Raw genomic sequence first — 57,671 nt, 5'->3', positions numbered from 1 at the left:
CCACTCTAGAACAGCTTTTCTCCTCTCAACCTCCTGCATAAGACTATCCATAGGCTTTCCAGACAGCTCAGCTATTTTTCTCAGCACAATACTGCTCTTCAAATCGATTGAGAACGCGTCTTCAGCTGGGTTCCACCTCGCAATCTCCTGATAGTTCTCATAGTCTATAACCTCCCAGACATTGGTTATTCTCCTAGCGGGTCTGAGCCTACCCTTCTCATCGGCTATCTGAACCCTTCTGATGACCATGGCGATGTTTACTAGCGGTATGTATGACGGTGGTATGTTCATTGGTGGTGAGGTCAATCTCTTGACAGCAGCATCAATGCTTTCAGCGTGGAGCGTTGTCATGCCGCTGTGCCCAGTTGCAATTGCCTGGAAGAGAACGTATGCCTCCTCGCCCCTGACCTCGCCAACCACTATAACATCTGGTCTATATCTAAGAGATAGCTTGACCAGGTGGAACAGGGATATCTCTCCAACACCGCTACCAACATAGGATGGTCTGGAGACCAGCTGAACCCAGTTCTCGTGGGGGATCCTAATCTCTGGTGTGTCCTCAATAGTAACAATCTTGTATGTTGGTCTAAGCAGAGTTGCCAAAGCATTTAAGGTGCTTGTCTTGCCAGCTCCGGTAACCCCCAGAATCAGTGTAGTCATTTTGTAGTCCATTGCAAGCCAGAAATAGGCTGCTATATCAGGCGATATCGTTTTGAAGCTAATCATATCGGCTATTGTTATTGGAGACTCGCTAAACTTTCTAATAGTGAATGTTGAGCCCCTTGTAGAAACCTCCTCCCTGAATGTAGCGGCAAGCCTGTGCCCGCCTGGCAGAATCGCGTCTAGAACTGGGTATGCAACAGATATGTGCTTCCCAGCCATGTGTGCAAGCTTAAGAACATACTCATCTAGCTCGTTCTCGCTATTGAATATAATGTTTGTTGGGAGAGACTCGTACTTCCTATGCCAAACATAGACAGGTTTGCCAACACCATTACAAGAAATATCCTCAACAAACCTGTCCCTGAAGATAGGGTCTAGAACGCCAAACCCAATCAAATCCCTCTCAACATAGTACTCTATCTTGCTCCAAGAGAATGTGGGGGTCTTTGTGAATCTTATCTGGAACTCCCTCAAAACCTTTCTAGCAGTTTTGAGAAGCACTTTAGAGGCGTCAACATCCATCATAGAAACTGGTTTAATCTCCCACATAACATGCTCTTTAAGATCGTTGAAAATCCTTGCCTCCTCCTCAGTAAGGGAAACCTCGTAGACCTCGTAGAATAGCCTGCCAGTATCCTCCTCCTCAACAATACGGATATAGGCAAAAGGCTCTCTAATAGGATACTCCTCAACAACTCTAAAACCCCTGCTAGCACTATAGAGCTTGTGCACAACCCCCGAAACCCTCTCAACACCCCCACCACCCTCAACAGCCTCAGCAGGCTTAGCCTCCCTCCTCCTACCAAACTTGAAAAGCCTACCAAAACCAGAGAAAACCATAACAGACAGCCACACAACAACTAAACTATGCACCAGTTTATATATTCAAATGAAATAAGACAAACAAAATAAGATAAACCAGAAACTTTATATACTCGAACAAAAATATTATAGACGGTGGTTAAATGAGTAAACTATCAAAAGGCATAGAGCCAATAATAGCAGTAGTAATCCTAGTAGCAGTAACCATAGTAATAGCAATAGGCGTAATAGGCTGGATAATGGGGTGGTGGGGAGTAGCAGCAGGATCAACAGAAATGCTACAGGTAACACCACTCACTCTAAATACCAGCGATACCGGCTGCACACTTATAGTGCAAGTATATAACAAAGGCTCTGCAACAGCCACCATAACCCAGGCAACATTATTAGCAGGCACCACCCAACATACACTTACACCTGCACCAGGGGACTGTGTTAATGGTGGTAAAGCAACAGTGAATCCGGGACAAAGTTGCACCATAAAATTCGCGAGTTCTTCCTGTAGTGGTTTAGTGGCTGGTTTGACCTACCAAGCTAGGATCTATACAGCAGCTGGGAATGTTTATCCAATAGCTGTTCAAGCAACTAGTAGTTAGCGGCCGTTGAACAGTTTTGTGAGATGGCGACAAAAATAATTAAGTTTTTATTTTGTTGTGCTATATTTTTTCTGGTGTTTTGTATGGTTGGTGTTGTCTGGTCTGTTTCAAGTAATCCGAGTGGCTATAGGGATGGTGCTTATTCGTGTTGTGTTTTTGGGGATATTCTCTTTGTTGTTGGTTTTGATGAGGTTGGTGGTTTTGGGAGGCAGAGGTATAGGGTTGAGTCTAGGCGTGTTTCTGATGGGTCTTCTACTGGTGTGTGGGTTGATGACCGTGTTTATGGCTTTGCATCTCTTTTTTCGTGTGCTGTTGTTAGGGGTGGTGTTGTGGTTGTTGGTGCTACTGATAGGTTTTGGAGTTTGGTTGTGTTTGATAAGAATCTTAGTGTTGTTGCTAGAAGAGATTTTGAAAGTTCTAGGTTCATACCATATTCTGTTGATAGTGATGGGGATGTTGTTTTTGTTGGCGGTGTTGAGTTTGTTGGTGAAAGGGGGTATGCTATTCATGTAGAGGCTTTGTCTGCTGATGATCTCTCCCATATTGGGTTCTACACATCGAGCCCCATGGAGAGGAATGCCGCTGCCTATTCTGTTGTCTACAACCCTATGACGAAGGGCGTTGTTGTTGGCGGTTTTGATGAGGCTGATGGTTTTAGGAGGTGGAGAATAGAGATGCTATCTAGAGACCTCTCATTATCAAGGGTTGTCAGACCAGATGTTCACGGCTCTGTAACTGGGTTGGCTGTTGGGTCGCAAGGCTTTGTCTATGCGGTTGGCAGAGGTGGTGTAGCTAAGATAGATAGGAATGGTGAAGCGGCATCGCTAACAAAAGCTGTTTCGGGGGCGCAAATAGTTGCATCTCCAAGCGATTCGAAGCCTATTGGAAGATACGTTGGTGTTGTATCAGATAAAAACTTTCATGTACTGGATAAGAGCCTCAAATTAGTTGATAGTGCTGGGCTTGTTAGAGGTGCGGAGATAACATTTGTTGGGCAGGGGAAGCCTGCAATGGATTCTGAAAGGGTTTATATAGTAGCCAACACCATTGCAACAGATGTTGACTGGGGGTGGAGAATATTGGCTTTGAACCCGTCGCCATCCATATTCAGAAGGATTATCAGATCATAGAAGAGCCTTGTTTGGGGAGAAGACTAGCTATACAGTATCGAGGCCAAGACCCTTTTAAACCTCTCCGGGTCGCTAAGAAAGCTTGTGGCGAGCTCCTCCTCAAGATCAAGCCTATTCCTCTCAACAAGCAGGGGTCTAAGAAAAAGGTACTTAACAACAAAGTAAACAGACGTTGCATCGCTGCTGTACCTACCTAGTAGAACATCTCTGAGCTTCCCAGGCTCATCGAGAAAAAGATCTATGCAGCTCCTGCCATAGAGCCTCCTGCAGTTTATCTCCATAATCTCGTAGAATCCCGGCATCTTACTCTGCATATTCCTCCTAATGATCAAGGCTATTTCAGCTCTATCCATAGCTAGACACACTCAATATTCTTAGAAGGCCATAATATATAAGTTGAAAGATGCGGAGGAGGTTCATAGAATATGAGAAAAGTTTTTAAGCCTCCAGACGTTGCTCCCACCCCAACAGTTTTTAAACTTGAAACAACTACACACCTATAACTCATAGCTAGGAATATATAAGCTTTATTTTAACTATGACCATCTTTTGCTGTTCTTGCTGAGGCTTTTCTAAGTCTATTCATAACTGCTAGTCCAAGCCCCTTCTCCTCAACACCTTCAACAATTGCTATATCGACACCCTCTCTGTCAAGCTCCCTCAGAATCCTAAACAGGTTTCTAGCAATCTCGAAAACGTTTTTTCTCGAGCCATAAGTTAGTATCTCGTCTGCAAATCCCTTGTATCTATGGATTGTCTCAGACGATGCTATTATCGCAACCTTTTTACCTGTTCTCCTAGCCTCTTCAGCAAGCCTGATAACCTCCTCAACCATCTCCTCGGCATCCCCTCTATACTCAACCAGGATTAGTGGTGTCTCTGGGGAGTAGTGCCTATATTTCATACCGGGTGCAAGAGCCTTTTCGCTCTCCATGTAGCCCCTGGCCTCTGGGGATATGATGATCTCCTCTCCAAGAACCTCAACTATCTTCTCTACAGGCATTGCACCGGGTCTTAGAAGCTTCATAGGCTTTGATGTGGCGTCAACTATTGTTGACTCCACTCCGTAGAGTGTTTCCCCAGAATCTATTATAGCGTCTACCCTTCCAAACATGTCAACCATTGCATGGAAACCTGTTGTGGGGCTTGGCCTGCCAGATATATTTGCACTTGGAGCTGCTATAGGCCCTGCACAGCTTATGAGTCTCAGAGCAACTGGGTGAGCAGGCATTCTAACAGCAACTGTTGGAAGGTTTGCTGTCACCTCCTGGGCTACCCTAGGGCCTTTCCTTAGGAGGACTGTGAATGGCCCTGGCCACAGAACATCTATTGCCCTAGCAATCTTCTCTGGAACCTCCTCAGCAACCTCGTAAAGCTGCTTCTTATTGGATATGTGCACAATTAGTGGGTTGTCCATTGGCCTGTTCTTGGCTATGAATACCCTTTTAACAGCCTCTCCATTGGATGCCGAGGCCCCAAGCCCATAAACAGTCTCTGTTGGGAATACCACTATACCCCCCCTCAAAATAATCTCGCAGCACTCTCTAACGGCATTCTCATCTATATTGTCAACGGCTATTCGATAAACCCTTGTTAACACTGGCTATGCTCACCCAGCCCAATGTAGAGGCAATCTCTATGGCATCTAAAAGGCTTTTTGCAATCGGTATTCCAAGAACCTCGAGATCCTCGTCGAGATAATCAGTATCGCTTATCCTGAAGTCTCTAGCGTTTCTAAGGATTACAATTGCCTTCAATCCATTGAGGTAAGCCGCCAAAGCATCTAGCACCTTATCCCCTATGAAAAGCGCTCTCGATGGCGAAACACTAAGAGCTTTGACAGCAACTGCTATCTGCTCAATTCTATTCCTAGCATCCTCCCTAGATACAAACGTTTTAGCACAATCGCTAATTCCAAGCCTTCTAAGCACCTGCATCCCAGCCACCCTACCCTGCATAGTTACAAAGCCTAGCACATAGGACTTGCAAAGCTCAGACACTATACTAGGGGAGTTGTCAAGCACAATAAGGTTTTCAACAGCCCTCAACTCAAGTTCACTAACAAAATTGTGTATTCTCCAAAAAGATTCTGTACCATGGCACTTGTTCACAAAGCCTAGAAAACTATTTGCATGGCATGACTCCCTCCTAATAGCATTCATCACAACCCCCCAGTCTACTGGTAGCAGCGCCAGCGTTCCATCAACATCAAATACGATTGCCTCAACACCCAATGATGCACACCATACACAACAAAACATCAAAATATTGGAGTATCTAATAAGCTGATTTGGAGATTGTTGAGAAGACTTATGTACAATACCCCATGAAAAAATATTTGTTGCAACCTCACTAGTATTTGCAAAGGTGATGCAATGGAGAAAACCCTCTCCATCATACTCTTATCTATGGTACTGATAGTCATTGTCAATGATTTTGCCATTGAAATTGCTAAGGCAAGCTCACTGAGCCACGCAGGTGAATACATAATATATTTTATGGATGCATCTGAACTATCGCAGATATCCATGCAATGTCTTGTGGAAAACGTTTTCTGGAATATTGGTGCGGCCCTAGCTCTTTGTAGCCAGGGCTCTGTCGAGACTCTTCGAGACGCTGGCTTTACGCTTTACCCCAATTCAAATATATCTATACACATATCCCTTTCAAGTCTGAGGGTTGTTGGCGATGTAAAAAGGGTTTACCAGGGACAAACGGGCTTCGGGAACATATCCTCTGCATGGTCATGGGCTGTATCGAGGGTGGGGGCAGACACTGCATGGAGATTCTTCAACACTATGGGGTACAATGTCACAATAGCTATTCTAGATACAGGCATAGACCCCACACATCCACTGCTGGCTGATAAGCTTGTTGGTTGGATAGAGTTCGACAGAAAGGGTAGACCTGTTTGCTCAAGTCCACATGATACATATGGGCATGGGACATGGGTTGCCAGCATAGCTGCTGGTGGCGATGGTGGGAGATATGTTTTTGGTGTAGTGCCAAAGGCAAGGATAATATCAGCTCTTGTCTTGCCAGCTGGGAGTGGGACAGATGCACAGGTTTTGGCAGGTCTTGACTGGGTTGTCAAGCCATATGACTGTAGGGGGAGACAGCTGAATGTTGGTAGGGTAAATGTTGTTTCCATGAGCTTTGGATCCCCTGGAAACTACTCAAATGTTTTCCTGCCAGCTATAGAAAAACTGATTGAGAATGGAATTGTGGCCGTGGCGGCCATAGGAAATGAGGGGCCATATACCTCCTCTAACCCTGGAAACATATGGGGGGTTATAGGTGTTGGCGCAACAGACTTCAATGATGAAACAACATGGTTTAGTAGCTATGAATATGTTGAGTGGCCAGAGCCTCCAAGCCAGTGGCCATTTGGAGGAGGATATCCAAAGACCTATGAGAAGCCAGATGTTGTTGCACCTGGCACTGATGTTCCAGGGGCTTTCCCAGGGGGGCTAATAGCCATAGGCAGTGGGACAAGCGCCTCAACACCTATAGTAGCTGGGGTAGCGGGTATTGTAAGCAGCATTCTCTACTCAAAGGGGTTTAGAGGTTCGCAACTTGTGATGCAAGTGTATAACATAGTAACATCGTCTACAGACCCGATAAACACCTCTGGCTCTGGAAAGGGGCTTGTAAACATGTTTAAAGCTGTTGCAAAGGCTCTTGGATACCAGATCTCCAGCCTAAAGATTGATGTATACCCATATGAAGCTGCACCACTATCAAGGGTTATGGCCAGGGTCTCTGGACTTTATGGAGCGACTCAACTGTCTGTTTATGTGGCAGGTGCAGAGGTTTATAGGGGACTTTATACACCGGGGAAGACAATAGAATTTATTGTTCCACCAACACATGTTGAGGGAAATGAGGTTATTGTTGCCGGTGTTGAGGGAAACAATGTCTACTACGGCAAAATACTTATCTATGTAAACCCCGCTCTCTATCTACCAACCAAGAACATCGGTGCAAATATCTCTAGCGGAGCTGTTCTAGATATTGTTGTTGCTGGTGTTGGTATAGGGGATCTGGTAGCGATACGCATCGGCGATAACATAGCTTGTCTAGACATAGCTAGTCTGAGGGGCTGGATATACGCAAGTCTGGTGGTACCCTATGTTGAGAGAGGCAATTGGTATAACATCACATTGTATGACTACACAAATCCGAGCATAGTCCTTAGCCAGCCACTATACATATCAAAACCTGTTGCAGCTAAAGAGGTAGAGGTTGTGAATAGAACATACATAGTCAATAACACTACTGTCGAGGTGCGTAGACTGTATACACTCCTACCCCTTCTAATAAAAACGAAAAGCTATTACATTGCTGGGGAGGAGAGCTACATAGAGATATCAGCACCGATAGACATATCTATAGATAGAGTTGAGATAGTTGCAAAGCCAAGCAACTCAATAGATATAAGGATAGTTAACATTTCAAAACCATACAACAATGTGTATAGGGTGTGGATAGAGCCAATACCAAAGACAATATTCATTTCTGCAGAGGCAATTGCAACAATATATATCAGGGTAAATGACACGGTGGTGCCATACACAACAACACTTTCTATACTGCCGCAAAAACCAGAAGAGGAGATAACAAAAATGGTTAACAGCATAGCCAGAAACATAACAGCTATTGAAACAGGCATAGAGAACAGATTGAATAGCATAGCAACAGAGATAAGAAATACTGAGAGCGGTTTAGAAGAGGCTATGAACAATATAAGTGCATTGAACCAAACAGTACATAGCTACTACAAGGACATGAGCAGCAAAGTGGACACAATATCAAAAGGGCTCATAGTGAGCATGGCACTAGCTTTCACAGCTATCGCATTAGCTATAACAGTAGCTATAAAGAGGCGCAAGTAGAGAATACCGGCAAACATCAGGGAAAACATAGATTGTATTGAAATAAGAAAGACTAGGTTATGCGAGAAGGATAGCCAAGTGTTATGAGGCAACATTGTTGTGGTTCGCAAATAATATGCTGTTAGGTGTATATATCCCTGTTTATGAATGGTATTAGCGCTGTTATGACTGAGTAGTAGACCAGATCCTCTCTAAGAACAACACCTCTTGTTAGTAGCTTTATAAATCCTCCCTTCTCCCCTATATCCCTAGTTCCATAATGGTAATCAACAACCTCTTCAAGCTCTCTGAAAACACCTTTCATTATCAATTCAACGAATCTCCTTGGTATTGGAAAAGCTGGGGATAGCCCATAAGAACCTCGACCATCTCTATCAACTACATATGCTATCTGCACATCGTAAAAGCTTTCACCAAGTCTTATAAAACCCGCTTCAACGCCAACACCATAGTCACAGCTACTGAAGCATTTCAATGCTTTTTCACCTCTTATCCTAGCACCCTCCATAATAACATCTATACCTATTGGCTGTGGCGAAAGCCCAGTCTCAACAGCACAACTCACAATATCAACTTCTTTGAAGAAAGCTTGAAAAGCCCTCTTAATACCCTCAACCTTAGATGGGTTTCTACTACCAATACAAACAACGACCATCCAAACCACCGCAAATACTGTGCGTTAATAAGATTGTGCTGATCAACACAATAAGTCTTTCTACTCACAAAACATGGTATAGAAATTAGGTTTGCATGTTACTAAAAGGCAAATCCCTGGGAATTCTTAGCTCGTTACACATATTGGTTGTTCATCCATCCAAGGCATGAAATGCCATATCATATGTTATATAGCTTAATGATGTGTGGTTTGCTTTATTATACATTTCCCCCAACTTTTAAAACAGTTGCAGTCCCTGCTGTTGCAAGCGCTAGGGATATCACGTATATGGGCTCTAAAGGCTCTTTTAGAATTATTGTTGCTAGTGTTGTTGCGATTGCTGGCTCTGCCAAGGCTATTGATGTTACCGTCGAGCTTTTGTAGAACTTTAGAAGGTAGTTCATTGTTGTGTGCCCACCTATCATCGGGATTATGGCTAGGGCTAGTAGCCATACCCAAGATCTTTGTAGATATGATAAAACGTCGTCCTTGGCGATGAAGCTATATGTAAGTGCTATTATAGATGCTGTAGCATATGTTGCTACAGAGTATTCTCTAATCCCCATGTATTTTCTTGAGACCCTCCCTATGTAGAAGTACACGGCGGCTGCTATAGATGCTGCAAACGATTCTACAACCCCTACGAGACTGTTTTTTGCAGGGCTATGCTGTGTATATGCAGCGAGTAGAACAACACTCAGAAAGCTTGTGGCAATACCTATAACCTCTAAATGGGTTGGCTTCTCACCTTTCAAAAACTCTATAATTGCTAGGTGTACTGGATATAGGACAACAATTGTTGTGCTAACCGCTACAGAGACTCTGAATAGAGAGTCCATCCATAAAGCAAAGTGTGATGCGAGAGCAAAGCCCGCTATGAAGGTGTTGAGAAAATGCTTATGTGGTATAGGCCGAGGCATTTTTTCGCTGGTTGGTATAAGGGCAAGTACTATAGCCGCTATTACAAGCCTCCAAAAGGCGCAGGCAATTGGCGATGCATTTGAAAGTCTAACAAGTATGGATGCAGAGCCTATGCTGATTGATGCAACAACAAATAGTGCAACATGGATTGCCCTGTTCATGCATGAAACCCAAACATTTTTAGGTTTGTTATCCCAAGTTCTCAATATAAAAGGCTTTTAGCCATGGCTGTGGTGGAGCCATCAACAATAGCTATGCTGTCTATCCAGCTATTTGCTATAATGGATCCCCTAGCCGCTATCCCAACACTTCTAGACGTGATATCGACATTGCCTCAGGATGAGAGCAAGAAACTCATTGACAAGGCTGCTCTAGCGATATTCATTCTACTAAACATTTTTGCTGTTGTAGGCGGTTACATACTATCGCTATTTGGCATAAGTATACCGGCATTCAAAATGGCTGCAGGGATAATACTGATGGCAACAGCTATAGACACTCTCCTAACTGGGCACAAACCTGAGAAGATAGATGTTGGAACATACATCATAGTGCCGATAGCAACGCCGCTCATCGTTGGGCCAGGGACCATGACACTTCTAATAACGTCTGCGAAGCTCTACGGAATTTTAAACACTTTGATAGCATCATACATAGCATTTGTAATAACATATATAGTGCTTAGAGTGGCAAGGGAGATCGCTAGGCTGGCTGGAACAACCTTCATACACGGGCTGGGGAGGTTTATGTCGATAATTATAGCCTCATTCGCTGTTGAAATGGTTATATCAGGAATAAGCGAATACATAAAATCGCTGGGTTAAAAACATTGCCAGGGGCTTCATGGTGTTCACTCTATTGTGGTTTTTTCAAACATTCTCATAGCTATGACCATCAAGACTAGAGATGTTACCACAAGCAACAGCATCTCAACTTCTTGGGTTAGCCAAGGATATACCATGTTCAGGAATGACACTCCAGACAAGAAGTATCTGCAGAGATCAACAGCATATGTCAGCGGGGATATGAGGGCCAGTATCTGCATCCACTCTGGGGTCATGTTCAGTGGGAACATAGATCCGCTCAGCAGGGTCATAGGCATTGTTATTGTTCCTACAATAAGCTGAAAGCCCTCGGGACTCCTCATGGTAGAGGCTATTGCTATTCCCATTGACGTGAACCCAACTGCCATTATAAACCCTATTGCAAGGGTCATTGGAAGCCCAGCTGGGTTCAACTTGGATGTTAGTGCAAAGCCCATTGCAAGCATTATCAAGCCATTCAACAGAGAGACTATGGAGTCTCCCAATGCTCTTCCAAGAATTGTTAGAGATCTTGGGGCTGGGGCTACAAGAACCTCTTTCAGGAAGCCAAACTGTTTGTCCCAAATAACTGAGATCCCGCCCATGAAGCTTGCCTGGAATATTGACGTTGCGAAAGTGGCTGGCAGTAGAAACGCTAGATAGTCGAGCCCCTTGAAAAGCACCTGGAATTGCTGCCCCCTTAGTGTGAATGCCCAGCCGAGCCCAAAGAAGAGTAGCCAGAGAATGTTATTTATTATTGTGCCAGCTATTCTAGACCTTGCTCTAATAAATCTCTTTATCTGTCTATAGGCCATTATGTATATGGACTCTAACATTTTCATCACCTCATCCTCGCCCTATGCCTCATTCTAGCAACTTCGATAAAGCTACCTTCACTATCTCTTATCTCCCTGCCAGTCAAGTGTATGAATACATCATTTAGAGATGGTCTTCTATAGCTAACTTCTGCAACCCTAATCTCGAGTCTATCTAGGTGGAGTAGAATTGCTGGTATGGCCTCAGACGCCTTCTTAACTTGTAGAGCCACCATGCCGCCCTCAACAACTTTGCAGCTATCTACACCTGCTATCGATAGCTTTGAGCATATATCTGGATCTGGCTTGGCAAGCTTTACATAGACTATGTCCGAGCCCACCATCGATTTGAGCTCTTCTGCTGTTCCCAAGGCAATTATCTTTCCATGGTCTATAATGGCTATTCTACTGCAAAGCATCTCAGCCTCCTCCATATAATGCGTTGTTAGGAAAATTGTTGTTCCATATTCTTTGTTAAGCTTCCTTATATAGTCCCATATATGAACCCTTGTCTGTGGGTCAAGGCCTATGGTTGGCTCGTCTAGGAATAGTATTCTAGGTGTGTGTAGCATTGCCCTAGCTATCTCTAGTCTCCTCCTCATACCACCAGAGTAGTTTCTCACAAGCCTGTCCCTGAAATCCCATAGCTCAACAAACTTCAGCGCCTCCTCAATCCTCTCTCTCAGACCCTGTCCATTCAATCCATAGAGCCTTCCATGTATGTACAGATTTTCGTAGCCAGTAAGATTATCGTCTAGAGATGGATCTTGGAAAACAATGCCAATATTCTTTCTAACCCTGTCAGGCTCTGAAACAACATCATAGCCAGCTACAAGAGCTTTTCCAGACGTTGGTTTGAGTAGGGTTGCTAGAATGTGTATTGTGGTTGTCTTCCCAGCTCCATTCGGCCCTAGAAACCCGAATATCTCACCCTTTCTAACCTGGAAGCTTATCCCCCTAACAGCCTCGACAGGTCCATACCTCTTAACAAGATTTTCAACAACTATATCAAACTCCATGCCTACGCACCCCTAGATATGATCCTATTCCTCAACCCATCCAATTCCCTCACAAAACCACTTACAATAACGCTGAGCTGCTCCAAATCATCTTTACTCGCATTTGGAAGAACTTCCACAAGCCTGAAGATAGACTCCCGAAGCATGCGACCACCACAATCCTCGAAAATCTTCATCCCCCTAGAAAACCTCTTTATATGCTCAACTCTGCTTATATTGTTGGAGAGGAGTTTTGCCCCCTCCTCAGTAAGCCTGTATACCCTCAGAAGCTTCCTGCCCCTCGTACCCTGTTCAGCAACCTCTATATAGCCCATGGAGACGAGCTTTTTCAGAGATGGGTATAGAATACCTGGGCTTTTGTGCATATAGAACTCCTCTTTAATCCTCCTCATAATCTCATACCCATGAGCAGGTCCCTTGGAGAGAGCATAGAGTATTATGAGAACTGTGTTGAATTCGAATTCCTTTTGCGATGGTCTGAGCATCAATATCACTAGATGTATCTGCAGATATATCTGGAGAGAGTTTAAAAACTTTACTACTGAAAATGAATTATATGCCGAACTAAACATTTAAAGCCATATCCATAGGCAGTCTATGCTGAAGCAACTAGCTGTGGCGATTGAGATGGAGAGATATCTGATACTGGTGATGTCTGATAGCCACATTCATGAGAGAGCTGATTGGTTTCCAAACGAGTTTGTGGAATTGTTTAAGAATAGAAGATATGATGTTGTCATCCATGCTGGTGATGTTGTTGACCAGGATGTGCTAGACTATGTAAAGAGCCTGGGGAAGAAGACATACGTTGTCCAGGGAAACATGGATTATCTTGATCTTCCAGAGGAGGAGATAGTTGATGTTTTTGGGGTAAAGATTGGTGTTGTCCACGGGGATCAGGTTAGGCCAAGGGGCAATATAGGCGCCTTGACCATGATTGCTAAGAGCGTGGGTGCATCAATACTTGTCTCAGGTCATACCCACTCACCTTTTATAACAGTCGACTCTGGCGTTCTGCATGTAAACCCCGGTTCTATTACTGGTGTGTGGGGTGGTGGTGGAGGCTCTTTCAAACCATCGTTTATAGAGATAGAGCTTTATAGGAACTGGGTGGCGAGGATAGTCTTGTATGAGATAGAGAAGGGGAGGATTGTTACAAGAGAGGAGACGGTCACTATCTATCCAACGCAATAGTATCAAACCATACAACAGTTAATGAACAAGTTTTTTATTCTGAGGCAACAAAAACACCATATAGCTGATTGCTATGGAATGGCCATACATACTAGTTACAACAGCTCTGGTCACAGCACTAGCAACTGTTTTCTCCATATTTGTTGAGAGGAGGCTTGGAATTCTATGCACAGATGTTCACAAGGTTAGCAAGCCGAAGATACCGTGTGTAGGTGGCTTCGGTGTTTTGGCTGGTCTGGTGACAGGGTTTCTGCTTCTCTTCGCCAATGGCTATACGGACTCTGCCTACCTAGAGGTTTTCCTATCATCTGTTCTAATATCATTTGCAATTGGGTTGGCAGATGATCTGCTAGACCTCAAGTCTAGGTGGAAAATAGTTCTTGGCTTTGCACCAGCCATCCCAATACTGTTGCTACAAGCCTATTACCCAAGGCCTTGGATACCCGTCGTAGGCTACATAAGAATATCGACTCTATACCCACTACTACTTCTAGCAGCATTCACAGTTTACCAGAACGGCGCAAACATGATAGACACCCACAACGGCACACTACCAATATTCGTTCTATCAACACACATATTTGCATTGGCAACAAAGCTGCTGACAGGCTCAGATATAGAGTCTTGCCTCCCCCTACTAACAGTCATAGCAACAGTACTAGCATATGCCATATTCAATGTTTACCCAGCCAAAATATTCAATGGAAACACAGGCGCATTCCTACTAGGCGTAACAATACCCCTAATGCTAGCAAAATACAGACTAGAACTATACTACATAATGGCATCAGTACCAATGTTCATAAACGGGTTCTACTACATAGCATCAGTTAAAGGCTTCCTACAAAAAGAAAGCGTAAAAAGACCAACACAAGTAGACGAAAAAGGCTGCATACACGCATCAAAAGACCCATCAGCACCAATAACACTAGTAAGACTAGTAACAGGCTTCGCCAGAAACGGACTAAACGAGAAAGAGCTTGTCACAGCACTATACACAATATTCATACTATCATCACTAATATCAGCAACACTAACCATAGCCCTAGGCTACAGATAGCCAACCACAGTCCAGCAAAGACTAGACCCTGCTATAAAATCATTCTAAGCTCTTTATAGCACCCTTGCACACACCAATCGAAACTCCCATAAGGGAGTAGAAAATGGAGTTGAATGTGTCGATAGTAATGGAAGTATTGTTTCTGATGTATTGGGTTCTGTTTGTTTATCTATTTATTTGTTGGTTGGTTGTGGGATGGGTGGTGGGATTGCTTGTATGTTTTTATTGTTTTTGGTTTTTTGTCAGTACCTCATTTAGTATTTCTATGATTTCTGTTATTTTGGTTTTTATTTTGTCTAGTGCTTCTTGGGGTGGCTCTATGTCTTGGTTCCAGAGCTCTTTGATTATTTCGAACATGTTTTTTAGTCCGATGTATGATGCGATTTCTATTGCCCTGTTTAGCTTCTTTATTGTTTTTTCAATCTCTTCTGCTTTGCTACTAATGTATTTGTTGCCTTCTTCTGTGAGTGTGTAGACCTTTCTATTCTTTTCTATGAATGATTTTAGCATCCCCTCTTTTTCTAGCTCGTGGAGGGTTGGGTAGAGAATCCCGCTGCTAGGGGCATAGACCTTTATTGTTTGGGATAGAAACTTCTTTATTGCGTATCCATGGGCTTTGCCAAGCTTCATTAGAGCATATAGTACAAGGTCTTTGAAAAGGCCTCTGACATTCACCAACACAAACTCTATTTCTAGGAACTTGTCTTTGCTGCTCATAAAGTTCACAATATCCTGCTTCTAGACGGAGCTCTTTCGGTATTGGTATATAAACTTGTAGAGAAGTTTGAATGGGGGTATTCGACCCCGTCGGCTTCTCTCTTCATTCTCCTCGGCTTCCGAGGTGTCTGAGAGAGCCGATACAGCCTTTTGTGGAAAACGTTTAAAAGTTTTCATGTCTAGAGAGTTTAGGCTAATGAATATCAGGGTGTGTGTTGTGGCTAGAGAGATTATAGCTGTTGAGAATGTTACAAAGGTTTATAGACTTGGCGATGTTGTGACATATGCTCTTAGGGGTGTTTCTCTAAAGATTTTCGAGGGAGAGATAATTTCTATCATGGGCCCATCTGGATCGGGAAAAACAACGCTTCTCAATATGATAGGCCTCTTAGACAAGCCGACAAACGGTAGAGTGATAATCGATGGTATCGATGTTTCGAGGCTTGGAAGCGGGGAGATAGCTAGGATAAGAAACGATAAAATAGGCTTTGTTTTCCAGTTCTTCAACTTGATAAACAGGCTTACGGTGCTAGAGAATATTGAGATGCCTCTAATCCCAAGAGGAATACCACGATTAAAAAGGATTGAAATGGCTAGAGAGGCCCTAATCAAAGCTGGTGGAGATGTGTCGTGGCTTCCCAAAAAACCTCTGCAACTATCCGGTGGCCAGCAGCAGAGGGTTGCCATAGCAAGGGCTATTGTGGCCAACCCAAGGATTATTCTCGCTGACGAGCCCACAGGAAACTTGGATAGGGCAAGCGCCAGAACAGTAATGAAAACGTTTCTAGAGTTGAACAAGATGGGAGCAACAATAGCTATAATCACACATGACCCGGAGATAGCAAACTGCACACAGAAGATATACATCATTAGAGATGGAAGGATAGTTGCTGTGCAGACACCAGATCCAAGCAAGTGTATCTTGTACACTCAATAGTCTTTCTTTGACTCGCCACAGAGATAATTGATGCTGTTTCCAATATTCATAAATACTTATAAAGCTTGCTTGGCTGTGTCTGCAGACACAGCCTATAGCATATGTTGGTGACTATCTCCAATGAGAGGTGGGCATGTAGCTGCATATGCAATAACAACACTGTTGGCGCTCCAGCTAATGGCATTCATAGTCTATACTACCAACGCACAACAAACACTTTTTCTGTTAAACAGCTTTAGCTACAAGTCTTCTGCAAACACAAAAACCATCTACCCTGGGAGTAGAAACGCTGTTCTAACTGTCAATGTGTTGTACAACGGCTCTTCCACAGCATATGTATCGGCTGGCTGTATAGCACTACCACCAGGGTTCTCAAGTACGAGGGGGTACAGCAGCTGTTCACCACCCCAAACGCCAAACGGCTCGACATATAGCATTCTCGAGCCTGGCGATATAGTTGTGTTTGAGTATCACATCGATGTTGACAGCTCTGTTAACCCTGGGACATACCCAGCAAATCTCACAATATACTATAGGATTGGTGTCTCCATGTACTCAGAGACTTTGGGCGGCATAGCAATAAATGTTTCGCCTTATCCGCAGATCAGTGTAGGGGTTGTGGACTGGTATTGGAGCCCCGATGCATATCCTGGTAGCCAGGGGGTATACCTCTACATAACAATTAGAAACAGTGGAAACTCGTCAATAGTGCAGGCAAATGGAGTTGCACAACTACCACAAGACTCCTTTACCCCAAGCAGTATAAGATTCCAGATATCGAATCTTGGCAAGAACCAGACAGCAACTGTGTCTCTAGGCCCGGTCTCTGTATATACAGTAGCATCCCCCAGCACACAGTACCCGGTCACACTAAAACTCAACGCCACTATGTCCACAGACGACAACGTTGTTTACTATGCGCAAGGCACAACAACATTCTATGTCACGGTGTCCCAAGCCCCTCAGGTATCTATAGAAATAGTTGACTATGGACTTGAAACGCCCAAGCCTGTGCAGAATGCCATTGGAGCGAGATTCTATATGACTATAGTTAACAAGGACTTCAAAAACATTAGAAGCATAACAGCATACTTCACAATACAGAGTGGCGGAGCATTCTATAACAACACAGTCTCTGCTGTAACAATATTCCAGCAGACTCTTGGCTATGGAGGTATTGCAACGATTTACAGCCCGCCAATTATACTGGGTGGCACAAGCCAAGTGACAATCTCTGCCAAGCTTGTTATATTCGGTGATAACAACGGGGCCGAGTTTTGGAGTACCCAAATATACACATTCTACGTTAAGCCACAGACCCCATCGGTAAATCTAGTTATCACAGATGTTTATTGGGCCTCGGGCGAGGTGTACCCGGGTACAGAAGGGGCTACACTAAACATAGTCTTGCAGAACTACGATGTTGTTAATGTGAGGGGCGCTACAGCAACGCTTCAGCTACCCCCAGGACTCTACCCAGCAACGATAACAGCATCGGGGATAACTATTCAAAGCGGTGCAACAGCAACACTATCGTTTTCAGGCCTATCAATACAGACAAATGTTGTAGGGGGAGACTACCCAGCAAAGCTAACCATCAATGGCATTGCCTACGACCCGAGTACAAACACCTTCTACAGTTTTTCATCGGTATACACATTAACTGTGAGGATCTTTGGAAAACCATCGATAAATATAATCAATCTGACATCGAGTGGATGGGTTGAAAACAAAGCTTATACAACATCGGTTGGCGTGCATGCTTATGCATATCTCCAAGTATCTTCACCTGGGTTCAGCGTGGAGGGAGTTAGGGTAACAGCTTACCTACCCAATGAAATGATCTTCGAAAATGGTAATAGAAGCACCGTACTTGTTCTAGGAAACAACGTTTATAGCTATGGCCAGAGCATCTATGTGGAGCTCGGACCAATAGATGTTGTTTCTGATGCTGATGGTCTATACCCAGTTGTTCTCAGAATAGATTTTCTTGCAACATCGTCTAGGGGAGGCAGTTTCTGGTCGAGCAAATTCTACACAATTCTTCTACCAGTATACAAGCCCATACTAAACATTTCTTTGATTGACTACGGCTGGGAGAATCAACCAACGGGTTCTGAGGCTAGTGGCGCCTTTTTGTATGCAACTCTACAGTCTCTGTCAATCGATGCTATACAGAGTGTTGTTGTAAGAGTTGAGCTCTCTGGCGCAAGGTTTCTTAGTGGCAGAAACTTCTCTTGGGAGACAGTAAACAATGTAATTGGTTATGGATCGGTATACTCGCTGAGTTTCAGAGACATCGAAATAGACAATAACAGCAATATTACAGTTAGGCTAAGTATCTATGCTGTATTAAGCAACGGTAGAAACTCTTTCTATAGAGCATCCATAGAATACAGATTTGCTGTAAACACCATTGCAAACACAAGCACATTCAGAGTTGTTGCTCTCCATACTAGCATAGGCAATGTATATGCACCTATACTGCCATCGGCGAGGGGAGTGATGATGGTTATAGACATCGCAAATACTAAGACATATCAAGTTGCTTGGATAAAACCAGAGGCTATATTCCCCAAAGAGCTTAAGCTTAATGATTTGAGTGGATCCTGTCTAAACGGTGTTGCCTCTGGCGGTATATGCACAATAAGCCTTAATGTCGATGTTGCAGAAAATGCGTCTCCTGGACCAAGAAATATAACGCTGGTGCTAGTCTACGCCACTAGAAGTGGGCAGACAATATCTGTGTTTAGAGAGAGAATAGTTTTGCCAATAGCGATAGCGCCATATAGCTACTATAGACCTGCAATAGAGATTGTTTCGGCATACTGGGGCACGCAAACACCTATCAGAGTCCTCATAGGGCAGAGAAACACACCATTCACAATATCTATAATCAATAGGGGCTACTACCCAATTGAAGGTGTATACATTTATGCAAAACCGCTGAATAATAGTATTGCCATGGTTAAGGACTCTGACATGTGCTCTCCTCGCCTAGATCCAGGAACATCGTGTAGTGTAACGCTATATGCAGATCTAGCCAATGTTAATGCAGGTGGCTTTGCATTTTTTGCTGTAAGCGTCAACTACTCGTTTGCTTACTACGGTGCAAACATACATGACTCTAACTACTTCAGATTACCGCTACCCATCGATGTCCCAGCATCTGGAAGGGGTTTAGATATAGTCGATGTTTCGTGGAACAACAACTGGCCTGTGTATCCAAATACAGAGAATACAACACTTGTAATAACAATTGCAAACAGGTGGCCATATAGAGTCTCTGGCGTGGACCTTGAGCTAGATCTTCCAAGAGGATTCTACACTAAGTATGGCTCTATAGCAAAAGCCTATGTGGCAGGACCTGTTAATAGCCTACAGCAGTTTACTGTATCACTCCAAATATCTGTAGGCAACATTTCACCTGGTAGATACAATGCTGTGCTGATAGCTAGATACGTTATCGAGTCTGGCTCGCCAAACACCCAAGTCGTAGAGAGATACAATGTCAGTCTACAGGTAAATGATTTGGGTAAGAGCATAAGCTTGGTGTCCGCCCAATGGGTTGGCAGAGCCCCCCAGCCACCAGAGTATGGAGCTGTTCTAATGGTTAGCCTAAGAAACAACTATAACCCCTCGATGAGGGGGGTTGTCCTCTGTCTTGATCTCCCATATGGCTTCACATCATCAGATACCAACACATCTAGAGCTTGTGTACCAGCATCAAATATAAACATTGTTCAACAGATCCAAGGAGCTTCAGCTGCCAACCCAATTGTTCAGCAGTATATAGCGTCTCTAATTCAGCAAACTATAGCACCTACTGCCCAGGGGCAGGGATTCGGATATGGAGACATAATGTATTTCTACATAAAGCTAAACATAGCTACAAACAAGACTGGAACATTCGTTGCTAACGCATCGCTTGATTTTGTTGATCAGTGGAACAATGTCAGGTCTATACCACTTCAGATAAGCATTAGTCTACTGGGATCTGCAAAGATAGTCAACGTATTTGCTCCAACCACTGTAACAGTTTCGAAGGGTATTGCAATACTAGACATAGGTATTTTGAATACGGGCTCTGCACCTCTCTACAACGTCTATGTTTATCTAGTGCCATACGCCTCTATGTTGATACCACAGCAGGCTGTTAAATACATTGATTTGTTGCCACCATCGAAAATTGTTAATGTGAGTTACGAGCTTGTCTACAACCCAGTCTCTGTTGCTCTTGGTGGCGGGACACAAACATATCTGAGGTATATGAGCGTGCCATTCTCTATATCGATACTCTACAGAGATGTCTACGGCAACACACAATTCTTCAACACATCGATAGCAGTATTGATACAACCATTCATAGACATGGCCCTCTTAGACGCTAAAGCAACCCTCTCAGGAAACACTCTAGCGGTCTCTGGAACAGTTGCAAACTATGGGATTGCATCGGCTAGAAGCGTTGTTGTTAGAGCTGTGTATGATGATAGTTACGGGGAGACTCTGGTAGGCGATGTAGATCCAGCATCACAATCAGCATTTAGAATAGAAATGGAGGCGAAGAGCTCTACAAAGAGAAATGTTCTAATCGAAATAATCTATAGAGATGACTATGGCAGAATAAATGTGGATAACTACACTATTCCACTCTTGATACAAGCAACAGAAACGGTTGCGACAACACCACAGCAGGCCACACCCATATACAACCACTATATAGTGATAGCAATTGTCGCAGCATTTCTTGTTGCCATAGGTTACCTCCTTTACAGGTACATGAAGGTACATGCAAAAGCTATCGAAAAGGCTATAGAGGGTATTGGGTCCAGGTAAGGGTTTTTCTCCATGGCTGTTACACAATTCGTTTTCGACGTGTTTAAACTCGCCTTCAAAACACTTACAGAGAGAAAGATGAGGGCCACGCTAACCATCATCGGCATTGCAATAGGCCCTCTAGCACTAGTCATGATATCTAGTGTTATAGACGGCTATGCCGACTATGTGATTACGCAGATTGAGGGTCTTGGCCAAAACGCAATAGTTCTTTTTCCAGAGTCGGGATACAAATTTAGTGACAGCGACTTGAATGCCATAAGAGCTTTGCCAGGTGTTGAGAGGGCAGAGCCCTTCTATTCAATACAGGCACAGGTTAAGGTTGGTACACAAACCAAGGTTGTTTTCGTCTACGCTATACCAGTTAATATAGTCTTCGAAGCTATAAGGGGGCTGGAAGTATCTGAGGGTAGCATACCATCTGATTCAGATTATCTAAAGGCTGTTGTAGGATACAAAATAGCTTATGATGACAACAATAACAAGGTGTATGACATTGGAGATGTCATTACAATAACCTATCTGAAGACCTCCGGTGGCAAAACAGAGATTAAAAGAGCCTCAATATCGGTTTCGGCTATTCTCAAAGAGTTTGGAGGGGCATTCATTCTAAGCCCCGACACAACAATATTCCTCCCTCTGTCAGCAGGGCAGAAGGTTCTCGGCCTGAACGAGTGGAGCGGCATATTTGTTTTAGCTGAGAGAAGCGAGTATGTACCAATACTGATTAAGCAGCTACAGCAAATATATGGTAACTCGGCATCGATAATATCGTTTCAGAGCATAGCAAACATAGCAAGTTCTATTATCGGTGCAATGAACTTCATATCCTTTGCTGCATCCCTATCCGCATTCGCTGTAGCTGTGGCAGGTGTTGCATCAACTATGATAACATCTGTCATCGAGAGAACTAGGGAGATAGGCGTTTTGAAGGCGCTCGGCTTCACAGATCTCCAAGTACTTGTAATGATCCTCATGGAAAGCATTGTGATGAGCCTCATCGGAGCAGCAATAGGGATTTCACTAGGTGTTATGGGAGCACACGCACTAGCATCTAGAGGTTTTGAGATAAGAGCTGCAGCAGAAGCGATAATGGTCGTTAAAGCAGCTCCAAAGGTGAGCACCTACAACATTGCAAGAACACTAGGGCTGACAATTCTAGTCGGCATCGGCGGTGGGATTTTACCTGCTTATAGAGCAGCTAAAATACCCCCAGCTGTTGCACTAAGATATGAGTGAAGAATTTGAATCATGTGGTAAGAGAGACAATAAGAATAGCAAACACTGTTAGTAGCTTTGGAGAAGTTGTTGCAGGTTCTGATAAAGAGCTGGCCCTTCTAAATATTCTTAGAGGTTTTGTGGAGGACCATTCTGATAGCATATATCTCGACCCTGTCCCCGTTACCTCGTGGCATGAAGACTACTGTGTTATTGAAATTGATGGAGACACTTACAGATGTGCTATACAGCCACCAATCCAAACGAATTTAGATGAGGAAGTAGCAAAAAGCAGTATAATTGCGATGAACGCTGAGCAAGCTGTGAAGCGAAGCTTCACAGAGAGGAGCTTACAGAACAAGGTTGTTGTTGTTGAAACACCTAGGGATCCCGATGATATAGCAACTATTGCAAGAGCTTTGGGTGAACATGAACCTAGTCTAATCATTTTCTCTGACAATCTAAACACAATAAGAAGAATAGTTGTGTTAAGCAATCTAATTGCTGCATATGATCGATCATCACCTGTTAAAACACCTGTGATAGTGGTTCCATCGTATGTTGCCAAAAAAATCATTGAATCAGATAAGGCGAGGATACTGGCAAAATCTGCGACGAGAGAGTCCTATGGATATAACTTTATAGCGAAATCGTATGGTAGTGGAGACAGGGAGATATATATTGTTGCTCACCATGACCATTGGCTTTCAGGAGCCTCAGACAATGTTTTGGGTGTAGCATTAGCAACAACTCTATTTAAGAATATGACTAGCCTCAACAGCGTTAAAAGAGGCTTGGCACTAGCTCTTTTCACAGCTGAAGAGGGTTTCCCACAAAGGCTAAGCTCTTTCTACTGGCTTGTTGGGTCTAGGCACTTTGTTTCCAAAAATTTCTATAGGCTTTTTGAAGAAGTTGAAGCAGTTATCAATATAGATGTTGTTTATAGTAACGATGTGCGTGTCTCAACATCAAGCCCCATTCTGAGAAGTGCAATAGTGAATGACGGTCTTAATCTCGATGTTGTCAATGACAATATAATTTTCGATTCATTCTCTTTTTCAGTTGTGGGGATACCGTCTGCTACTATAAACTCTTTTCATAAGGCATTGGAAAGCGGAATCTATCACAGCGATTTAGATGTTGTTAGCAATGTTAGTGTTGATGCTATTCAGAAGTTTGCTGAGATAACCATAAATGTTATAAGGGCTGTGAGCAGAGATAGATCATTGGATTTGAGTATCGTTGAAAACGTTCTTGCGTCTGAAATTGGAGGAGATCCCCCTAGTCTAGAAGTCTTAGAGTCTCTATACCATTTCTTTACAGAATTAAAAAAATGCGGGGCAATGCAAAAGAGACTCTATCTGAAAACCTTTGAGAGGCTTGCTCTAAAATCCTATGTTGGGATGTATATCAGGGAGAGGCTTGGTGTTAGGGAGTTCACTAGGATTCTTATGTGCAAAGACGGGGTTTATTCTGTTCCGCTAGGCACTATTGAAAATGTTAATGGGTGTCATATAAACTATAGATTTAATATAGATTTGCTAAGATATATAATCCGCGGAGCGTGTAAATCTCAAGTGGATAGCTATGCAAGCAAATAGCCAAGGTGTTGGCAGAGAGGATTTGAGCGTACTTCAAAAGGTTTTAAACGAGCTTTCAAAGCCTTTTGTTGGCAGAGAAGAAGAGGCAAGAGTCATTCTCCTAGCCCTTCTAACAAAGGAGCATGCCGTTCTCATAGGCGAGCCTGGAACAGCTAAAAGCGCATTAATTAGAAGAGCTGCTCAAATTCTCAATATGAAGTGCTTCACATATCTGTTAACCAAATACACAGAGCCTGCAGAGCTATTCGGACCTCTAGACATCAATGCTCTGAAGGACGGCAAATACATTAGAATAACCTCGAACAAGTTGCCAGAAGCCGAGATAGCTTTTCTAGATGAGATATTCAAGGCCAACTCAGCCATTCTAAACACGCTTCTAACTATAATGAATGAAAGGCTCTTCTACGATGGATACACAGAGATTAGGGTTGCTCTATGGAGCCTTTTTGGAGCTAGCAACGAGGTTCCCCAAGAGCCGGAGCTTGAGGCTCTCTATGACAGGTTTCTGCTTAGACACTATGTGAAGCCTTTGCCAGATGAGCTATGGAAACAGCTTCTGAGGAAGGCCTGGGATATTGAGAGGTTTGGTTATCAACACCCGGAGGTGACAATTGATAAGAATGCCCTTGAGAGACTACATAAAATGTTGTTTGAGGTTAGCTTCAGCTCTGTGGAGACTAAGCTTCTAAAGATATTCTCTGTTTTTGAGTCAAAGAATATTCACTTGACTGATAGAAGAAAAGGTAAAGCTCTAAAGGTTATTGCTGCAAATGCGATATTGAATGGAAGGTTCCAGGCCGTTGAAGAGGATCTAATGGTTCTAAAATTCATAGCTCCACACGATATAGATGATTTTGAGAAGGTAAATATTATTCTCTCTGAAGAGCTTAGAACCCCATACAAATACCTGAGGGAGTTAGAAGATATAACCATGAGTATAAAAGAAGTTGGAAACTACATAGCATCATTCCCATCAGTGAACTCCCGATTTGTCGAGTACAGGCTTTTAGAGATATACAGAGACTTAGAGTCTACAAGAGACAGAGTTTTGTCTATGATGAGGGAGAGTAGTGATGAGAAGGTTCAGAAAAAGGCTATGGAGGTTGTTGAGCAGATAAATGAGTTGCTAGACAAGATAAAAAGAAAGATTGAGGGTAGATAATGCCAGGCGTGTTGAAGAACATAGATTATCTAGACCCATTCACCAGATACAAGGGCCAGAAGATTCTAGACAACCTAAAGAGGCTGAAGGGCGGGATTGAGATACCACTTGAAATGGCCATAGACGTATACTACACCTTGTACCTACCATTTCCACAGGTAATCGAGGTACCTGATGTCCCTCTGGGTAAGGAGAGACAATACAAGTTGATAAAGACTATGCTCTCTGATGAGGAGGCTAAGAAGCTTAGGCTATACACAGTTGCTGACAGCTTTGCCTCGGTTGCCTTAGGAACACTATTTCTCCTCAACCTGTTTTCTGAGCTTGGTAACGAAGAGAAGGAGATTGAGCGGGGTAGTGGAAGAGGAGAAAGTGGCATGCGCAATCAACAGCAAAATGAAGATGAGGGAGAGGGTGGAAAGAGCTTTGAGGAGGCTGTAAAAAATGCAATTAAGAAAACCGCTGACTCAGCTGAAACTGTTAAAGAAGTTCAACACTTTGTCTATGGATATAAGGCGGGTGTAGGACATACACTCAGCCTCGACGACGACGTTACAACTGTTTTGAGATTAGTTAGAAATACAGACATCAAGAACATTCTAAATGTCTTGACCAGGATACCAGATATTGTATCAGCTGTTAAGAAGAAGAGAGTTGGGTATCAGAGAGGTGAGATAGAGGGCTATTCTAGGGGGTCAGACATAGAGAGAATTGTTTATACAGAGCTTGCATACCCACAAATATACTTCTATACAAAGATAGCTGAAGGAGATCTGCTCTTATTCGAAAAAGTTATGTACTTGACCATGGGACCCATATATGTTTTGCTAGACAAGTCTGGTAGCATGGATGGAAACAAGATTCTATGGGCAAAAGCAACAGCTCTAGCACTATTCATGAGAAGCAGACTAGAGAGAAGAGCATTCTACATAAGATTCTTTGACTCAGAACCATATGAAATTATGTCCATAAAGCCAAACACAAAGCCAAGCTACGTAGCGAAATTGCTAGAGTACATAGCAATGATAAGAAATGGGGGTGGAACAGACATATCAAAAGCCCTTATGACAGCATGCAACGACATACTAAAGTCAGGAGCTAAAGAGGCTAGCGATATAATACTGATAACAGATGGCGAAGACAGGATAGCGAAAAGCCTCGTCAAAAAAGCCCTTATACATGCTAAGGCAAGACTAATATCGGTAATGATAATGGGGGACAACGAAGACCTTAGAGAAATAAGCGACAACTACATGAAGGTTGTCAGACTCTCAGACAAGGAGATGCTAACGGTGGTCAAAAGCTAGAACAAAGCTTAGATAATTCTAAAGCTTCTGTTTCTTGGGCTGGGCGCAGTCATGCTTTTGTCTACCCACATACCTAGTCTATAAAATACTTGCATTTGAAGCAAGGGAATAACCATTTCTATAGAGTTTCATGTGAGAGTTTGCCACGATGATATCAACATTGCAATGCTAGAAACAAATACAGTTGCAAATCCTGCGGTACGAGATCTCAGTTTTACCGCAATTTACGCGGTATTCAAGCATTGATAAAAAATAGCTGTTTTCTAGCAACATTGGTATTTAGGTACAATAAATTGAAGGATGTTGTTGCAAATATTAAATGGTTTGTTGTTGATGATGTTCCAAACATGTTTGTGAATAAGGTTCTTGGAATTGTTAGAGACTTTATTGAGAAGGTTGATAGCATTGAGTATCTCGAAATCTATTTCTATGGTTCTTCACATCAGAAGCTTTTGTTCATGGAAAGCGAAGCCCTTGAGCTAGGCGTTATCGCTGTTGGAGATTTTATTACTATGTATGAGGCTTGGAGGGGTTGGCCAAGGATACACATAGATTATGAGAAGTGCCATAGGCTTGGAGATAATTACCTAAAATCGGTTATTGTCCATGAGGTTTCCCATGCTATTCTCCATGGCTCGCCAATATACTATTCAGTAGTGTTGCAAGCTAGCGACATTCCTAGATTAGATTTAGATGATGTGGCTAAACTCGTGTATGTTGCAACAACAGTTGTGAAGGATATGGATGTTTATGAGTTTCTAATAGGGGGTGGCATGGGCAACCTAGTTGATGGTTATGCTGATTTTATTGCTGAGCAGTATAAGGATCTTGGCTGTGAAAACATGGATGATATGCTCAACCTGGCCAAAGCTCTGGCAGTATGTATCTATGTATCTTCATGTAGGCTGTTGAAAACCATAGATAAGAAATGTGTTGACATTGCCAACGGGATTTTGGAGATGTTCAAAAAATTCAAAGAAACTAGGACAAAGAACTTGTCTGAGGACACAAGACTCTTGATGAAGAGTCTGTGGAGCGTGGTCAAAGGTAGATAAATATTCTTCGCATATTAATTGGCATAGAGACTCTATATAGCCATTGATATGTTGTAGGTGGTTTATCGAGCATGAACCTTCTTTAATGATATTGATAGACAGACTCTATCATTGAGACTATGTATTGTGGTATGTGCTCTGCTCCTGTAGCTATGACCTTTACACCTCTACCTCTAAGTTTTTTAACAAATTCCAGCTCTATCCTTGTTCTCTCAAATACTTTTAGTCTATATATTGCATAGCCCCACTGTGGAAGACCTTTTATCTCAAATGTTGTTGTTATTGGTATTACTATGAAGACTTCATTTCCTAGTGAGGATAGACTTTGGACCATTCTAGAGAGTGTATTGAGGTGGTTTTCACCTCCATATGACGTGAATATAAACACCAAACTTTTTTCTCTTGGAAGCATTCGAAGAGCTTTTGCAAGAGCCTCGCGTAGCATTATTGATCTGTCAGAAGAGTCCAAATCATCTTTGCTTATAGACAACTCTTCGAAGCGGTAACTAGCTATTGTTTCTAGTACTTCTCTATAGCCTTTTCTTCCCCTCTCTAATTTAGTTGTTGAATATGTTCTGCTATCCCCAGCTATTATAAGCCCCATATAGTCTCCTCTGTATGAGAGATACCTAGCTATGGAAGCTACAATCCTTGTGCTGTACTCGAATGGTGTATAGCCATAGGGGCCGCTGACCATCTTATTTGTGCCGTCAACTATGAATAGAACTCTATTCATGGTCTCAAGTTCAAGCTCTTTAACAACAAATCTTCTCTTATATGCGAAGTATTTCCAGAGTATTCTTCTAACATCATCACCTTCTCTATACTCTCTAACACTATAGAACTCTGTCCCAAAGCCACTTCTTCTAGATCTTGTTAACCCAGTGGATCTTGTAAATACTAGAAGCCTTCTAACCTCAGCTTCAGACACCCTTGGAATTACCTTTACAAAGCCGACTGAGCTGAACGAGCCTCTGTACCTGTAGAAAGCAAAGAAGTCTCTTAAAACAATGTCTATAGGCCCTATTTCGTGGGTTCCAATTCTTGCCTGAAACCCCAGCCTAATTCTGGTGTACCCCTTCGGCGGTACCAATATTAGTGCAGCCCTAACACCTTCAACCAACTTCAAAAAGCTTGAATATCGAATAGAGACCTCGGCAAATGCTATTGGTATTCTAGTTGGGTTCTTGATTACCACGTCTATATATATCTTCTCACCCTCAACACCTCTTGTAGACGATATGTATGCAGAACACTTGTTCAGTGCTACAACAGCTAGTAGAAGATACCCTCTTACACCTGCTAAGAAAACTAGCAACGCTATGCCAGATGCTATCATCTCGTATCTGTATAAAGCTCCAAATGCTATGAGAAGAGCTGACAAGACTAGAAAAGCTCTTGCACGTGTTGTTGTCTCTAATGCTGTTACCTCTTCGATCAATGTATGTTGCACCTACTTGATTAAAATGTATTCAACGCCTTTTTCTCCAGATATTGTTTGTCCAAGCATTGAAAGGAACTCTTCGCTTTCTCTAATCATTCTAGCTATGGTTTTGTTCCATGAGAGCACAAGTGGAAGGAAACTCCTGCCCAAAGCCTTTTTGTATAGTCTACACATTCTATTCAGATACTTCTCAGCAACATCTCTCTTAGGAATCACGTTCAACAACCTTTCATCACATAGCTCAAGCCCATACACCGTCTGGGTAACTGTGTCAACAATTGAGAAAAGGGTTATGAAGTCCTGCTTTGAGAGCCTTATCTTCCCTCTTAGAATAGCATCCCTCAAATCACCTGTAACAAAACTCTCAATCTCCCTCTGCTCCTCTAGTCTATGGTCAGCAACAAAGAAAATTCTCCTCTTTAAAAACAAGTATATGGCAACTCCCATTGCCAATGATACAAGGATAAACTGGCTATATATAGAGAATATGACTCTAAACACATTATTGGAAAATTCTATAGCTGGTGGAAGCCAGGTTGATGGGTGGAAAAGCCTTGCTATAAATGACAATACAAGCGTTGTTGGATCAGAGTACATATACACACTACTGTATAACTTTTCTGGGGTGGACCCCGGATACCTACTACCATCCACAACAATCCTACAGCTTACATCAAATCTGCAGAGATAGTCTACAAGAGCCAAGGCAAAATCTCTATAGGTGGTTACATTGGATTCCAGAACCTGATTCAGAAATATCGATCCATCACCAATGACAAAAACGTGTACACCCGAATTACTCACCTCTTCGGCTGCAACAACATCACCTGTCTCGGCATAGCCTGTCACTTGTACTTGGCTACTACTTACAAGAAGCTTTGATGCTATATCCAATCTTAGGTAGTATGTTACATTGTTTGAGCTGTTTGATGGTATAGTGATAAAGGCGTATACGTATGGTCCATTCACATAGTCTATAATGATGTTTCCCATTACACGGATAGAGGAGTTTAGCCCCTTCAGAAGAATGTTTGAATATGTCGATTCATCAGCTATCAAAGCTGATGTGTATCTACACTCTCTAAGGCTATTCATAATTATGCCCACATCGCTATTGTTGTAGCCGATCTCTGGCGAGATCACTATATACAAGCATTTGTCGCCACCTCTAAGCAAATTCTCCATCTCTTGGATAGACGCAATAGCGTATGTGTTTGGGTATCTAGATCTAAGTATTTCAACAAGTTTGAATGTTCCTATAGGGCCTGTGTTATATGGTGAAGCACCTATGAAGACCTGGATCTGGGGAGGCCCTTTCTCAGCTAGTGCTATAAGCCCTATTGCAATTAGGGCAAGCATCATAGACATTGTGACAGCTGCAACAGCTTTTTCACTTCTCATGCTGTTCTCCTTTCTCGACAGCATAGACATATGCTGAGAGCCTTAGAACATATAGCGATGCTGAGAGCAGAGTAAAACCTATCAATGCCGATATAAGAGATGTGCCGACATATGCCCTCTCCATGTATCCAACAGACCATATGAGGAATAGAATAGATAGTATTGCAAGAGCCAATCCAATGCCTAGATATATAGCAAGTTGCACACCTCTCATCCTTGGGGATACACGACTATTGTTCATGGGGCAACACCAAAAAGTTTTGAAACACCATCCAAGAATATGAGAATATCTGAGTAAAATCCTGTATAAATATTAGATATGCCCTCCATGAAGTAGCCTATTGCCGGTTTTGTCAATGCATTTAAAACATCTCTATACATGTTATAGGATAGTATAACACCGCCAACATAGATGAATAGTAGCGTTACTATTGATAATACTAAAAGCGTTTTGAGGTCTAAAACAATTGGCTTCTCTAATCTATACATAGCATATCCCATGACCGTAAATAGGATAGTTGCTACAGCACCCCTAACAAGGTTTGCATAAATTGATGACTGTTGCAATGGTAGAATGAGCATGCTTACCAATTCATAGGCGGGAGGCGTGAATAAAGCTGACAATGCCAAGCTCTTCACTATTGTTAGTGGGGTTCCAATATAAACATCCACATCTCTTCTGCTCTTGAGAATCTTCAGAGCGACCTCTCTAGACCCACCTACATATATTGCTATGACTTCAGGTAAAGCAGTTGCTACTCTATATATGGCTACACCGATAGCTAGGGAAAATGATAGCACAAAAATGGGGTTGACAACAATTTCTCTCACAAAGCTGTTCGAGGTTTTTTGAGCTATGTTCTGTGGTAGTATAGATAATATATAGGCATTTGCAAGAAGAGACGCGGCTATAATAATGGCAATTACTGCTATTACTGGTACAAAAGTTGATGCTATGGTCTTCCTCCCACCAATCTCTATGAATCTCTCTTGCCGATTTCTATAAAAACTCTTCAAATGATCCATAATGGCTATAGCACCAATGGAGAGAAGAGCCTCTGGCGTTATCATTGATACCCTAAGTCTTGTTGCTACAGAGTATGATACAAGAGCCAGAACATAGATGAAAGACGTTGGATAAACAAGCAACACAATTGATAGCACAAGTGATACCATTAGAGAAATTGTTTCAACAGGTGATCGCATTATGTTGCCAAGAATATTCAAATCCATGGTGTTGATAAAAGTGTTTGCTACACTGAATAGTAGAACCGCTACTATTATCCTAGGCAAAACCTCTAGCAGCAATCTAATCATTTCTTTTCACCAGTCAAAATCCTTAAATATTTCTCGCTCTCCTCATCAACATCGTTTCCTGGGTTATGGGCATACCGAGCCACTTCATACAACTGCGTAATCTTCTCAAATACCGCGCCAAGACCTTCGAGCCTACCAGACACAGCTACGAGGTATTCTCTATGCGTCATACTATCCTCTTTCCTCACCATATACACACTTTCAATAAATTTTACAGCCCTCCAATAATTCGCTACAGCCTTTCTAATAGACTGCGCAAATGTCTTTGCATGCCAATCCCCAACACCAGCAACCCTTCTCCAAACAAACGCCTTTCTAATGGCATTAGTTATAGCCTTTCTAAAAACAATAATGATGGTTATTGTCAATGCAATCCCCAAAACCAATACTGCTAGCCCATGATCTATAAGAAGAGGTGTTGATGGTATTTGCATGCTTGGTGCAAATATTTGTGGAGATGCTGCGCCAAGGCTAGGCATAGACTCTATTGCCTGAGGTATCTTTGGCAATGCCTCTACAAGTTCTTGTGGCACTTGGCCGACAAAAACCCTTTTCTGCTGGAGCCAAGTACTATTAGCCAACTTCTCTAAAAGCTTTGCTACAGTATTTTCGCCAATAGCCACAACATCTTTATACCCCTCAGCCTGGGCCAAACTATTCACAACATTAAGAAACTGCATTACATCGCTTAAACTGGCATTGGAGTTTGCAACTAGTTCAACAGCTTTTAAAAGCGTCTCCCTATCAACAGAACCATTTAAAGCATAGCTATTGGCAATATCTGTAAGCATGTTTCTCAATTTCTCATCGCTTATTTGCTTAGATATATTATAGAGGCTCTGGCTAACATTCCCCTCTCTTAACACCATAGACCCTTGGGACATGTTACCAAGGCTCTTATACACGGATTCGAGTATATTCGAGATGCTCTCAGATGAAATATTGTAGGGAAATCCAAGAGTGTGCCTCTCAAGAACATTTTGGTAGCTATAGACCCTTGGGTAGGAAGCGAACTGTGTAGTAATCAATATTATGTGTAATACAATGAGAAGAATTGTGTGTCTCAAGGCTTTGGCACCGGAACCCTTTTCAGAATCTCCTCAATAACTCTAGAGCTTGTAACACCCTCAACCTCATACTCAGGCTTAACAATTATCCTATGTGAGAGAGCTGGAACAGCTACAACCTTAACATCGTCTGGAATAACATAGTTTCTACCATCTATATATGCCCAGGCCTTGGCAAGCCTGAGAATAGCTATTCCCGCTCTAGGAGATCCCCCAAGCTTCACTGCAACATGCTTTCTAGTCTCCTCAACTATAGAGACTATATAGTCATAGATGGAATCATCTACATTAACACCCCTAACCTGCTCAATAGCCCTCAACACATCATCTCTTGTAAGAACAGGTTGAAGAGACTCTATACCTACCTCAATCTCATCGATCCTCTTGAGCATTTCCCTAAACCCCTTAGTTGATGGATAGCCCGTGTCGATTTTCGCCAAGAATCTGTCCAGCTGTGCCTCTGGAAGTGGAAAAACCCCCTCCATCTCGACAGGGTTCTGAGTAGCTATAACAATGAATGGCTCTTCAAGCCTCCTAGTAACTCCCTCTATAGTGACTTGCCTTTCCTGCATAGCCTCAAGCAAAGCTGATTGTGTTCTCGGAGAAGCTCGATTAATCTCATCAACAAGAAGAATGTTGGTGAAAATAGGTCCCTCCCTAAAAACAAACTCACCTTTCCTCTGATCATATATATAACCCCCAAGAACATCCATTGGAAGAAGATCCGGAGTCATCTGAATCCTTTTAAAGCCAAGGCCAAGAAGCCTTGCAACAGCCTTTGCCATAGACGTTTTAGCAACACCCGGCACACCCTCTAGAAGAACATGACCCCGAGAAAGCATACAAGCAAGAATCATCTTAACCTCAAACTCTTTCTCAATGAGCAAACCAGAGTAAACAAGCTTGTCCAAAACAATCTTAAAACTCATAAACTTCACACATGCTGTTTCTGCTTGTTATTGAGGGAGAAATATATGTTTTACGGTTTAAAGAGTATCACATGGCCTTCAGCGGGAATAGCCTGCAATCAATATTCCTTCAATGTTACATATGTATAAGGTGGGAGCTGATAAAGGTGATTAGATATGGCTAAGAGGATCATTAAACATGGTTTGCATATATTTTGCAGACCTACGGGTTAGAGTTCTTCCTGTCCTGCATTCCCAAAATAAATAACATTAAAAACTATACATTTTAATAAGATATGGCTTCGCATCTAACAAGGATATTTAAGACACTATAGAGAAGGAGTATCTAATAAACTGGAATTTGGAAACTCCAAATGTTTAAAATAGCTTAATATCAACATTAAAAATAAAAAATTATTTGATATACCTTAAGATATGACCATTTCGTATAGCAGGGTGTTGTAAGTAGGCGATATATTTATCTTCCAATAGTTTCCAGACTGGGTCGTACTGAGCATTCTAGTCTTCCTACCAACATTATCAAGAGACCAGCACATAACATTCCTATTGGTTTTAATGGTTATAGTGGCTTCAATACCTTCTACAATTGTCGGAGCAGAGCCCCAGTTGCTGAATGTAGATATTCTTCTTCCATATAGACTGGCTAGCTGATCTTTTGTGAGATTTGCTGCTGCTCTAAATAGAAGTCTTTTATCATCAAAGTTGTAGATAGGCATGTTATAGTTGAATCCTGTTCCAACTGCTATAACAAGTATCCTCTTAGCATCTTCAAAGCTGTTGCCTTCTAATACATGGATTGCTATTGTTGCCCAGCCATCTAGAAGGGTGTCTCCAATCTCTATGGATATGCTTCCAAAATCAAACTTTCTGTTACCTATATACCCTGACAAAACAATGCTTTTACTTGTATTGACAATAAATACACATCTATTGTATTCTCTGCAATTCCATATCAACTCACCTGTATCTGACACAATAACATTGTCTGTTGGAGGAGGTACATTTGATGGGGAGAGAGCATAGGTTGGTTGTGTCATGTTATCTACAACCATTCTGAATCCATGTATCAGAGGAACATAGTATGGCACGTCTAGGTGCCCAGCGTTTGGAAGATTCCAAACACTTGCCGTCCTCTTTGCTACAAGCTCTAACTCTTTATCTCTAGTCATTTGAACAACTACAAGATTCTTTGCAGGACTTACATCACCTCTCACAAAGAGGAAATACGATGTTAGCATCAAAGCCCATCTAACAGGATCTTGGTCGAAGTCTAGTGTTCCTCTTGACCTTGTGGAATTCCAGCTAGCAGTTGCCATTTGTCCTGAGGTCCACGGGCCATAGTTATAGGGCATTATGGCGTCCCAGTCTTGAAATGCTGCAAAAGCTGGCAAAAATACAAAGCCCTCAGCTCTGTACATATTGGGTGCTGGGTGATTGTACTCGCTAACTGTAAAGGGCTTTCCATATATGCTTCTAAAGGCCAAACCAGTCATAGTGTTAGAGGATGGGTTATTCACCATTGGATCATTTATCACATACCAGTTATTGCCAGAGCCTGTGGGATAGCGCCAGTAATGATGAGCGTCAACAGCATCTAGCCTGGCCATGATGTTGGGCATACCTCCCCAAGCAGATTGCGTACCCATGACTATAGCCTTAACCTTCAGCTCATTCTTTAAGAAGTTGTACATATCCATAAAGTAGTTGTAGTCTAGTCGCCATAGAAACTCTGCCCAATCTAGTCTAGCCTGTAGTGTTGGTCTCTTAGTTATAATATCTGCATAGTTGAATACATCAACTGTTTTATTCTCTAAGCTCTCACCAGGTAGAAGGCTTTTCCCCCACGCTTTGGCAAGATTTTCTGTATTTCCATATTTGCTTATTAGAAACTCGTTCCACTTCTCCCTCAATGCATTTCTAAAAACAGGTGGAAGCCTATCAACAGCTCCATCAAGCCATCCAAAATTCATTCCATATTCATTCAAGATCTCTATAAAGGCTACTGCAGGGTCATCAGCATAGGATAGGCCTGTATATGGGTTTACATGTGTTAGTAGCTGTCTTGCAAACTCCTTTACAAGCTGTCTTGCAGGTTCGTAGAAAAATGGTAAGAGATGCTGATCTTTAACCTGCATTGTATTTACATCACTTGGTAGCCCATCAGCAGAAGAGAATTGTCTGTAACACATGAGGTTGATGTCTATGTATATCCCATTTCTTTCCAAAGCAGCAATGAAATAATCCATCTTATCCAAGTTCTTCATATTTAACTGTCTTGTGCCTGGAGGAGAGAATATGTTGTTATTAGGCTCCCAGTTAGCATCTATAGCATGAAACCTGACAAGGTTAATACCATACTTCGCTAATTTAGCTGCTATTAAATCAGCCTCTTCCTTTGATGGAAAGGTCCCCGTAGCTACAACACTAACACCTAAAAACCTTATTCTTTTGCCGCCAACATATAAATGTCCATCAGGCCCAACAGTAACAGGCCCATATTTACCAGCAGGCTTATCCAGATATTCAGATAGACTTATATCAGTTTGTGACGAGTCATCCCATGGAAAATAAAAGGGAAACAACCTATCACCAGCAGGTACAGTTATTTGCAGAGCTCCTACTGTAACAGTTCTCGCTATAGTTGTTATAACCTGTGTGGTGGTTGTTTTTAAGATTTCCACAGGAACAGTTATAGTGTTTGTCATAGTAACTGTAGATGGTATAGTGATTGACATAGGCGTCTCGGTTACCATAGTCCTATAGGCAGTCTCCGTCATTGTAATCATATTAGATTTTGTGATAATATAAGTATAGGTATAGGTTTGTGTCGGGGGAGTCTTTAGAGAACCAACAATATAGCCAGCTATGCTAGCCACAATCACTATTGCAATAATTAAAATAGTTGTGATAACTGAAGTACGAGATCTATTGAAGACCAACACCAACACCCTTTATAACTGCTAGCTATTTTCGGTGAGGAAGTTTTAAGCTTGTCGCTAGCAAGAATTTTAGATACCTTAATGTATGTAACATAATGATTATACCCATATTATAAACAAATTCAAATAAATAGTTTAGAAATGGAAGTTGAAAGAAACAGAAACTTGAAGAACCTATCACTCCTTTCTATTAACATAATACACTTGGCATAATAAAATCGATTTACTTGTAGTAAAACTAGCATTTAAAGCTACAATCTTGCTTTCAATATAACAACAAAAATGTAATAGAAAATAGAATAGTGTTTTAAGATTCTCATCATCTCTATTTCAATATTCAAAAAATCTCTTCAATGGCTTTCTAAATAATTGCTGCTTATGAACTTTAAAATGTTGGTATCTTCAAATTTTCTTGCAAAATACTCTGTTAATTTCTCTTTGTATTCTTTTATACGGTTTTACATATGTGGAAGAGAATTACAGATGAATTCTAGATGCGCTTTCTATAACCTCTTTTGATTGATTTTTAAGTAGGTTTTCTACATTTTCTTTTTTTACTGCGGTTGTTGTTCCTGGTGCTGTAACACAAACTGCTCCAACTGCCTGTGCATAAGTTAGTATTTCTATGAGTTTTTCATAGCCAATCTCATCTATGAACCTTCTGCCAAGTCTGTTACCAGCTATATCGACTAGTTTGTAGATAAATCCGGCTTGGAAAGCGTCTCCAGCCCCTGTTGGATCAACAACATCAACCTTAAATGGCTTTTGATATATAATATAATTATCTTTAGCTATGTAAGCCCCTTTCTCCCCATCAGTTATAACAGCTATTTTCACACCTCGACCCAAAATCTTTTTAATTCCCTCAATAACATCCTCAACACCAAGAACATTTCTAAGCTCATATCTATTACAGTGAAATATATCAGCATATTCCAAGGCCTTTACCAAAAAACTCCAATCCTTTTTGCCATAAGGTTTAGCAGCACCTACATCAACAAAATTCAAGATACCCATTTTACTGCTAAACCTCAAAATGTTCTCCAGATTATCATCGACATCACCTAAAAGCCCAGGAGCCACATGAAGTAGACTCGGCTTTACCTCTTCAACATATTTTAAAACTTCATCGGATGACATATGGGTAGATGCACCAACCTCTACATGGAATCTCCTATCCTCTCCATTAACAACAATTATAACATTTTTGTTAGAGCCAACATTAGGAAACCTAAACAGCTTTAGCTGTATAGAGTAGCTAGCCAAAGTATCCTCAATAAATTTTCCACAAAAATCTTCGCCAACAGCCGAGACAACATGTATTGCAGAAGGGCTATAACCAAGCTTAACAAGATCTATAGATATGTTGCATGGGTGTCCGCCAAGCGATATTGTTATTCCCCTATCTAGATAAACAATATCGCCAGGTCTGCTAAGCTGTGGAACAACTAATATGATATCACAAACAGCAACACCCACAAACATTAATACGGGAATCAAACACATCACTTCATAGATTATTTGATACTTTAACAAAATTTATATTTTCCAGTATTATGCTAACTACATAAACAACAATAATAAATCTTTGCTTTGGATTTTGTGCTCTACCCACAAATTGGTTCCTCGGCGGAGTTACCGAGATCGATTGAGCACACCTTCTCTCCTACACACTTCTACATCTACAGATACTCAATTCTGGTTTGTTTTGTGGAGGTAGAAGGAGGGTTTAAAAAATATATATTTATATATTTATTTTCTTTTTATTATCCATCCGATGGCTATTCCGACTACTAGAAGCACTACTGCTAGTATTGTTGTTGTTGTCCAATCTGTTGCTGTTACTGTTGTTGGTGATGCTGATACTATTGTTGTTATTTTTGTTGATAATACTGTTACTGTTGACGGTACTGTAACACTTCTCTCAATTGTTGCTGTAACTGTTACTGTTGATATTGGCGTTGCAACGGTCTGTGTCTGTGTTGGAGATGGGGATGTTGCAGGAGGTGTTGTTGTGGCTGGGGATGTTGTTGGGGGAGTAGTAGTTGTCGCGGTTGTGACAGGAGATGTTGGGGATGTTATAGGAGTAGTAGTTGTTCTAGGCTGTGTAGCTGGAGATGTTGTAGTGGTTGGCGGAGTAATTAGCTTAAGTAATGCATCCACTACCTCAGGTAATGTTTTTACCTTAAATTCTGATGGTATTAAGTTGCGTATATCTGTTGGTCTTGGTAGTGTTTCTGGTGGCCATAGTATCTTTGTTGCTGGTTTTAGTAGACCATAATCTTGGAATAGGTATGGAGCTATAAAGCCTGTAGGTGATGAACCAAACCACCATATCCTCATACCATCATAGTACGGCAATTTATATCCTAGTCCTGTATCTATTACTCCATCCGGTGGACCTATAAGCTCCATTATGTTTGTTGTCTTAACATTTACAGCAAATGTTCTTATAACTTTCCATCCGACACCCGTGAAGATATAGTAGTTCCAGAACCATACCAGCTTCGCTAACGAGTCCCACCACTCTGGTGTAAATGGTAGGAATGCTTGTAGCTTTAGAGTCTCTACATAGGGTGACACATATATGATTGTTCCATTCTTTAGAGGTACAGGCCACGCCTTATCCACCTTAGTCAAGTTTATATTGTTTGACCCTGCAAACATTGACCATCTTAAATTTAGGAACCCACCTCCAGCTTCAGCCAAGGATGTTGATACCATAGGCCCTGTCTCGATTAGAACATCGAATTGCAAGTTATCTTGTACTTGAGCTCTCAATGAAACATCGAACGACCTCGTTGTTACAGCTATTCCATGTTGTTCCCACTGCCACTTAAGGTTGTCTGCCATAGCAATCCAATCAGTATATGAGCCACAGGCTATCTCTATGCTAAGTGGTTGCCCTGTTCTTGTATCATACCACTTGCCATCAGATCCCCTCTTAAATCCTGCCTTTTCAAGTAGTTGATAAGCTTTCGTTGGATTATAGCTCCAATCATAGAGGTTATTCCTAATCCAATTGGGAAGCCAACTCGAGTTGCCAAGTCCTGTTATATAGTCATCCAATGGCAACCTAAGTGGGTATGCCTCGGCAAGTTTTGTTCTATTTATAAGCATTGTTAAAGCTTGTCTTACTTCGGTTATGTTTAATGGGTATTTCCATGCGTTAAACCACAAGCCATGTATAACCCAAACATATGAAGCAAAATACTTGGTTGGTATGCTTCCATCTGCCTGTATAGTACCCATGAGATCTAAAGGTGCTGCACTATATTGAAATGTAATATGGCCATCTCTTTCAAGTGCTATATCTTGGTCTGAAGCCCTTGTATAGTATACGTCAACCTCCTCGAAAACGATTTTATTGGCAAGCGGATAGTATGGATTCTTCCTGAGGATCACCCCAGTATCGGTCAAGGTTTGTGGGTCAACCCAGTAAGGACCGTAGCACCATACCTCATTTAGTTGATAAGCCTTGAGATCATTGCTAAGCTGAGCATAGGGAACCTCATTAAGCTTCATTGAAGCCACTTGTTCAGCCCACTTACCAAATATATCGTAAGGTGTTGTAATGTATTGTGTCAGTAATGTCCTTATACCTATGTAATTAAATGGTGCGGTAAACTTATATGTATATACTTCTCCAGGTTTATCTAGTCTCCCAGCGGTAAACGACATAGTTGATTTATTGAAATAGAACCTTATGGTATAGTCATCTAATATCCTAATTTCGTCTAACCATGGTATGTAGTTTCTCTGGATCTTCCACTGTATCATGAAATAAGTCCAAACATCCTTTGCTGTGAAAGGCTTCGTATCTTTACCATTAAACCATTTAAGATCGTTTCTGATGACAAGCTCTAGATAACCCCTGCCATCTGTGTCTATACCTAGTTTAAAGTCCTTGGCAGTCCAGGGTAGAAACGTTTCAGCTACAATACTATACATGTATAGCGGAGGTCTACATGCTGCTTGAAGATATGATGAAGCCCCAACAGGATTTTGGGGGGCAAAGGGATTATGATTGACAACAGCAGGTTTAGTCCATCTAACCACGAATTCAAGCTTAGGGCCTTGTGAATGAACAATACTAGTGGACACTAACGTGCTCATTGTTAATAATAATAGAACTAAACTTATTAGTAAATTCCTTACAATTACTTTTTTCACTATATGATTCACCTCATCTAAATCAATTTAGTATAGGCAGAAGCTAATAAATTTATTTGTTAGTTATATGCCCTAAAGTGGAGAAAAATCCCAGTTTAAGCCATTAAATCATGTAATCAAGTTTGCATCTAATTCTAATACCTAACGCAATAAAAATAGCTGGATAAGATAACTAATATAAATGGCATGCAACAAAGTGATCTTTTTCTATATTCTTTAGCTGCGGCTTTTCGGTCCTGCAGATGGGTTTTGCGTAAGGGCATCTTGGATGGAGGGGGCAACCTGAAGGTTTGTTTATCGGGGATGGTATTTGCCCTGTTATAGAGACTTTTCTGCTTTCCCTCATAGTAGGATCTGGTAGAGGTATAGCATCTAGTAATGCTTTTGTATAGGGATGCAAAGGTTTTGTTATTAAATCGTTTAACCTGCCGTGTTCAAGAATCTCACCTAAATACATAACATAGACCCTTGTTTGAGGACCAAAGAATTGTAGTAATGTTATTTCATGTGTTATGAAGAGCAGAGAGGCGCCAATGTCTTTTACATTGTTTTTCAAAGTTTTCATAACACCAGCTTTTAGTGACGCATCAAGCATGGTAACAGGTTCATCAGCCACAATATACCTTGGATTTAATACTATAGCTTTAGCTATTGATAATCTCTGTCTCTCACCACCACTTAATTGAAATGGGTATTTATCTAGGTATCTTTCTGGAGGAGTAAGACCTACTCTAGCCATAACATCTTTTACCATCTCTAAAGCTTCCTTATCTGTAGGCACTAGCTTATGATATTTAACAATATCAAGTAGCAAATCTATAACTCTTCTATATGGGTTTAGGCTTGCATATGGGTCTTGTGGTATGTATTGTGCGTTTATTCTGTATTTTTTGTATTGCTGTTTGTTCATTTTTCTTATGTTTATTCCTTGGTATAGTACCTCTCCTTTTGTTGGTTTTAGCAGATCTAATGTTATTTTTCCTAGTGTTGTTTTTCCAGATCCGCTTTCACCTATTAGTCCAACTACCTCTCCTTCATTTACATCTATGCTTACATTATCCACCGCATTGAAGTATATTCTCTTCAACCCCTTCCTTATAGAAAATGTCATGACAATATTTTTAGCCGATATCAAGGGAGCCAAAAAACGTCACCTCTTTGCATATAGCCAGCATGCAACAAAACGATTCTTCTCAACCTCTACCAAAGGAGGCTCCTCCCTCCTACAAATATCCATAGCAAACGGACACCTAGGATGAAACTTGCAGCCATAGGGTAACCTCCTATAATCAATTGAGACACCTACGAAATCTGGAGGTTCTTTGAATTCTCCTAGTTTTGGAACACTAGCTAACAACATTTGTGTATAGGGATGCTTTGGACTATAGAAAATACTATGAACATCGCTAATCTCACACAATCTGCCAGCATACATAACAGCTACTCTATCAGCAATATCAGCAACAAGAGCGATATCGTGGGTTATAAGCATATAGGTCAAACCCATTTTATTCTTTAGATCCTTCAGCAACAATATTATTTCTCTTTGCGTCAACACATCCAAAGCTGTTGTAGGCTCATCAAGAATAACAAATTTAGGATTTAAAAATAATGCTAAAGCAATTAAAGTTCTCTGCTTCATGCCGCCAGAAAGCTCAATAGGATACATATTAAGAACCCTATCAGCATCAAGCTTGACAGACTCCAACAAAAACCTAGCCCTCTCCAAAACCTCACCCTTATCACTAAAACCATGAGCCTTCGCAGTCTCTATAAAATGATCCCTTATCTTTATAGTAGGATTAAGAGCGTTCAAAGCACTTTGAGGAACCATAGAAATCTCCTTCCATCGGATTTGTGTTCTAAACAGCATGTGTGGAAGATGTAGTATTTCTACATAGTTATTTCCAAGCTTGTACAGCACCTTCGAGTTATTATCTACATACGCTATCTCTGGTAATGTTCTTAGGATAACATTAGCTAGGGTTGTTTTACCACAACCACTTTCACCAACTAAGGCTATAGTCTCTCCTTGTATTACATCTAGGTTGATGTTGTTGAGTACTCTAATTTTCGAGTAATAGACAGATAGATTCTGTACCCTCATTAGGTAACTCAATTTATTCACCTTCTTCTATCTTGGTTCTTAGGGCTGGGTTGAATACTTCTTCAAAAGCTCGAGCTACATTAGCTAAACTAAACTGAATCAAAACGATAGCGATAATAGGTCCCCAAAGACCTAGTTGTACTGAAAGTTTCTGGGCATATAGACCTCCAACCGATGTAGCTAAGTTTATCTGATAACCCCAGTTATCGGCACTAACAGGGATTATACCGAGGAATGATAACGAAGTGTATCCATATATTCCGTTAACCATCGCTAACACGAACTGCATTGTAATATAGGGCAGTATGTATCGCATAATTTCTTTGAATATTATGTATCTTGCTCCAAAGCCCAATGCTTTTGCCACCTCTATGAACTCCCTACGTTTCAGCGATACAACTTGTGCTCTTACACCTCTAGCTATAGTACCCCAAGCTGTTATACTTAGAACGCCAGCTCCAACGAGTAGGTTACCTCTAAGGTTCGCAGGTAATAGTGCTGAAATTATTAAAGCTAGAAATGTCGAGGGTATGGTTAGAGCTAGTGTTATCAAGAAATTCAAAGCCCCATCGATTTTACCTCCAAGGTACCCCGCTATAAGACCCATCAACATTCCCACGATAGTAGTGATCAGAGCTGATAGGAATGCTACTGTAAGCGTTGGCGCAGCTGCTCTTACTAGGCATAGAAATAAAGGTCTCCCAGTACCCTCTGTTCCTAGGATATACCATGGAAAGTTCTCTAATGATGGCGACTTATACATGTAGAGGTATCCTCTTGGTGGTGGTAATGGGGGAATAACATTAAGGTATACTAGAATAGTTGCTAGTATGTAAAGGAATAACACGATAAAGCTAAACCCCGTAGTGAAGTCTTTGAAGAATATTTTTAACACAAACTTTAGCGATCTCGATGCCTTTGGGTTAACCAAGTTATTCAGCTTCATATTATCGCCCTTAATCTGTTCTAATTCTTGCTCTAGGATCTATGAAGCCATAGGTCATATCAGTTAAGAGATTTGCTAACACCAGTATCCCTACAAATGTTGCATATACACCTAAGATTACTGGGTAATCTCTGTTGCCAATCGCAACAGAAAGTAGAGTCCCAATACCTGGTTTTGAATATAGATTCTCTAACCATACTGTTCCTATCAGCAACTGAGCAAAGGTCACACTTATTGTTGCATACGTTGGCAAAAGCGAATTTCTTGCAACATAGTTAAACAGTATTCTTCGTGTTGTTAAACCTCTAGCTTTCGCATAGGTAATGTAATCATCTTTCAGCGTCATTATAGCTATAGAGCTTACACTCCAGGCCCATCTGGGTAGAGAGGTTAGGACTAATGCTATAACTGGTAAGAGGTAATAGTAAAGTACACTTGCTATGAATTCTATGCTAGGTCCCGGTTTTACATGTGCAGCGTCATAGGGTCCCATATAAGGTAGAAGCTTCCACATATACCCTATATACACAAACAGTATTACGCCCATAACCCAGTTAGGTACAGCATTTAGAATGCTGAGTATAAATGTCATAAGCTTGGAAATAACTGCTCTCCCTCTATAATATGCTAAGATTAACCCGAGAGTTATACCGATAGCCATAGTTATTAAGAGAGCATATGATACAAAGAATACTGACCAAGGTAAGGTATTAGCTATTAAAGCAGAAACAGAGACCCCATACGATATAGATTTTCCTAAATCACCTTTTATCAAGTTCATCAAATAGTTCGCTACTTTAACATGAATAGGCTGCTCAATGTCTACACCAAAATACGATCTAACTATGGTTAGAGCCTCAAAGTATGGATACCCTTGGCTCACTAACTGTGTAATCATTATCTCTAGCGGGTTTCCAGGTGTAGCGAAAACCACAAAAGATATCAAGACGATAGCTGTAAACCACATAGCAATAGCCATCAAAACATTCTTTGCAATCCAACCCCACGTACTCATAGGCTGGCAACACCATAGGGAGTGATTATTACATTGCCGTAATTTCTAATTGTTGCGAAACTTAATAAAGTTTAATGATTCTATATGGTAGCGAGTAGGTATAGCGGTTCTTCTGCTACATTGTTAGAAGCAGTTGATATCTCTAGTTTAATCCATTGTGGTGGATCTTCAAGTATCAACTTGCCATTCCTTCTTAACGGATCTGCAACTAAGTCTTCTCCTGGTATTGGGGATTCGTAGACTTTGATTTTATCTAGGGGTATCTTACTGTATATGGTGAGTTTCTCAGCGGGGGGAACATATATGTACTTATTCATGTCCTTAGAGAAGAGCTTAAGTTTAAAAGAGTAGTATGCTTTAGGATCAAATAGGTTCTTATCTAGAAGTATACACCATATTTCGTGTGTGTACCCCCATCTACCTGTATCATGTCTTAAGCTCCAGGTATCCCTGAAAGCAGCAACAAGAAGCTTGGGAGCACCATCTGGTAGTGTCGTGTAGTGTGGGTGTCCTAGCTGAACCATATTGTCATCGATTTCAAGCAAGTGCGTCATAGATGTTTGCATAGTGATGAAGTTCCCAAAGAACACATCTGATGGTATTTCATCTAGTGTTGGCCCTATGAAGGTATGAAGAGTCCATTTAGAGCAGCTGTTTTGTTCTGCAAATATTTGGAATCTTGGGAGCAAGGTGAAGTCTAATACATCGTTAGAGCCCCACCTAGCTACGACCCCAAGGTTTTCAGCTTTTGCCTCATCTACGTTATCAATGCTTTTTACCATGTAAACCTCCAGCTCCTCTTTTCTCTCGCTATTCCTTGTAACAGCAATAGCATCACGATGCTTTGTATACACACCTATTGGTTTTATGGGGAAGCCGTAATCCCTTACTGCTCCAAAGTCTAGTATCTCTTTGTATTTTTTCAGATTCCACTCGCTATCAAAGGTATAGAGGAATATTTTTGAACCATGGGATGTCGTTACAATAAATTCTTCTTTGGTAGCGTTGTAGAATCCTCTTACGGTATTATGTGTATAGGAAGCATCAATAGGGAAATCATATCTCAATATTTTCTTTAATGTATTCCACTGCGGAATTAGGTTCTTATCTACTTCAACTACGAATACTTCTCTCAACCTTCCTCTAGGATCCCTCCAGCCAGTAAATAGAAGCCAGTAAACATTTTTCTTGACGTCATGTATTAGATTTGGGGTTCCTACACCTCCCCTTATATCCTCAACCACTTCAACTTCGTAGGGAATGAGTAAGGGTGTTATTTTCGCCATGAATGAACACCTCTAGTAACATTATCTAGCACATAACCTTAATATTCACATGATACTAATATGTATCACCCCATCTATAATCTCGTATAGAACTCTACCAGTTGATTGCCTAGGTATCGGGAGGCCAAGAAGTGCGCAAATCGTTGGTGCTATATCCCTCAACCATACACCGTAATCAACTTTAAGGCCTTTCTTAACCCTAGGACCTTTTATCACAAACATAGCTTTGTTGGTTCCAATGGAAAGTTTAGCTGATGGAAGCCCCTCGTGAATGCTTGAGGCCCCTCCCCATATACCATGCTCTGGATCAGGTAAGCCGATGTAGCCCTCTTTCTTTAATTGATATCTTTTAGAAAGACCCCTAACAATTGCATATCCCGGTCGCGGAGAATACAGGATATCTAGGTCTTTCTCTCTATAGCCTAGCACTTGTGCCTCCCATCCAGGTATAACAAGATAGAACACATGTTTTTCTCTGTCCTTAAGCGAAAGTAACACGTCTATCAACTCTTCAACTATTTCTCTATACTCATCTTCACTTCTTATAATGCCATCACTATACCTCCATATAGTATTGAGTATAAGTCCATCATATTTTATTTCTCTAACAATACTTTTTGATGTATCAATGGAGCCCTCATCTTTTATGGTGATGAAACCTTTATCAACTAGATAATCAACTAGAAAAACTACCTTCACCCTTGCTATATGCCCGTGATCCGATACTAACACCACCAGAGTATCATCATCTGCTAGAGTTAGAATTTTACCAACAAAATTGTCTATCTTTGAATATGCTTTCTTGAAAACTTCTCTACAATGTGAATCATCTATGTATCCATGGGCAACAGGATCTATGCAATACCATAACTCATGCTGGACATAGTCTATCGCATGAACTTGAACAAAAAGCATATCCCAGTCCAACTCTTTTTTTAAATACTCTGCAGCTCTATACATCCAATCCAAATGGTGCTCAAGCTCCTCAAAGAAAGTATCGAAGCATTTATGCGCTAAACATAACCTTGATGGATTATCAAGGAAATAGCCCACCTCATTAATAAGCTTTTTCTCGACATCGCTAGGATAAATGAAGCCCTCCACAGCATGGATCTGCGTTCTATAAAGGAGAAAGTTCTCGGGGTCACTATTCAACAGTTTAAACCTGCAAACCCCCTTAGTGACACCACCATCCAGATCCTCAAACGGTATTACTATGAAATCACTCCATTCCCCTTCGTGTAGAGTTGCTATACTTTTAGAGAAGTCTTTATCGAAAGCCATTGAAAGAGTATCGTATGATCTACAGTTACTTGAATATAACAGTAAATAAATTGTGGCAGGTTTTTTATTTTTTAAAGAAATAGTTAAAGAGGTCTCAAGAGGCTTCAAATCATTACATGTGGTTCCCTGGAACAATTCCCAAGAATCCAATACACTCCACCTAATCAATACCGACTCAAAGGAGCCATGCAGACCACCTGAATAACGATATATTTTCTTAGATGAATAGAGCCTGCTTTCTTCAAGAACTCCCAAACCATTATGGGGAGCGCCATCGCCTATAGCAACCACATTAGTATTATTAGGAGGGAAAGAACTGGGGAATCTAATTAGAACAACCTTTTTTCCATATCTTGAAGCAGTTTCCCAAATACTTTCAGCATTTCTCGCATTAGATGTGAAAACCCATTCGAAAACTCTATGAATAGTTGAATCAGTTCCAGTTGCAATCGTGGTCCAATTTGTAGGGGTATAGGTTGGCATGGATGGTAGAGCGTAACCGTAGGAACCCTCCATCATCAGTCTCTGAATGTTGGGCATAAGACCTTCTTTAGCAAATTTTTCTACAAAATCCAGAATCATAGAGTCTATTCCGATTAAAATAAGCTTCCTATTCAACCAACACACCACAGATCATCTGGGATCGTGGAACACAAAATAAATTTTTGTGTTTTTATTTGAAAACAACAGACTTTAGGAGGATAAGAGTCACTTTTTGTTAACTTTGATGTAATAGGATTAGGACATTTCTTCAGGACATTGAGATTTTCATTATAAGGGCTTTGCTGTCAGGACTACCTATAGTTCCTGATAAGATGATAACTATTAGATGAATCGACTTGGTAACTTTGTGTTTGAGATACAAACCTAAAAAGCTACGATAATTATGAGTTTGATCTACGGCAATTAAAATGATAACAATAATAGTTTACATTGACGTTATGTGCTTAGGAGTAGGCTATAGGTTTCTCAATGAGCCAGTTAATAACCTATACATTCCTGCTGTTTATAGTCTGTATAGTTATGAGTTCTTTGTCACTACATCAGTAACTTAACTACAGACTTTGAATATAGTTCCACGCTCTACTAGGTATATTAATTGTATAGATGATGCTTAAATTTGATTGAATTAAACACTTCTTTATTTAATATTTAATTATGAGAACTGCAAGCCTTTTCTTCAAGAATATTTTTAAACTTTAATTAATGGTTATCTGCGGGGTGCAAGATATGAATAGAACAATATATAGAATATTGATGGTATCATCCATAACACTGTTACTGGTACTATCCTTGCTACAAGCATTATATGCACCTAATAGAGCTGTTGCTGGTCAAGGTGGTCTCAAAGGTAGGGTTATGGAGAAGCTTGGCAGGGGTCTTGTAGCGCTTAGAATCTCTAATAACTCTGTTTGGTTGAGTTGGAGACTTCTTGCTACAGATCCTGACAACATAATGTTTAATGTATATAGGCGTATAGGGAATGGGCCTCTGGTTAAAGTTAATAGTAAGCCTCTATATCTGACATGGTTCATTGATAATCTAACGAACTTCGATTTCTCACAGCCTGTAACATATTATGTAGCAAGTGTTGTGGATGGTGTTGAGGTAGGGTTTTCGAAACCCTATGTTCTGCGCCCCAATACCCCCATAGGCAACTATATATCTATTCCTTTAAGACAAGATGCCTTGAACTTTAATGACACTGTTCAAGGAGCTAGACTTGCAGGCATAGGCGATTTAGACGGTGATGGCGAGTACGAAGTAGTTGTTAAAAGAGGTGACCAAGATATAGATCCATCGCAAACCACTGTACCTACAGAAACATATAAGCTTGAGGCATACAAACTTGATGGAACATTTCTATGGAGAGTTGACCTAGGGCCAAACATAAGACCAGGTATATACTATTCACCATTTGTTGTATACGATCTCGATGGCGATGGAAGGGCCGAAGTAGCCGCCATGATAGGCGAGAATGCAACATTCTATACACGCGATGGTAAAGTGATAGTCGTTGGAGATATAAATAACGATGGTACTATGAAATATGCTGACTATCTTGGCAGACAAACTAAAGACCCACTATACTTTGCTATAATTGATGGTGCAACAGGTTATCCTCTAGCATTTGGCGAATGGTTGTACATGTACAACTGGACCTATTGGGGTGACAACTATGGCAATAGAGCTAGTAGAAATATGATTGGTGTCGCCTACCTTGATGGAGAACATCCATCGTTAATTATTGCTAGGGGTATCTACACACACATCTATGTAGAGGCGTGGAACTGGAGAAATGGAAAACTGGAGAAGCTGTGGACTTTCTATTACCCATATCAGGGTCTAAGCAAAGGCTTCCAGCAAATGAGGGTTGCTGATATCGATGGGGATGGAAAGGATGAGATAGTATATGGGGCGATAGCAATTGACGATGATGGTAAGCTGCTTTGGGACTCGGGACTGCTTCACGGTGATAGGTTCCATGTGGCAGATATAGATCCTTCAAGACCAGGGCTAGAGATATTCTATGTCCAGGAAAGACCAGGACAATGTTCTGCCGGATGCAAATACACATTTGTAGAAAATGGTAAGAATTGCACCGTTGTGAGCAATCAGGTTGTATGCAAGCCTGTTAGCGGAGAAGTCACATTGTATTGGAGACCTGGTGTAGCTCTTGTAGAAGCTGCTACAGGCAGACTTATATGGGCTTATTCAGGTCCTGGAATAAGTGATCAAGACATTGGTAGAGGAAGCTGTGGAGATATAGATCCAAGGTATCCAGGTATGGAATGCTGGGCTACAAGACCAGCTGCCCCAGGTAATCTATTTAATGCATCAGGTTATATAGTAGGGCCGAGAATGAACCTAACAAACTTCAACATTTGGTGGGATGGAGATCTGCTTAGAGAACACCTAGACGTTGTAACACCAAATAGCTTTAGTGTCAGCAAATACGATTGGAATAACAGGGTATGGAGACACATATTTAATGTAACCAATGTTATTCCAGGTTCTAGAAACGCTCCTCTAGCCTATGGCGATATAATTGGTGATTGGAGGGAAGAATTCATAGTAGTTACAGCAAATAAAAAAGAGATGAGAATATATATATCAACAGAGCCCACAAACTACAGAATATATACATTAATGCAGGATCCGCAATACAGATTAAGCGTAGCACTAGAGACCCATGGCTATATGCAGTCAACCCAATTGTCCTTCTACCTAGGCACGGAAACAAAGTTTCCAATACCAAAACCTAACATTAAATATCCTGAGTTCAAACCTACTACATATACCATTCCTGCTGTTACATATACCCTTCCCATGTTCCCATTACTTCCATCAATAATAACGACTGTTACTATGACTGTGGTGTCGCCGGTGACTGTTGTCTCGACTTTGACTACCAGTCTTTCACCAAAAACTGTTGTAACTACAGCGATAGTGCCAACAACAATAGCAACAACTTATAGAACTAGCATTGTTTCTCCAGCAACTATAACAGTCTCTACAACCATTAGCACCACAATCACTAGCGAAAAAACAGTTACAACCACTACACCAAAACAAACAACAGTGTTAGCGACTGTGGCAAGCCCAACTACAATTGTTAGCGAGAAAACAATTACATCAACAATTGCCAGCCTAACAACAATAAGGGAAGTAGAGTGGACAACAACAGCAGTTATAGGAATAGTACTACTTGGTGCGGGTTTGGGGGTAGGGTCGCTGCTCCTAAGAAAAAAGTAGATTAAATTATTTTACGTAATCAATTACTTTTTATCATTAGTATTGCGATGTAAAAATTGAGAGCTTTCAACGCTGTAATGTTATTCAATAATGATATAAAACATCGGACTCTATCTCCCTTCCTAATTAATTTGAGCAGTAATATCCTTGTGTTCACAGGAACTGCTGTTTATTTCTGATTTTGATTTGCTTAGATTTATTGGTTTTCTGAAGACCATGTAATTCAACCTTATGGTCTTCTATGTGAGCTTATGATGCGATGGACTCTCTTTATATGGGCGCTCTATCTATAATTATATTATTGTAATTACTATTTTAACTCCTTCCTCGATGCAGCCTCAACCCATTATAGCTGATTTAATTATGTAATTACTAGCTTTCTTTTGGCGTTGTAGTTTCCAATAGTTCTTGTAAAATAGTAGTGTTGGCTGGGAGCTTAACATTTATATATTTGTGTTGTTGGTATTAGCCTTTGGGAGGCAGATACGATGTTTCAGTTCGTAACTCAAAGAATTAATGTGCTTGATTATGGAGCAAATCCTAGGGGAGGTGAGGACAGCTCAAAAGCATTTAATATGGCGTTAGAAGAGGCTTCAGAAAAAAGAGCTTTGGTTTATATACCCCCAGGGAAATATGTCTTGTCTTCTCCTATAGTGCTGAGAAGCAATACTGTAATACTAGTTGAAAAAGATGCTCTGATAGAGTTTGTTGCTAATTATAGTAGTTATCCTGTGATAGAAACTCGCAGAGAGGGGGTGCACCAATGCCAGGTATCGCCCCTTATACTAGGTAAAGATGTTAAAAATGTAGCCATAGTAGGGGAAGGTGTAGTAGATGGGCAGGGCCAGCGCTGGTGGTACTTAAAAAAATCGCGAGTGCCAGAGGATGTATGGAAGAAAATCATAGAATCTGGGGAAGGATACATAGATGAGCAAACAAAAACTTGGTGGCCAACGAAAAACGCTTTCGAGGGAAGTAGAGTATATAAGGAGCTAACTTCAAAAGGGCTCAAACCCACTAAGGATATATGTGAACAATTCCGCGAATTCTTTAGACCACAGTTTCTTCAGTTACGCAATGCGGAAAATGTCTACATATATGGCGTTACCTTTAGAAATTCCCCCATGTGGAACATCCACATACTCTACTCAAAACATATAACAATAGAGAATGTCACTATATTAGCACCTGATTACTCTCCGAATACAGATGGAATAGCAGTTGACTCTTCAAGCGATGTATATATACGTGGGTGCCTAATCGATGTGGGAGACGATTGTGTTGTACTAAAGTCAGGCAAGAATGAAGAAGGAAGAAAAATAGGGATACCAACAACAAATGTATTTGTCAATAATTGCATAATGAAGAGAGGACACGGGGGATTTGTTATAGGTAGTGAGATGTCAGGAAGCGTTAGAAATGTCTCCATAGAGAACAGCTTCTTTGAGGGAACGGAAAGAGGTATAAGAATTAAGACTGCTAGGGGTAGAGGAGGAATTGTTGAAAACGTTATAGCGAGAAACATAACTATGAAGGACATAATATATGAGGCAATAGTAATAGACATGTTTTACGAGTCTGTACCACCTGAACCGGTATCTGAGAGAACACCAATAATAAGGAATATACATATACAGAATATCACTTGTTATGGTGCTGGACAAGCAATGAGACTTGCAGGCCTTCCCGAGATGCCCATAAGCGATGTGATCATAGAGAACGCCAGATTAAATGCTGCAAAAGGGGCATATATATCGAATGCTATGAATTTGAAGCTAGCAAAAGTAAGGGTAATATCATCTGAAGGACAACCAATGATATTAGAAAATGTTAGGAACATCTCGATGGAGGATTGCACAGCAGAAAAACACCAGCAATGATCTCCTTTATTGAGAAATACCTTCCAATCTGATTTTATAACTAATATGTAAGGAGTTAAAGGATGAGTTACAAGAATATACTATACCTGCACAAGGTAGAGCCTCCTATATTTGATCCAGAAAATGCATATAACCTTGATTTCTCTGATGGTTTAACGTATTGGACTTTCATTAAAGGTACAGAGACTCAGCCAACGGTTAGCTACATCGGTAACGTAGGTATCAAAGTTAAGAGTGTTAAAGATTCTCGCTGGGTATTAATATACAAGCCTTTGATTAAAGCTGTAGAAGAAGATTACTATGTATTAGAGGTTTTGGTTAGATACTGTTTCTATGGTCACAGGTTTAACTCTAAGAGAGGAGAGGTAGATGGTTTTGCGGTAAGAGTAGAGCCCTTAGATGAAAATCTAGAGAGCATTGAGATAAACATAGACAAATGGGTTTGGGGAGATAACGGTGAAACCTTTTTTAGAACTGACTGGAGATGTGGTTACAAACCATGTATAAACCTTGGCAGATTTAGATGCGGCGATATAGCTTTAGCTGGATGTAGCAGCAACTGGAAAAAGACGTTTAGCTTCTTTAAAACGCCTAAGGGTACTAAATATCTAAGAATCTACGTAGTTGGGCAAGGAGAAGGAGAACTTACTATAAGGCATGTTAAAATATTGAGGGAGGCACCCAAAGGCGTGATTCTAGAGCATAGCAAATCACCATTTAATGGCTTTCAGATTCCAGATGCACAGGTATACAAACGTATTAAGCTTGGAGAATACGCAGCGAGGATTATGAGGATAGGCGATTTGAACGGCGATGGAGTTCCAGAATTTGTTTTTGCTCAAAACGACAATGTTGTAACGGGGGAGAAATACCATCATAATATATACAGGCATATCACATGTATAACAGCGATAGACATTAATGGGAATATTCTTTGGCAGATGGGCAGACCGGATATCAGGAATTTCTCGGCTGAATCCGAGTTACCTATAGGTGTTATAGACATCAATGACGATGGTAAAGATGAAGTGGTTGTTGCCAGAAACTTTAGGTTAATGGTGCTTGATGGGGCTACAGGCAACATTATAGCAAGTACGAGCACGCCCATGGCTAAGGAGGGCCAAGGATATATGGAGGGCCCAGAAACATTCTTTGAAAGAGTTTTAGGGGATCAAATAGTCTTTGCAGATGTGAGAGGTTTGGGAAGACCAAGAGATATAGTTTTTAAGGATCGCTACAATAACTTGTGGGTTTACACAGATACTCTCGAAGAGCTGTGGAGCTATACAGGTAAGCTAATACATACCCCGCTAGTTGTTGATATAGATGACGATGGGAGGGACGAGATATTTGTGGGAGATGCCCTGATAGATGATAATGGTAAAGTGCTCTGGAGGCTGGATCTCTACGATCACTGTGATAGCGCTGTAGCATATACTTACAACAATAAGAAATATATAGCTCTAGCTAACCAAGATGGGGGTTTCTACTTTGTAGACGCTGAAAAGGGTGAAATAATCAAAGAATGGCACCTAGGCCATGCCCAAGTTCTATCCCTAGCATATTTCGACCCCTCAATACCAAGACCTTTAATAGTTGCCCAAACATTTTGGGGTGGTGTTAACCAGTTTCTATTTGATTTAAATGGCGAACTAGTGTTTGCCGCATTCAACAAAGTGTTTGGGTGGATACCTGTCAACTGGCTTGGAAACAGGTACCAGTTACTAGCATCTCATAATGGTTTATACGATGCTTATGGAAACCTACTAGTTGCATTTGAATATGATATGTGGGAGGGTAGTGAATGGGGGCCAAAGGTCTATGTGTGGGATGTGGTAGGAGACCCCAGAGATGAGGTTATAGTGTGGAACGAGCACTCCTTAGTGATATACACTCAGAATGGCAATCCAAAAGAAAAAGTTGTTAAGGTTGTGAGAAGATACTACAACCAATCACTTTATGGCAACATAATCTCGTTGCCAAGCCAAAGCTAGGTCAAATCCATCTCCATTTTTATCTTATTCACTATATCCATAAGCCCTTTAAACGATTCCCTTGTGCCTTCCTCTTTTGTTCCGCCTTGTGGGGTATAGTGAGTCTCAAGAGATACAATTATATCTTTTTTAGCAATCTCCTTCAGTTGCCCATAATAGTCTATAGCGCCTTTGCCTATAGGTCTCCAAACAAATCTCCCCCTTTCATCAACAATAGCATCCTTTAGGTGCATATACATGATATGGTCTTTAACGTAATTGTATCCTATAGGGTAGGGTGTTTCTCTTGCGAAAAAGGCATTGCCAGGATCCCACAACACCTTTAACCAAGGTGATTTAATTTTTTCCAGTACTATCTTGGTTTCGAAGCCTGTCCCAACGAAACATGAATACTCGTTCTCTATTATGAGGTGGACCCCCTCGTCTTTAGCTATGTCGAGGGCATGCTGGATTCTATCAATGAGTAGATCTAGATATAGCTCTAGACTTCCTTGCCACCAAAAAGTAAAGATCCTTGTGTAGTTTAAATCAAACAGCTTAGTCAATTCAATAGCTCTACGTATAAACATTAAATGTTGCTCAAAGCTCTTCTCATCATCGATATACATCTTGAAGGCAGGGGAAGCTACATGGGATACCATCAAGCCATATTTCTTCAACAAACTCTTTACATTATCTAATTCAGTATCAGTCAACTCAATAATATTCTTATTCCACAACGATCTAATCTCAACCAGCTCCACACCTAACTCCTTTATGACCTTAAGAGCATGCTCAAAATCTTGTGTTATTTCATCAGATACTATAGCCAATTTCATCTACATCCACCTAAATTCTGTGTTATTTGCTCACCTATATAAAATTAAATTTACCTCAAAAACATTTGGTTTAGGTAGTGGAGGAAGGAGGTGGCTTAGAAAATTAGTAGATATATTGTATAGAAAAGGTTTTATTTTGAATTTTGTTTTAAAAATAAATTAATAATTTATTTTCTTTTTATTATCCATCCGATGGCTATTCCGACTATGAGTAGTACTACTGCTAGTATTGTTGTTGTTGTCCAATCTGTTACTATTACTGTTGTTGGCGATACTGATACCGTTGTTGACAATACTGTAGATATTGTTGTAGCTGTTTTTGTTGATAGTATTGTTGCTGTAATTGTTGTTGGTACTGTTAATGTTGATGTTGTTGTCACTTCTTTGGTAGTGGTAGTAGTTACTAGAGCTGTGGATACACTAGTGGTAGTTGTTGTCTGGGCTTGTGTAATTGTTTTTGTTGTTGTAGTTGTAATTGTCTTTTCTACAGCTTTTGTTCCAACAAGGAATGAGATTTCGTATAGTCTCCATTTAAATACTCCCTTTCCTTGAGTATTAGAAGCCCACTCAATTGTAAAGTCTATCATTTGGAACGTATTATTTAAGACCATTCCTCTGCTCCAAACTTTTGGTGCTAGAGATTCTAGAATATTTGCAGCAAGAGCTATATAGTCTTGTATTGGTATGCCAACTCTGCCATTTCTTATATTTACAGGAGCTGTAAGCTCGAATACCACAGTTGTATGAGTATTTGACGATCTATCAAGATTTCCAGTAAACACCTTGAAGTCTCCATATACAAGTGTGTTGTTTATTATGAGTGGTGCTGTTACATTAGCCTGGGGAGTTCCTGTTAAGGGCCAGCCTGGATGTCTATAGACCCTAACAATGACCAAAACATCTCCAGCTTGGGTGCCACTGCTACGAAGAGCCTTTACTGTCCACAAGTATAGTGATGCTGTTAGCGGAAGTGTAGACTCTTTCTCATATATGGTGTAATTTGCAAAGAATATTACATATGGAAGCGCGGTTACCTTCTTGGGTATGTTGTATAGGGGATGAGCAGGTGGTAAACCACCCCATATACCTTGACCATACCTAATACCAGGACCACCCTGTACAGTTACTTGATTTGGAAGATTTGTGAAGTTTCCAAACACCTCTACATATGGACCCGTGAAATTCATTGTCATAGTACCTTGAGCACCGGATGCAAGATTCCATAGATTTGCCATGAATTGAACGTTATCAAAGTCTACGCTAGTCCACCGTGCATCAGGTCCAGCTGTTCTCACACCCTTGAATGGTGTTGGAGGTGGAAATAGTGTGGCGACACCTGCTTGAGCATATGTGCTGGCTGCCCACATAGATAGCAGGATTAGTTGTGTTATAGCAACTAACATTATGATAACAGACTTGGTTTTTATCATATAGTCTAACCACCCTAAGTTAAAATCATAGTTATGTGGAAGTATATAAATCTTTATTATCTTAATATATCGAAGAATAAGAAGTAATTTTTGTAAATTTCTAAAAGTTTATGTTTCTCTTAGCCTAGGATTAAACACATTTTCCAATCCTATTGCTATAAGTGTTAGAGAAGTTGTTAACGCCACTATTGTTATACCAGGTGGTAAAAATAGCCACCAAGAGCCTGTAACATATGCTATAAAATAGCTTGCCCAGTAAAGCATCATACCAAGCGAGATATACTTTGCCATTTCTGTTGATAGTAGCAATGCTAAGGCAGCCTCACCTGCTATACCACCAGCCATGAATGCTGCAAATGCCCCCACTATATATGGTCCTATATTTGGTAAAAGATCCTCAAAAACTATTCTCATATCTCCAAAACCAGCCATTCTAGATAGATAAATAAATTCCCTTTCCCTTAAGCTCATAAACTGTG

At 41.0% G+C, this 57,671-nt stretch carries 44 protein-coding genes (2 of these 44 cut by a window edge); 16 read left to right on the top strand and 28 right to left on the bottom strand.

Features of this window, described 5'->3' with window-relative positions; genetic code table 11:
- Positions 1–1,503: the 5' portion of a type II/IV secretion system ATPase subunit gene (locus QW284_03205; GenBank protein MEM0338674.1), read on the bottom strand. 108 nt of this gene lie to the left of the window's left edge; 1,503 of the gene's 1,611 nt are visible here — the first part of the coding sequence; the start codon lies at positions 1,501–1,503; its stop codon lies off the left edge, out of view.
- Between the two features lie 125 nt (positions 1,504–1,628).
- On the opposite strand from QW284_03205, the gene QW284_03200 reads away from it, so the two are divergent.
- Both QW284_03200 and QW284_03195 read left to right on the top strand, forming a co-directional pair.
- Positions 1,629–2,081 (top strand): archaellin/type IV pilin N-terminal domain-containing protein, encoded by a 453-nt coding sequence (locus tag QW284_03200; protein MEM0338673.1) that lies wholly within the window; start codon positions 1,629–1,631, stop codon positions 2,079–2,081.
- Between the two features lie 83 nt (positions 2,082–2,164).
- A complete protein-coding gene (locus QW284_03195) occupies positions 2,165–3,211 on the top strand; it encodes a hypothetical protein (protein ID MEM0338672.1) in 1,047 nt (348 codons plus the stop codon).
- Positions 3,212–3,234: 23 nt separating this feature from the next.
- Here the strand turns inward: QW284_03195 and QW284_03190 are convergent, their stop codons facing one another.
- The 3 genes from QW284_03190 to QW284_03180 all read right to left on the bottom strand — a co-directional run bounded on the left by QW284_03190 (position 3,235) and on the right by QW284_03180 (position 5,445).
- Positions 3,235–3,564 (bottom strand): hypothetical protein, encoded by a 330-nt coding sequence (locus QW284_03190; GenBank protein ID MEM0338671.1) that lies wholly within the window; start codon positions 3,562–3,564, stop codon positions 3,235–3,237.
- 179 nt (positions 3,565–3,743) lie between these two features.
- Positions 3,744–4,811 carry an L-threonylcarbamoyladenylate synthase gene (locus tag QW284_03185; GenBank protein MEM0338670.1) on the bottom strand — a complete coding sequence of 356 codons (1,068 nt, stop codon included), beginning with the start codon at positions 4,809–4,811 and terminating at the stop codon, positions 3,744–3,746.
- Positions 4,780–5,445, bottom strand: coding sequence for an HAD hydrolase-like protein (locus QW284_03180; protein MEM0338669.1), 666 nt, complete (start codon positions 5,443–5,445; stop codon positions 4,780–4,782). Before QW284_03180 ends, QW284_03185 begins: the two co-directional genes overlap by 32 nt.
- Before the next feature lie 141 nt (positions 5,446–5,586).
- Between QW284_03180 and QW284_03175 the strand changes: the two genes are divergently transcribed.
- Positions 5,587–8,106 carry a S8 family serine peptidase gene (locus tag QW284_03175; GenBank protein MEM0338668.1) on the top strand — a complete coding sequence of 840 codons (2,520 nt, stop codon included), beginning with the start codon at positions 5,587–5,589 and terminating at the stop codon, positions 8,104–8,106.
- A gap of 121 nt (positions 8,107–8,227) precedes the next feature.
- Here the strand turns inward: QW284_03175 and yjjX are convergent, their stop codons facing one another.
- Together yjjX and QW284_03165 are read right to left on the bottom strand one after the other, a co-directional pair.
- Positions 8,228–8,761, bottom strand: a complete 534-nt coding sequence (gene yjjX / locus QW284_03170) for an inosine/xanthosine triphosphatase (protein MEM0338667.1) — start codon at positions 8,759–8,761, stop codon at positions 8,228–8,230.
- A gap of 218 nt (positions 8,762–8,979) precedes the next feature.
- Positions 8,980–9,843: a DMT family transporter gene (locus QW284_03165; GenBank protein MEM0338666.1), complete on the bottom strand. Its 864-nt coding sequence runs from the start codon at positions 9,841–9,843 to the stop codon at positions 8,980–8,982.
- Between the two features lie 63 nt (positions 9,844–9,906).
- Between QW284_03165 and QW284_03160 the strand changes: the two genes are divergently transcribed.
- Positions 9,907–10,506: a MarC family protein gene (locus QW284_03160; protein ID MEM0338665.1), complete on the top strand. Its 600-nt coding sequence runs from the start codon at positions 9,907–9,909 to the stop codon at positions 10,504–10,506.
- A 26-nt stretch (positions 10,507–10,532) separates the two neighbouring features.
- Here QW284_03160 and QW284_03155 read toward each other — a convergent pair whose 3' ends face one another.
- The 3 genes from QW284_03155 to QW284_03145 are packed head-to-tail and all read right to left on the bottom strand — an operon-like array spanning position 10,533 to position 12,804.
- On the bottom strand, positions 10,533–11,321 hold the full coding sequence (locus QW284_03155) for an ABC transporter permease (protein MEM0338664.1): 789 nt from the start codon (positions 11,319–11,321) through the stop codon (positions 10,533–10,535).
- 5 nt (positions 11,322–11,326) lie between these two features.
- Positions 11,327–12,319: an ATP-binding cassette domain-containing protein gene (locus tag QW284_03150; protein ID MEM0338663.1), complete on the bottom strand. Its 993-nt coding sequence runs from the start codon at positions 12,317–12,319 to the stop codon at positions 11,327–11,329.
- Positions 12,320–12,321: 2 nt separating this feature from the next.
- Positions 12,322–12,804, bottom strand: coding sequence for a PadR family transcriptional regulator (locus tag QW284_03145; GenBank protein ID MEM0338662.1), 483 nt, complete (start codon positions 12,802–12,804; stop codon positions 12,322–12,324).
- Positions 12,805–12,946: 142 nt separating this feature from the next.
- On the opposite strand from QW284_03145, the gene QW284_03140 reads away from it, so the two are divergent.
- Both QW284_03140 and QW284_03135 read left to right on the top strand, forming a co-directional pair.
- A complete protein-coding gene (locus QW284_03140) occupies positions 12,947–13,513 on the top strand; it encodes a YfcE family phosphodiesterase (GenBank protein ID MEM0338661.1) in 567 nt (188 codons plus the stop codon).
- Between the two features lie 73 nt (positions 13,514–13,586).
- Positions 13,587–14,573 carry a hypothetical protein gene (locus QW284_03135; protein ID MEM0338660.1) on the top strand — a complete coding sequence of 329 codons (987 nt, stop codon included), beginning with the start codon at positions 13,587–13,589 and terminating at the stop codon, positions 14,571–14,573.
- Positions 14,574–14,795: 222 nt separating this feature from the next.
- Here QW284_03135 and QW284_03130 read toward each other — a convergent pair whose 3' ends face one another.
- A complete protein-coding gene (locus QW284_03130; protein MEM0338659.1) occupies positions 14,796–15,290 on the bottom strand; it encodes a PadR family transcriptional regulator in 495 nt (164 codons plus the stop codon).
- A gap of 196 nt (positions 15,291–15,486) precedes the next feature.
- Here QW284_03130 and QW284_03125 point away from each other — a divergent pair, with 196 nt between their 5' ends.
- From QW284_03125 to QW284_03095, 7 genes are all read left to right on the top strand, one after another.
- Positions 15,487–16,227, top strand: a complete 741-nt coding sequence (locus QW284_03125) for an ABC transporter ATP-binding protein (protein ID MEM0338658.1) — start codon at positions 15,487–15,489, stop codon at positions 16,225–16,227.
- Positions 16,228–16,347: 120 nt separating this feature from the next.
- Positions 16,348–21,063: a hypothetical protein gene (locus QW284_03120; protein MEM0338657.1), complete on the top strand. Its 4,716-nt coding sequence runs from the start codon at positions 16,348–16,350 to the stop codon at positions 21,061–21,063.
- Between the two features lie 12 nt (positions 21,064–21,075).
- Positions 21,076–22,302: an FtsX-like permease family protein gene (locus QW284_03115; protein MEM0338656.1), complete on the top strand. Its 1,227-nt coding sequence runs from the start codon at positions 21,076–21,078 to the stop codon at positions 22,300–22,302.
- 14 nt (positions 22,303–22,316) lie between these two features.
- Positions 22,317–23,882: a M28 family peptidase gene (locus QW284_03110; GenBank protein MEM0338655.1), complete on the top strand. Its 1,566-nt coding sequence runs from the start codon at positions 22,317–22,319 to the stop codon at positions 23,880–23,882.
- Positions 23,869–25,044 carry an AAA family ATPase gene (locus tag QW284_03105; GenBank protein ID MEM0338654.1) on the top strand — a complete coding sequence of 392 codons (1,176 nt, stop codon included), beginning with the start codon at positions 23,869–23,871 and terminating at the stop codon, positions 25,042–25,044. The genes QW284_03110 and QW284_03105 overlap by 14 nt, the downstream gene beginning before the upstream one ends.
- The gene (locus tag QW284_03100) at positions 25,044–26,351 is read left to right on the top strand and encodes a VWA domain-containing protein (protein ID MEM0338653.1); all 1,308 of its coding nucleotides are present in this window, start codon (positions 25,044–25,046) and stop codon (positions 26,349–26,351) included. The genes QW284_03105 and QW284_03100 overlap by 1 nt, the downstream gene beginning before the upstream one ends.
- A 293-nt stretch (positions 26,352–26,644) precedes the next feature.
- On the top strand, positions 26,645–27,406 hold the full coding sequence (locus QW284_03095; GenBank protein MEM0338652.1) for a hypothetical protein: 762 nt from the start codon (positions 26,645–26,647) through the stop codon (positions 27,404–27,406).
- 82 nt (positions 27,407–27,488) lie between these two features.
- Here QW284_03095 and QW284_03090 read toward each other — a convergent pair whose 3' ends face one another.
- From QW284_03090 to QW284_03020, 15 genes are all read right to left on the bottom strand, one after another.
- Positions 27,489–28,847 (bottom strand): DUF58 domain-containing protein, encoded by a 1,359-nt coding sequence (locus QW284_03090; protein MEM0338651.1) that lies wholly within the window; start codon positions 28,845–28,847, stop codon positions 27,489–27,491.
- Between the two features lie 12 nt (positions 28,848–28,859).
- Positions 28,860–30,251 carry a hypothetical protein gene (locus tag QW284_03085; GenBank protein ID MEM0338650.1) on the bottom strand — a complete coding sequence of 464 codons (1,392 nt, stop codon included), beginning with the start codon at positions 30,249–30,251 and terminating at the stop codon, positions 28,860–28,862.
- Entirely contained in the window at positions 30,241–30,492 is a 252-nt protein-coding gene (locus tag QW284_03080; GenBank protein ID MEM0338649.1) for a hypothetical protein, read from the bottom strand. Before QW284_03080 ends, QW284_03085 begins: the two co-directional genes overlap by 11 nt.
- Positions 30,489–31,568, bottom strand: a complete 1,080-nt coding sequence (locus tag QW284_03075; protein ID MEM0338648.1) for a hypothetical protein — start codon at positions 31,566–31,568, stop codon at positions 30,489–30,491. The genes QW284_03080 and QW284_03075 overlap by 4 nt, the downstream gene beginning before the upstream one ends.
- Positions 31,565–32,635, bottom strand: a complete 1,071-nt coding sequence (locus QW284_03070) for a DUF4129 domain-containing protein (protein ID MEM0338647.1) — start codon at positions 32,633–32,635, stop codon at positions 31,565–31,567. The genes QW284_03075 and QW284_03070 overlap by 4 nt, the downstream gene beginning before the upstream one ends.
- The gene (locus tag QW284_03065; protein MEM0338646.1) at positions 32,632–33,564 is read right to left on the bottom strand and encodes a MoxR family ATPase; all 933 of its coding nucleotides are present in this window, start codon (positions 33,562–33,564) and stop codon (positions 32,632–32,634) included. The genes QW284_03070 and QW284_03065 overlap by 4 nt, the downstream gene beginning before the upstream one ends.
- A 407-nt stretch (positions 33,565–33,971) precedes the next feature.
- Positions 33,972–36,503 (bottom strand): beta-galactosidase, encoded by a 2,532-nt coding sequence (locus QW284_03060; protein ID MEM0338645.1) that lies wholly within the window; start codon positions 36,501–36,503, stop codon positions 33,972–33,974.
- Between the two features lie 477 nt (positions 36,504–36,980).
- On the bottom strand, positions 36,981–38,003 hold the full coding sequence (locus QW284_03055; GenBank protein ID MEM0338644.1) for a carbohydrate kinase family protein: 1,023 nt from the start codon (positions 38,001–38,003) through the stop codon (positions 36,981–36,983).
- 252 nt (positions 38,004–38,255) lie between these two features.
- Complete coding sequence (locus QW284_03050; protein ID MEM0338643.1) at positions 38,256–40,607, bottom strand: ABC transporter substrate-binding protein; 2,352 nt, start codon at positions 40,605–40,607, stop codon at positions 38,256–38,258.
- 241 nt (positions 40,608–40,848) lie between these two features.
- Positions 40,849–41,820 (bottom strand): ABC transporter ATP-binding protein, encoded by a 972-nt coding sequence (locus QW284_03045; protein ID MEM0338642.1) that lies wholly within the window; start codon positions 41,818–41,820, stop codon positions 40,849–40,851.
- A 6-nt stretch (positions 41,821–41,826) separates the two neighbouring features.
- On the bottom strand, positions 41,827–42,795 hold the full coding sequence (locus QW284_03040; GenBank protein MEM0338641.1) for an ABC transporter ATP-binding protein: 969 nt from the start codon (positions 42,793–42,795) through the stop codon (positions 41,827–41,829).
- Between the two features lies 1 nt (position 42,796).
- A complete protein-coding gene (locus tag QW284_03035) occupies positions 42,797–43,714 on the bottom strand; it encodes an ABC transporter permease (protein MEM0338640.1) in 918 nt (305 codons plus the stop codon).
- Positions 43,715–43,739: 25 nt separating this feature from the next.
- A complete protein-coding gene (locus tag QW284_03030) occupies positions 43,740–44,744 on the bottom strand; it encodes an ABC transporter permease (GenBank protein ID MEM0338639.1) in 1,005 nt (334 codons plus the stop codon).
- Positions 44,745–44,824: 80 nt separating this feature from the next.
- On the bottom strand, positions 44,825–46,030 hold the full coding sequence (locus QW284_03025; GenBank protein MEM0338638.1) for a hypothetical protein: 1,206 nt from the start codon (positions 46,028–46,030) through the stop codon (positions 44,825–44,827).
- 45 nt (positions 46,031–46,075) lie between these two features.
- Entirely contained in the window at positions 46,076–47,932 is a 1,857-nt protein-coding gene (locus QW284_03020) for an alkaline phosphatase family protein (protein MEM0338637.1), read from the bottom strand.
- 612 nt (positions 47,933–48,544) lie between these two features.
- Here QW284_03020 and QW284_03015 point away from each other — a divergent pair.
- The 3 genes from QW284_03015 to QW284_03005 all read left to right on the top strand — a co-directional run bounded on the left by QW284_03015 (position 48,545) and on the right by QW284_03005 (position 54,944).
- Positions 48,545–51,070: a hypothetical protein gene (locus QW284_03015; GenBank protein MEM0338636.1), complete on the top strand. Its 2,526-nt coding sequence runs from the start codon at positions 48,545–48,547 to the stop codon at positions 51,068–51,070.
- A gap of 488 nt (positions 51,071–51,558) precedes the next feature.
- Positions 51,559–52,950: a glycoside hydrolase family 28 protein gene (locus QW284_03010; GenBank protein MEM0338635.1), complete on the top strand. Its 1,392-nt coding sequence runs from the start codon at positions 51,559–51,561 to the stop codon at positions 52,948–52,950.
- Positions 52,951–53,012: 62 nt separating this feature from the next.
- Positions 53,013–54,944 (top strand): hypothetical protein, encoded by a 1,932-nt coding sequence (locus QW284_03005; protein MEM0338634.1) that lies wholly within the window; start codon positions 53,013–53,015, stop codon positions 54,942–54,944.
- Here QW284_03005 and QW284_03000 read toward each other — a convergent pair.
- The 3 genes from QW284_03000 to QW284_02990 all read right to left on the bottom strand — a co-directional run.
- Entirely contained in the window at positions 54,941–55,762 is an 822-nt protein-coding gene (locus tag QW284_03000; GenBank protein MEM0338633.1) for a sugar phosphate isomerase/epimerase family protein, read from the bottom strand. The two genes, QW284_03005 and QW284_03000, sit on opposite strands and share 4 nt — an antisense overlap.
- A gap of 167 nt (positions 55,763–55,929) precedes the next feature.
- Positions 55,930–57,192, bottom strand: a complete 1,263-nt coding sequence (locus tag QW284_02995; GenBank protein MEM0338632.1) for a hypothetical protein — start codon at positions 57,190–57,192, stop codon at positions 55,930–55,932.
- Positions 57,193–57,300: 108 nt separating this feature from the next.
- On the bottom strand, positions 57,301–57,671 hold the 3' portion of the coding sequence (locus tag QW284_02990; protein ID MEM0338631.1) for an ABC transporter permease. The gene runs 481 nt beyond the window's last position; 371 of the gene's 852 nt are visible here — the last part of the coding sequence; the start codon falls outside the window, past its right edge — the gene reads right to left on this strand; its stop codon occupies positions 57,301–57,303.

The organism is Ignisphaera sp. (genome assembly GCA_038735125.1).
Classification (GTDB): Archaea; Thermoproteota; Thermoprotei_A; order Sulfolobales; family Ignisphaeraceae; genus Ignisphaera.
This window is presented reverse-complemented; position numbering and strand designations above follow the sequence as displayed.

Excerpts from the sequence above, each read along its gene's own strand:
- QW284_03200 (MEM0338673.1), top strand. The coding sequence starts at position 1,629 with ATGAGTAAACTATCAAAAGGCATAGAGCCAATAATAGCAGTAGTAATC.
- QW284_03195 (MEM0338672.1), top strand. The coding sequence starts at position 2,165 with ATGGTTGGTGTTGTCTGGTCTGTTTCAAGTAATCCGAGTGGCTATAGG.
- QW284_03190 (MEM0338671.1), bottom strand. The coding sequence starts at position 3,564 with ATGGATAGAGCTGAAATAGCCTTGATCATTAGGAGGAATATGCAGAGT.
- QW284_03175 (MEM0338668.1), top strand. The coding sequence starts at position 5,587 with ATGGAGAAAACCCTCTCCATCATACTCTTATCTATGGTACTGATAGTC.
- yjjX (MEM0338667.1), bottom strand. The coding sequence starts at position 8,761 with ATGGTCGTTGTTTGTATTGGTAGTAGAAACCCATCTAAGGTTGAGGGT.
- QW284_03165 (MEM0338666.1), bottom strand. The coding sequence starts at position 9,843 with ATGAACAGGGCAATCCATGTTGCACTATTTGTTGTTGCATCAATCAGC.
- QW284_03160 (MEM0338665.1), top strand. The coding sequence starts at position 9,907 with ATGGCTGTGGTGGAGCCATCAACAATAGCTATGCTGTCTATCCAGCTA.
- QW284_03155 (MEM0338664.1), bottom strand. The coding sequence starts at position 11,321 with ATGTTAGAGTCCATATACATAATGGCCTATAGACAGATAAAGAGATTT.
- QW284_03150 (MEM0338663.1), bottom strand. The coding sequence starts at position 12,319 with ATGGAGTTTGATATAGTTGTTGAAAATCTTGTTAAGAGGTATGGACCT.
- QW284_03145 (MEM0338662.1), bottom strand. The coding sequence starts at position 12,804 with ATGCTCAGACCATCGCAAAAGGAATTCGAATTCAACACAGTTCTCATA.
- QW284_03140 (MEM0338661.1), top strand. The coding sequence starts at position 12,947 with ATGGAGAGATATCTGATACTGGTGATGTCTGATAGCCACATTCATGAG.
- QW284_03135 (MEM0338660.1), top strand. The coding sequence starts at position 13,587 with ATGGAATGGCCATACATACTAGTTACAACAGCTCTGGTCACAGCACTA.
- QW284_03130 (MEM0338659.1), bottom strand. The coding sequence starts at position 15,290 with ATGAGCAGCAAAGACAAGTTCCTAGAAATAGAGTTTGTGTTGGTGAAT.
- QW284_03125 (MEM0338658.1), top strand. The coding sequence starts at position 15,487 with ATGAATATCAGGGTGTGTGTTGTGGCTAGAGAGATTATAGCTGTTGAG.
- QW284_03120 (MEM0338657.1), top strand. The coding sequence starts at position 16,348 with ATGAGAGGTGGGCATGTAGCTGCATATGCAATAACAACACTGTTGGCG.
- QW284_03115 (MEM0338656.1), top strand. The coding sequence starts at position 21,076 with ATGGCTGTTACACAATTCGTTTTCGACGTGTTTAAACTCGCCTTCAAA.
- QW284_03105 (MEM0338654.1), top strand. The coding sequence starts at position 23,869 with ATGCAAGCAAATAGCCAAGGTGTTGGCAGAGAGGATTTGAGCGTACTT.
- QW284_03100 (MEM0338653.1), top strand. The coding sequence starts at position 25,044 with ATGCCAGGCGTGTTGAAGAACATAGATTATCTAGACCCATTCACCAGA.
- QW284_03085 (MEM0338650.1), bottom strand. The coding sequence starts at position 30,251 with ATGAGAAGTGAAAAAGCTGTTGCAGCTGTCACAATGTCTATGATGCTT.
- QW284_03080 (MEM0338649.1), bottom strand. The coding sequence starts at position 30,492 with ATGAACAATAGTCGTGTATCCCCAAGGATGAGAGGTGTGCAACTTGCT.
- QW284_03075 (MEM0338648.1), bottom strand. The coding sequence starts at position 31,568 with ATGATTAGATTGCTGCTAGAGGTTTTGCCTAGGATAATAGTAGCGGTT.
- QW284_03065 (MEM0338646.1), bottom strand. The coding sequence starts at position 33,564 with ATGAGTTTTAAGATTGTTTTGGACAAGCTTGTTTACTCTGGTTTGCTC.
- QW284_03030 (MEM0338639.1), bottom strand. The coding sequence starts at position 44,744 with ATGAGTACGTGGGGTTGGATTGCAAAGAATGTTTTGATGGCTATTGCT.
- QW284_03025 (MEM0338638.1), bottom strand. The coding sequence starts at position 46,030 with ATGGCGAAAATAACACCCTTACTCATTCCCTACGAAGTTGAAGTGGTT.
- QW284_03015 (MEM0338636.1), top strand. The coding sequence starts at position 48,545 with ATGAATAGAACAATATATAGAATATTGATGGTATCATCCATAACACTG.
- QW284_03010 (MEM0338635.1), top strand. The coding sequence starts at position 51,559 with ATGTTTCAGTTCGTAACTCAAAGAATTAATGTGCTTGATTATGGAGCA.
- QW284_03005 (MEM0338634.1), top strand. The coding sequence starts at position 53,013 with ATGAGTTACAAGAATATACTATACCTGCACAAGGTAGAGCCTCCTATA.
- QW284_03000 (MEM0338633.1), bottom strand. The coding sequence starts at position 55,762 with ATGAAATTGGCTATAGTATCTGATGAAATAACACAAGATTTTGAGCAT.
- QW284_02995 (MEM0338632.1), bottom strand. The coding sequence starts at position 57,192 with ATGATAAAAACCAAGTCTGTTATCATAATGTTAGTTGCTATAACACAA.